Source organism: Mesorhizobium abyssinicae (assembly GCF_049887195.1).
Lineage (GTDB): Bacteria > Pseudomonadota > Alphaproteobacteria > Rhizobiales > Rhizobiaceae > Mesorhizobium > Mesorhizobium abyssinicae.
Genome location: NZ_JARAKC010000016.1, coordinates 1 through 53,468 on the forward strand (window position 1 = coordinate 1; position 53,468 = coordinate 53,468).

Sequence of the window (53,468 nt, forward strand, 5' to 3'; positions counted from 1 at the left end):
GATGCTGCCAGAGGACGCGCCGGAAGCCTGGAGCGACCGCGAACGCCTGTGGAACGATGTCGAGGCGTTCGAAATGCGCAAGGATGCGCAGCTTGCCCGCGAAGTGGAGTTCGCCCTTCCACGCGAATTCAGCCAGGCGGAAGGCATCGAACTGGTGCGCGACTTCGTTCAGGCGGAGTTCGTCAGCCGGGGCATGGTCTCTGATCTCAATGTGCATTGGGATACGGCGGAAGATGGCAGCACCAAACCGCATGCCCATGTCATGCTCACCATGCGGTCGGTGGACGAGAACGGCTTTGGTCCGAAGGTTCGAGACTGGAACGCTACCCAGATGGTCGAGCGCTGGCGCGAGCGATGGGCCGAGTTTGCCAATGAACGCTTGGCTGAACTCGACATCGACGCCCGCATCGATCATCGCAGTCTGGAAGCGCAGGGCATTGCCTTGGAGCCGCAGACCCAGATCGGTGCGCCGGCACAACGCATTGAGGACGGTCGCCTCGACCCGGCCGACATCGAAGCCGATCGCGCCGAACTGCATCGGGAGATCGCGCGCAACAATGGCGCGCGCATCATCGCGGATCCATCCCTGGCGCTGGATGCGATCACGCATCAGCAATCGACCTTCACGCGAAAAGACATTGCGAAGTTTGCGCATCGCCACAGCGAAGGAATGGAGCAGTTCGACGCGGTGATGGGAGCCATTAGCGGAGCGCCTGACCTGGTCGAACTCGGCAAGGACGGACGCGGCGAAGATCGCTTCACCACGCGGCAAATGATCGAGACGGAACAGCGCCTGTATCGTGCGGCGGAACGCATGGTTGCAGAAGGACAGCATGCGGTGGGTGATCTGGATCGTGCGACTGCATTGGCGGCCGCCAAGCAACATGGCCCTGTTCTGTCCGTCGAGCAGAGCGAGGCACTGGATCACATTACGGATGCCCGCGGCCTTGGTGTCGTTGTCGGTTTTGCCGGCACTGGCAAGAGCGCCATGCTGGGCGTCGCGCGCCAGGCCTGGGCGGCAGCGGGCTACGAGGTTCGAGGCGCCGCGCTCTCCGGCATCGCGGCCGAGAATCTCGAAAGCGGATCAGGCATCTCGTCGCGCACCATCGCCAGCATGGAACATAGCTGGGAACACGACCGTGATCTGCTCACTGCGCTTGACGTGCTGGTGATCGATGAAGCCGGCATGGTCGGCACGCGCCAGTTGGAGCGCGTGCTCTCTCATGCGGCGGACGTGGGCGCAAAAGTCGTGCTGGTCGGTGACCCGCAGCAGTTGCAGGCGATCGAGGCCGGCGCTGCATTCCGTTCCATCCATGAGCGTCATGGCGGCGTCGAAATCGGCCAGGTGCGTCGACAGCGCGAGGACTGGCAGCGTGACGCCACGCGCGATCTGGCAACCGGCAGGATCGGTGCTGCGATCGGCGCCTATGATACACAAGGAATGGTGCATCAGGCCGCGACGCGCGATCAGGCGCGCAGCGATCTCGTCGCGCGCTGGGATCGCGATAGGCAGGCAGAGCCTCAGGTGAGCCGGATCATTCTCACCCACACAAACGACGAGGTGCGCGCGCTGAACAACGCGGCACGCGAGCGTATGCGCGCTGCTGGAGATCTCGGCGACGAGGTTCATGTGGATGTGGAACGCGGTGCAAAGACCTTCGCACGCGGCGACCGCGTCATGTTCCTGCGCAACGAGCGCGGGCTTGGCGTCAAGAACGGCACGCTCGGCGTTATCGAAGAGGTCAGCGTCCAAGGGATGACGGTTCAAATCGACGACGGCAGGTCTGTGCGCTTTGACCTGAAAGACTATGCACACATCGACCACGGCTATGCCGCGACCATCCACAAGGTGCAGGGCATGACCGTCGACCGCACACATGTGCTGGCGACGCCGGGCATGGATGCGCACAGCAGCTACGTGTCCCTGTCGCGACATCGGGATGGGATGGATCTGCATTATGGCAGCGACGACTTCGCGACCCGCGAACGACTTGTTCGCACGCTGTCACGCGACCGCGCCAAGGATATGGCGTCGGACTACGACCAGATCGACCCGGCGCAGAGCTATGCCGAGCGGCGCGGGATCAGTTTCCGACAGCGCGTGGTCGAGATCATGCGCCGGGTCGTTCCGGAAAAGCTGCGCGAAAGAATCGGCGGGCTGCTGGACGGGTTGCGCTTGCCCGCAAACGCCGAGCCCGGCCAGGACCGCGGGCACAGACCGGAAAGGGGAGACGGTGGAACGAAAAGGGGCGATGCCGGCCCCACGCCTGGGCCAGAAGCTTCCGCCAGGGAAGCGCAGCGCGAGGCGGATTTGCCGGTGGATCCGGAAGCCGCGTTGCGCAGCGCTCGCACGAAGGCGCTTGTGCGCCACGCGCGCGCGCTCGACGCTGTTACGCGCAGCGGAAATGCGGACGGGCAGGGGACTCCCGAGCAGATGCGCGAGTTGAGAGATGCCCGCAACGCGTTCGAGAAGGTTCGGCCGCATGGCTGGTGCGATGCCGAAGCGGCCTATGTCAAGAATCCCGAGTTGGTTCGTGAAGCGGGGGCCGGTCGCGTCAACCGCATCGTTCTGGCTCTCCAGCTTGAAACCGAAATCCGCGCGGGATTGGACACCGAGCCCGGCCGCCGTGCAGACCGTTTCGTGGAACGTTGGCAAAAGCTCCACCGGACAAGCCAGGACCAATATCAGGCCGGCGACATGGCCGGCTACAAGTCGACGCGCTCGGCCATGTCCGACATGGCCAAAAGCCTCAAACGCGATCCGCAGCTTGAATCCCTTCTTGCCAATCACAAAAAGGCGCTTGGCATTCAGGTCGAATCCGGCCGACGCTTGGGTGTGGAACTCGCGTTCAACCACGGCATTGGCAGAGGACGTGGCATAGGGATCTAACCCTCCGATTTGCCGCCATTCCCACGCCCCAGGTCGATGAGATGACAAATCTGATTGCGCGCGTGCCTCAGGTTGTCCTGTCTGGTTTCAACAGGTGCCAAATGCTCTCAGAGAAAAAAAGCCGCTATGCCTGAACCGGATCGTATTATTCGCCTTAGGACCGTGCTCGAGCGAACCGGCTTGTCTCGCTCAACAATGTACCGCAAAATCGCCGAAGGCACGTTCCCGGCTCAAATCAAAATCAGCGTAAACGGTGCGGGATGGAGGGAAGCCGATATTAATCGGTGGGTCGCTGATCCTGTCTCCTGGCATACCAGAGTGAGTCGAAAAAACAGCGACTAAGGGCGGTCAAATGGCACGTTCCTGCCGCCGATCGTGAACGACCGGTCGTTTTCGGATTCAGCCCTTGCGCTCCTGAAGGCTGTTACCGCCGTCGACCACCAGCAGGGCGCCGTTGACGTAGCTGGCGCCTTCCGATGCCAGGAACACCACCGCTGCGGCAACCTCGTCCGGTCGCCCGGCCCGCGCCGGTGGCGTGTGCAGGGCAGCTTGCCGCTCCGTTGCGCTTGACGAGCCCGTTTCGATCCAGCCGGGGGCCACGGCATTGGCCGTGATGCCGCTTTTCGCCACTTCGAGCGCCAGCGTGCGCGTCAGGCCGACCATGCCGGCCTTGGCGGCGGAATAGGCGGCGGTGCCTTCGAAAGACACCACCGGCCCGGTAACCGATGCCACATTGACGATGCGCCCATAGCCTGCCTCTACCATCGCCGGCAGAAACGCGCGGGTGACCAGGAACGCGGTCTTCAGGCTGACGTCGATCCCTTGGTCCCAGTCGGCCTCGGTCATAGCAAGAAACGCCTTGTCCACCGAGGGCGATGCCAGCGAGCCCATGCCGGCATTGTTGACCAGGATGTCGACAGCGCCGACATAAGCCCGCAGCCGCGCGACTTCCGCTGCGACGGTGAGGTCGGCGACCGCGGATTTGGCATTGATGCCTTCGGAGCAAAGCTCGGCGGCGCGATCGAGTACACGCTCGCTGGCACCGTTCAGGAAAACGGCATGACCGGCAAGGCCGAGTTGCCGCGCAATGGCAAAGCCGATGCCGTCGGCAGCACCCGCCCCGGTGATCAGCGCACGCTTGGTGGCAGGAGAAGGCATGGTCAAATCAGACTCCGCTGGTTCCGCCGTCGCGGTGTTACCACATACATTGGCGACCGTGCTGCGAAGATTTGCTCTGCAACATTCCGCGCCTTTTGCGTTGTCGAAGCCGAGCCGAACGAGGCGGAATTGCGGTGACAGTGCACTTAGCTCGCCATCGCAATACATCGAGAGTGTCAGGCGCGCGTCCGGCCGGATGCAACTCGACGGACGGCGTATTCCGAATGGCGCGCCCAAGAGATTTGAACCCCCGACCCCTCGATTCGTGGTCTGGTTTTGACTTTCGGCTACGGTTGCACCCGAATGGGAGCGGCCATCGCGTTAGGCAGCACGGTTCGCCAGCACTGCGTGGAGCGCCTCGGGCTTAAGATGCGTATACCGTTTCAGCATTTTCCAGTCCTTGTGCCCAGTCACCAGCGCAACCTGTTCAATCGTGAATCCAGCCTCGAAAAGGCGACTGGTTCCTTCGTGCCGCAAATCATGAAAGTGAAGGTCGTCGATGCTCAGGTCAGCGCATCCTCGACGGAAAGCGGTGCCGACCGACCTATGATTGAATGGGAAAATTCGATCATCGTCGTTGCTGCGCTTGGCCAGTTGGTCCTCGACAATGGCCCACGCATCGTACCCGGTCGCGGCGAATAGGGGTATGCGCTGATTGTTGCCGTTCTTGTTCCGAGGGTCTTTCCGGTCACGGATGAGAAGCATCCGCGTGTGAGATTCCAAGTCGGACCAACGCACCTTGCAGATTTCCTCCTGGCGCATCGCGGTTGCGACCGCGAAACGAATGATCTGGCTAACCGGTGCAATTTGACGAGGGTTTGCATCGAAGTGACCGATGAGCCTGTCGAGTTCATCCTGCGTCGGCCGCCTGTCGCGCTGATGGCCTTTCCCAACAAGGCCAAGCCTTTTTAGGGCGATACGCGCGAGATCAACCGGTTCGACCTTGACGGGCAGACCGTGAACCGCAGCGGCATGAGCCAGAATGAGTTTTACAAAGCCGATGTCGATACCGAGAGTCATCGGCCCGGCACCTTGTGCCGCCCGGTCGCGACCAAAACGAATGAGCCGTTCGCGATCGAGAGCGGCGATGTTGCACTTCCCCAGATGTCTTTGAAGCATATCGAGGGCTGCAGCCTTGGAGCGGCGAGGGGACTTGCCTACATCGCACATGTCGTCGATATGAAGGTCGATGAGTTGGCCGAAGGTTTTTAGGCGCGCTATCCGGGACTTGGTCGGCGTCTCACCGCGATCGACTTGGCGCTCGGTTTCGGTCGCCCATCGCCGTGCGTCGTCTCGGCGCAGGAAGGTCTCGCTGACGTAGCGACCTTTGCGACGGACTTGGACACGCCAGGAACCGGACGAGAGCTTTGTGTAGGTGGCCATTTTTTCGTGTGCGCTCCGTGTGCACTGAGAGATCGAAACGTGGCGAAAAGGGTCGTATTCTAGCGTAAATTCGTGTGCACTCGGCAGGTTCTAACGATTTGATGTTAAAGAAAAAATGCTGAAAAATCAAGATCATAGAGTGGCCGTGGCACCCATGATGGACTGGACGGACTTCCTTTAATTTGTGCCGTTTGCGGGTCGATGTTGTAGAAAAAGTTGTAGCGATATCGGCAATAGAAAAGGCCCGGAAAGCCAGTTCCCGAGCCTCTCGTTTCGATACCGAAACCTTTTTCAGCCAGCGATGAGCCGCTGTGCCAGCCAGCCAGCCAGCACGGTGCCTATGAACATGATATGATGTCGAGCGTCGTCATCAGTTCACCGGCGAATGCGTCTGCCCCATTATCCGCGCCGCTGCCTGCCGCCCTGCCATGTCCTGTGCCATCGTTAGCATCGCCTCTAAAGGGATGATGAACTTGGCCACACAGATCTTTTCCTGGACACCTCCATAGCCCTGCTGGTGCGCATAGTAGGAGACTCGGAACAGGTTCGGCGCGACTTCCTCTACTCGGCCGACGCCTTGCACAAACGTGTCGAGGATGACGACGGGCTCTTGCATGTCAGACATTGTGAGCCTCCAAGGCTGCGATAACCTCGCATCTCGTCATCGTGGTAAAGCCGCGCTCGGCCGCCAAGTCATAGCGGCGTAGCAGTTCGGCCAGTGTGATCGAGCCGGCGCGCACGTAGCTACCGCGCCCTGTCGGGACGAGCCGGGTCATGCTGCACCTACCTTCCGCAGATCAGCCGCGATTTCGGCGGCGATCTGCGCCAAGTCGCTAACGGCTGCGCTCGGGGCATCGCAGCCGCCAGTGTAACGACCGATCAAGATGCCGAATTTGTTTTCGCCCTCATCCTCGCTGGACACGCGCCGCTGCGCGACTTCATCGCGAATGTCGTCTATCTCGCAACCGATGTTGTTGCGGAGGCATTCGAGAATCACGCCGGCTTCGTTATATGGCTCAGTGCCGTCGGCGCTAAATCGGGGCTGCTCCTGCAGACCACTCAGCACATCGTGCACGGTTTGGAGCGTGTCGACCAGTGCTCCCAGTTGACTGAACGGGAGGGTCTTCGTCTTCAGCCCAAGCGGATGGACTGGACGGCTCACGCTGACGTCGTTCATGACCTCGGCTATGGGCATGCCTTCAGCGGCTGCCCGAACATACGTGTTCGGCATCGGATATTCTCCAATTTGGTTCTGTGTGAGGTTCTGGCGCTTCCGCAGGAACGGGAATTCTGATATCAGAGTTTTTATGCCAAAGCAAGAAACCGTGGTATCAAAGAAACGGCGCGGACCAGCCCCAACTGGGAAGGGTGTGCCGATCATGGTCCGCCTTCAACCGGACATGCTCGCGGGCGTCGACCAATTTGTTGCCGAGCATGATGTTTCGCGACCTGAAGCCGTCCGACTGATCATTCGTGATTGGTTGACCAGACATCAAGTGCTGAAGGCTGAATGACGTCCATTTTATCCCTCGCGTGCGGCGCCGGTGTGAGGCTGAGGAAGAGCGGTGGGATAGACAGCGGCGGTTAACCCCGCGCGCTTGCGGAGCGCACCGGCCACTTTCCAAATGGACCGCTTGCCTTCAGCCTCAGGTTGCGTGATGGTGAGCCCAGGGCTCTGGGGGAATCATTCAATGCGCAATCGGATGTTGTTGGCCGCCATGGCGGCCATCGCGGGCTGTCAATCTGGGCCCACAGCAATCATCTATAAGCCCGGCGTCGATCTAAGTTCGACCGTGGCAGCCGTAGATCAGTGCAAGATCGCGTCCTTCCGGGAAATTCCGCAGTCCATAGCGACGGAATATCACCCAGGCTATAACAACCCAGGTACCGTGCAGTGCAACACAATCGGGACCATTGTCTCTTGCAATACGATCGGCGCGGTGAACATCCCCGGATCCACGTCAACCTACGACGTCAACCAAGGCCTGAGGGATCGATACATCACGCGTTGTCTGGAGGCCAAGGGTTTCGGAGTCAAAATGGATGGGCGGGCTTGCAGCACGCAAGCCGAGGCCAATAAGGCCATGGCAGACCGTGCTGCCGGGCAGTTCCCGAAATGCGCTGTACCCGCCTCCTAGTCGTGCTCGCAAGCGCCGTCTGGCGCTTTCGGCAGCGCAACGTCGCTGCTAGCGGACTGTTCGCTTACGCGGCCTATCGACATCGCGAATAATGGCCATGGTAGCGCGGCGCCGGGGTGAGGTTGAGGAAATGACCCCAGAACAACAGGCACATATCGAGCGCCTTAAAAAGAGACGTCCGCAGGCCCTCGGCATCCTTCTGGTTGGCCTTCCCTTGGCTCTCTTGCTTGTAAAGTTCTGCAAGGCCGAAGGATGGAACGCACGGATATATGCGCCCATCGTATTCGGCATTGCGATCCTGGTAGGCCGCGTCTCAACCGTCATGGTTCAGCGGTTAATCGCCAAGAAGTAAGCGCGAGGTTCCCGTTCGCTGAAATCGTCAAGGCTGCTCCGTTCGGAGGAGCCGGCTTGCGCGTTTCCTACAGTTGCGCGATGCTAATTCTTGGGGGATATAGAAATAGATCACTCGGCGGATGCGAGAGGTATAGGCAGATGACGACCGAGGCAGCCATATACAAATTCAGCAACGTACACCCCCCACTTCAAAAAGACTTCCCGGACGAGGGAGTGATAGATTTCACTCCTGAAGAGCTCCGGAATGATATTGGAAGTAAGACTTGGACCGATAACCGTAGCGTAACCAGACAATTTCGTTATGTGCTGAAACCGATAGGTGAGGTGAAAGGGACCGGAAGGTGTCACAATGATGTTGTGCACACTTTATCCCGATATAGACGGTGGAATATCATTGAATGGCCTATCCACTATGGTGCCGAAACGATACACACAACGAAATGGACAAAGGCGTATGACCTAACAAAGCAACAGAGGATAGAAGGGAGCATCGGTTTCAAGATGACTGCCACAGTGGTGGTAGGCGGACTGCCGGTTGGAGAAGAGATCAATGCTGCCTTAAAGCTTACGAATGAGGTTACTCAACACTGGCATGAAGAAAATTCAACGACAATACAGCAAACTTTTTTGCCAGAATATTCGTATGCCACATGGCGTCTATTGGATTGCATAGAGCTTAATACTGCGGGAAAACGAGAACTTTTCGACGACAACAGCGACAGAGTTGTTTGGCGCGCGGTGAAGGAGCGAACTGTTCTCGAATCGGCGGTTACCTTATACACGGATCGTTGCTCTAGTGCCGATCCGAAGCGTTTGGACGCGTTCAGCCGCAGCCTTGGGATGGCGAAAGCTTTGATGCCAACTGAATATCAGCCTCTCGATGAATGGTGAGTCTATGGTACTCCACACTCCAACGGAAATACCGCTACTGCAGTCTTGCGGCAGGATGGCATACCTTGCTGGCCTTGTGGGAGTGATTTTGACATTTACGGCACTGCCATCAGCTGCCGCTGACTTGTCCAGTGATTGTGAATACAATAAACTTACTCAGTGTCTTAGTGACGCAACTGACAAATTTAACGATTGTGACAAGCAATGCGAAGATGACTACCAAGGCGACAACCAGGGATACGAAGAATGTCGCAGAGATTGCAGTACTGAGCTTCGTGAAGAAGAACAATCTTGCTACAAGGACCACTGCGAGGACTATTAGGGTGTTTATCTTTTCGTATCTCATAGCGGGCCGGAGCTTCCTAACGCTCGCCAGCGCTCGTTTCCGCCGGCGCTATCTCACGCCGCCGAAGCGTGCTCTTCGCTTCCCTCTCTGGCGCTGCATTGAAAGGAAGGATTCGCTCCGATGGCCAGGGAAGCTGATTATCAGGATGACGATATAGTGGTCATCTCGCGCAACCCGCTGGTAGGCAAGTTACTGCTGATCACGGAAGACGACGAAGAGATCGAGCTTCACCTCGAGAGAGACAGTGCCGAAGCACTGATGAGCGCGCTGGGTGCCTTCTTGATGGAAGGCGCGATCGGCCGCTGATAGTGACAGATGCCAACAGCGATTTTGGAACCGCCCACAGCCCGGCTCGCTTGTCGAGGTGACATCTGCTTGCCCGCTGGCTTCCGAACCGCCTATATGCTTACCGGAAAGCATGGGAGAGCGGCGATTTGGAATCCATTGAAGATTTGATGAAAGAGGCCCGGCACCTGCATGACGAGAACATGCGGATGCTAGCAGCCATATATTATGACAAAGCGTCGCCGGCACCCGGGACAACAAAGGAAGAGGCGATCGCAATCCTAAAGGAAGACATCCTGCGCATGCGCGCGATGATGAAGCGATACGGCGCATGGAGCGATAGCGATGCCAGCCGGACCTAAAGGCCAGAAGCGCCCCGCGCTGACGTGATCGGCAACGCCGTCCGCGTCATGCGCATTGCCACTCGGCAAGAGCGCCGCTGCCAAAGAGCTTGGGCGCGCTCAGATCGCTAAGAAGGCGGCTGCGAAGCGGTGGTCGAAACTGGAAGGGTGATTACTGTCTGCCACCGCTTCCCAGCCTGTCTGAACTTGAAAGTGAGAGTACCCGGGCCGTTGATCGGAATGATCATAGGGATCGGAACGAATGACCCTCCCATCTTTGTCGACTGGAGTTGTCCGCTAGCTCCGGCGATCGCTTTGCCCTCGTAAAACACACCAGCTTCGACTTCGTAGGTTCCGGGGCCATCGTTCTCCAAATACAACACAAGGCGTATCGCCAACTGCTGAGGGATTTCGGGCATAACAATGTCTCCGGAGAATGCCCCGATGAACATCATCTTGCCATTCGTCTCTTGACGGGCATCGTCACAAACGAAGCCAAAACTGGCGCGTATGTTAGCCATCAGTACAATACAAACTGAGAGGAAGGGCTTGACCCAGCCTTGTTTGGTTCGTCATCGATTTTACGACTTGCCTCAAGCCACGCCGGCCGCGCCTGAGCGCGATGCTTTCGATCCAATGGGTATTCAACCGCTCCAGAAATCACAGCGCCGGTTAAGGCGAACAGAAGGTCTGCTAGGGTGTTGAAGGTCCAGTTACCAGGCTGAGCGAGTAATCTGCTGATTCGTTCCGGCGGGATGCCGGTGCGGCGAGACAAGTCTGCTTGTGACATCCCGGACTTCTCGAACTCGCCGAGGATCGCGGAATGTATCTGGCTCTGCGTCATTGCCCGTATATATGTTTGGCTGTCCTCCGGTGTTGGGGTGTGCGTATCTGGTCTAAACGGGAATGAATCCGGCGCCATAGTCATCTAACCTCTTGCTTCTAAAGGGCAAAATTGGATCGAAAAGCTCGTCCCATTTCTCTCGGCAGCGTCTCACCTCGGCGTGAAAATCGCTTATGTTCTCCCGGTAATCCCATGTCAGGGCCACAAACAAATTGGGTCCTCCAAAGCAGCCTAAGCAGCGTATCCCGTCTTGCTCTGCCGTCTCTCTGAAAGACCATACGTCCAACCCAACGGGTTCGGTGCGCGCTAGTTGCGTATATGGCGGCTTGCCCTTTGGCTTTTCGCTGACAGCCATGCGATTTCCTCGCGAGAAACTGTCTAACAGCTGACGGAACGCAATGTGTCGTTCCTTCCCACCATGATGATTTGGCCACGGTGGAATGACATCGTAGAGAACCTCATCCGAGACAAACATCTCTCGCACCGACGAATAACCGACCGCTGGGAGATAGTTTAAGTCCTTCCCATCCAGGTCGCAGATTCGAGCTTTAACTTGCTCCAGTGTTGACTTATAAGTCAATATAAATCCTTAAGAGGTGTCGAGGTGCGACACATTGACTCATAAGGCGGTTGGAAAAAAGGGGCCTCGCACCGCGACCGTGCGCAACAGTGGGCGACGTCACGCATGTCGAATGGGATCTGGTGACGGTGAACCTTGGCGTCCCGGTGACGGTGAACGCCGACACGCTTCGGCTGGTATGACGTCCTACGTGCCGCCGAAGCGGAAGACGCCGCTGGTCGATAAGGCGACGTAACAAAAAGCCCGCCCGCCAAAGCCAGCGGGAGGGTGCCCTCAACGCATCTCTAGCGCCGGCTGAAGTGCGACAGCCGCAAAGTTTGCCGCTACGCCGCCAGAGAACGTTGCAGTCACTGATTCAGCGGAGGTCGAACTTTTCGATGCATGGATGCCAAGGAAGTCTTTTCCGCAACGGGCCCGGAAATCCTTGGTGACATTGCTCAGAGAACCGGAGTCGGTGCCGGAAGCAATCAGCGATATCAGGGCGACGCCATCGGCTGGAATGGCGATTGAAATGCTGCTGCCGATTTCCGCAACTTTCGCCGCAGGTTCCTCAGAAGCTCCGACCACTCTGTAAATTTGCATCGTGATAGCCGGATTGCCGCCATCAAAAGCGAACCCGATGTCGGCCGACGTGGCTTTTTCCAGTTTGTCACCGCTGCCGGCTGTTATCACCCAGATCTCAGAATCGGCGCTTGCGGGCACTTCGTTGCTGCGCACCAGACGCCTTGCCGGAACGCCCCCGACCGTGACGGCATTCAGCGTCCGCAACTCGCCGAAGAATTTCCACGAGATTTCGAGCCAGATATCCCGATTGGCAGCAACCTCTCCGATGCTCTTCGACGGCGCCATCACCGCAGGGCCAGGAACGAGGCCGCCGGTATTGAGCGTCGAGACAGGCGAGACCGCGATCGGTGAAGCGTGCCGAAAGACAAGGATCGCCGCGGCGGTCGCCAACGCCACCAGGACAAGGGCGACCGCTATCAAAACAACTGACCGACTTCGTTTTTGCATGGTCGCCCTGACCCTAAGGGGAACACGGTTGCATTAGCAACTTGCCCCGAATCCCACGTCCGCCCGCCGGCCGCGGCTGGATGGCGTTGGCCAGCGGTGAACCGGGAGCGCACCTTAGCATCTCCTTGAAACCGGTCCGGAGACCTGCGATTAGCCTTCTTGGTTTGGTCAATAGGCGCCGTCCGTTCAAATGACACTTGTTCTGGCCCTTGCCGCATCGGGAATTGTCGTCCAAGTGGGCGACAGGCTGGTTTCAGAGAAGGGTTCTTTCAAGGCTGTTGACGAAATAGCCACAAAGCAACTCCTCTATCGGGCCAAGGATGCGATCGTAAGCATCGCCTATGCCGGTCAGGCAATGATGGCCGGCGTGCCCACCGATGAGATGATGGCTGCCCACCTTTCCGGTGACGCAAATCTTGGAAAGCGAAATTCCAGCGACAGGTTTTCTTTCAAGAGCGGCGGTCAAAACAACAACTTCTGGCCGCTTAAGCATGCCTTGGGGCACCTTCTGCGTAAGTTGACATCGCACCTATCCGTTGGAAGTTCGCTCGAACTCTCCATCGCCGGCTTCACTGTCGCCGCGGGTGAAGCAAAGCCCTTCATTCAAACCTATAAGCTCTATCCCGATGGGAAGCGCAAACTGGAACGCCCGCCCCGAAACCAGAACGGCGTTTGGCTGAGCGCAATTGGCATGCTTGCGCCGAACCTTCTGGAATCAGTCCTTTATGCGCTGGAGAAAGAGCAGCCGACTGCCGATCAGCTGTCTGCGTTTCTCACAGATCAGATAAGGAGGTTCGGAGGACCGGGCATAGGCAGTAACACATCTGCAATTTCGATCCCGCTCGGGGCGCCTGTAGTGTCCGAATTCTTCCCGTTGACGCCTCATAAGGGGGCGATTGTCGGAGGTGCGAAGAGCATAGAATTCGAAGCGATCCATCATCCCTGGATTGTGGGGCAGCAAATTCTCAAAGCACCAACATTAGGCAGTGGCGGTGACTGGCACTTCCATGAAGATGGCCTCGACGTCGTTCTCAAAGGGGCTAGCGCCAAGGGTGATGGCCTCCTCGGTGCAATGGGGTCCGTACCTCGTTTCCCCTTGGCGAAAACAATAGGGCCTAACTTCTCGGGAATGCCCCCGTCGGCACCGTGATCGACCCATCCGTATCATAGCGGCAGACGCCCTTGGTGATGCGCAGTTCCTTGATGTTGCCGTTAAGATTGGCAGTGGCAAAGTTGCGGCCAATATCGAGTGTCCCGGTCGAGTTGAAGAAAGAGCTGTCGGCGGGCGTCGCGCTGCCGTCCAGAGTGCCATTGCGCCAGATGCGAATCTTGCCCGAGCTGTTCTTCGAGACAGCAATGTAATGCCAGGTATCCAAAGGAAGATTTTGTGTGGCTGACCCGACCGTGGTCGCTGTGGATCCGTTGCTCGTGAATCGAAACTGGACTGAGCCGTTGCCACTGGACCACGTGGAGTTGACGTCCCAAGACCAATTTCCCGACGATGGCGCCTGGCCCATGACGCGCTGGTTGCCTACATTGGCGTGAGGCCTGATCCAGAATTCGAGGGTGAACTCGTCGGAATTTGCATCCGACAGATCCCAGTCCGCGCTGTCGGCGATCGACACGTAATCGCCTGTGCCATCGAACAGGCAGGACGATGTTCCAAACGGCTTCTGCGAGGTGTCGATCTGGGCATTGCCGTTGAACGTGATGCTTGAATGCGCGGCCGGGCTTTCATCCGTGGTCGTTGTGGCGCCATTCGTGCCTTCGAAGCCGAGCAGGAGCTTGACGTTGGCGAAATAGGGATCACCGCCACCGCCACCGCCACCGCCTGGAGCGGTGTTGCCGTACATCTGGCCCGAAAACAAAAGCATCGACTGCTCTCCTTTACCGCTCGAAAATTGCGAATGAGTACGGCTCGGCGATCCGGCGAGCGATATCCCGGCAACTTTCTGTCTGATCGATCACGGCACCCTGGATTAGATCGTCGATGTTCTCGAAAACCAGGTCCGACGCCTCGAACCCCCCGGCCACGAAAAGCGCCTCGAGGAAGTCGGTCAGCAGCCGCAACTCGCCGTTGCCGGCAATGATTCTCATGCGCTGCGGAACACCGGCATTGTTGACGGTCAGAACGATGTCCTGCTCGCCATCGAAAAGGTACGGGTTGGTTGTCGAACCGCCCGAGACCGACCGGGTGACGCCTGTTTGCAAGTTGGTGAAGTACGACACACCGCCGGCATAGAAATACAGCTCGTCAACGAACCGCTGAAGATCCGGCTCGCCGATGCCACGGTGAAGCGCGTCAATGGCGCGACCGGCGCCGTCAGATCTCCGTCATCGTAAACGGCATAGCGAAGGTCGTCTGTGAACGTCGCCACGACGGTCGAACTTTTGAACGTGCCGAGCGACGTAAGCGTTAGCTTCAGCAAGTCACCGTCAGCACAAAACCAGAAGTCGAGTTCGCTGCCTCTGATCTCGCCAGGAACGACGCACTGGATGCTGGAATAACCGCCAAAGCTGGTGATCGACTGATAGGAGCGCTCGATCGTTGATGCCGTCACGTAGAACGCGAAGATTTGCTCCGCATCCGAGAAGCCGACGAGCACAGTCCCGGATAGGCAGGCTCCCAAGATTATGCCGGAGGCCGCCGCCGCACCGGATTGGGCCAGAATTGCTCCTGAGAGCGGATCGAGCAAGACTCCATGGGCGTCGCCAACACCAGTAAATGCGGCCAGATATACGAGGCGATCAAGGCTCTGGATGTAGCGGAAACCGGTGAAGTAGTTCGCGATGATCGAATTGTCCGCGCTGTAATATTCAGTTGTCGCCCCTATCGAAAATTGACGCAGCGCGCGTGGACTCTGGGTGAAGCCGTAGAGGATGCCGTTGTCCCAATCTGCGGCCATGCGGCTGACAAAGCCGGCCGCGAACACGGTGAAGGTTTCGTAATCATGGGTCGTGGCGCCGTCCTGAATCCACTCGGCTTCGAACACTGGAGGAGCGCCAAGCCCGATGATATCGAAATCGACGATGACGATGTCGAGATAGCCGCGATGGGCCGAGACGTCGTTTACGCCTTCCTCGCGCACCATGGTCGGGTCGCGCGGCTGCGTGCTTCGCCCATCGTAGGCAGTGAACTTGAGGCCCTTCTGGCGATAGCCGACGCTGACGTCATAGATAAGCTTGCCGTTCGCGTAGAGCTTGCGCATCGTCCAGGTTGAGTTCGGGACAAGAGGACGCGCGAAACGAAGCCGGCACGACATCTTTGCCGTGGTGGTGGTGATCGTGTCCCAGAACTCGATGTGGCTCGAGGTAACTGTCAGGATCGGCGGCACCCAAATGTATGCAGCCGGCAACCTGCATTTGCCCCAAACCGCCGGTAGCGTTTGCCCATAGGCTGAGGTCGGGAGCGTGACCTGGACCGTAGGAACATCGGGGACGGTCGGCGCCGTGGTCGGCTGCGGGTTTGACCAACTACCGTGAGGAGCATGACGCGGCAGGCCAGCCATCTACGCTGTCCCCGCGCAATAGCTCAAAAGGCGTGCGGCTGGGTTTTCCGGGTGTGTTACCAGCGATATCTCCGGGCAACGGAGAACGCGCCGGCAGAGGCGCCTTCCAGTGCCGATCGGCCTTGCCTCGCCCGCGAACTTGCCCAACGAAAGCCCAGTGATCTCTCCGGCCTCGACCATGTCCAAGGCCAGTCGGCCGCGCGGTTTCGTCATGTCGATGCGGCCGATCGAGTGAAGGCCGGTGTCGTCTTCTTTGAACTCCAGCCACCGCCCGATCGGCCCGCCTTTGTGGCCGAGAAGCATCAGCGGTTTGAACCCTCCCGCCAGGAGCGCGGCGAAGGCGCCATGCTGCAGAATGTCATCGTGGAACTGGACGCCATAGGCACAGGCATATCCGGCGATCATCGGCGTCATTTGCCCAGCCTCCGAAGTGCGGCGATAGGGTCGGGCTCGTATTGAGAGAGGCCGGCGGCCAGCATGCGCTTGAGGAGCTTGGCAGCCTGCAGGCCGGACGAGCGAACTAGCCCGGTATCACCAGGGAGCGGCCCGCCGTAGACAGGCGGAATTTCCCACGGTTTCAATCTCAGCGTGTCAGTCTGGCAGACGTAGCAGGCGAAGACGGCGGCATCGAACCAGCCATCAGCCTCGACCTTGTGTTGTAGCTGTTCCTTCCGCAACCGGTCATGCGACGCGAGTTCCATGGCACGTTCCAGCGCCTTGCGGTCCGGTTCGTCGAGATGGCTCCCATCAAGCTTCTCGCGAGGCTCAAGCGGCGGGAGGCTCGCACTGCGTTGAAGGCCGCTATGCCCAGCCGTCATCTTTGTCCGCCTCCAGATCGTAGAAGCTGGGCAGCAGGCCGTTTCGGCGAGCGCGACCAGCGGTCTTCGGATCGACGCGGCTCTGAGATGTCAGGCGCAAGCTTCGAGCACAGGCAAGCATCGCTCTGCTCTCGACCGCGCGCATCCGCATCAACTTCTCGTATCTTGCCAACCCGCCATCGACTCTCAGCCATTTCGGATTGAAGCGGTCGATCATCGTTGAGAGATCGCGAGCACTGACGGCATGCCGGCAATAGTTCGCCAACATCTCGGATGACTCCTTGGCGATGAACTCCGGAGGAAGGCACCGGACCACGTCCAGCCAAACATCGGTTTCGGCCTGGTTCATGCCTTCTGGCGGCATCAAAACCTTGCCGTCGACCCTAGGTGAGATCGCATTTTCAGCAGTGGACTTTCGGCCTCTGGCACCCATAAGAATTGTTCAAACCTCAACTAAAATTCTGGACGAAATTGCGCGTTGTGGTCCCCGAGCGGTTTAACGAAATGTACTTTTTGGAAGCGATCGCGCCCCCCCGGTAGTCACCACATTCTCCTCCAGGGTCCTGCCGGTTCGAGTGCGTCGGAAAGGGCCTGCGGATACATGTCCGCGACCTCGATCCCGGCATTGTGGTCGATGGCTATGCTCTCTATGGCTTCGGCCCATATCTCTGGATTGAAGTGCTTGTAGAAGTCAGACGAGGCCCAGAGCATCGGATCTTCTGGTTCAGCGAAGTCGACGTACATCAGCACCGTCATTCCGTCCTCGGCGCGCACCACCGCAATGTATTCGACAGTCAGGCCAGCCTCCATTGCTGCGGTGACATCAGGGAGGAGATAGGCCCACATCGCACGCACGGTTACCGCCTCGTCCGACTGGATAAGGTTGAACTCGATCGGCTTCGACGCTTCGGCCTGAACACACTGTTCTATTGCCCAGTCGCAAAGTTCCTTGTGGCGCACCTCGATCGTCATTCGATCGGCACCGCGCGCCTGCAGAGCGGCAAGTTCTCCGGCGATATGTGCGTCCAAGTCCGCCATAAGAGCCGCCACATCCAACTCAGATGTTCTCGCCATAGCGGCGGCGATAATTCGCCTTCATGAGAGCAACCGCCTTGCTATTGCCCTCGGTCAAGCCGACGCACTCAAGGCGCCTGATCCAGTGCGCGTCCTCGGCCTTCTTCTTCGGATCGTAGAGCTTGACGACGCGAACCGGCGGCTTCGCTTGAGGCCTTGCGCTGGTGAGTTTCACCGGCGTGATGGGCTTGCGAGCGGCCGGCCGCTGCATCTTGCCCTGGCTGCTCATGTCTCTTGTCAGATACACTTCGGTTCTCCCTTCAATCGACGGTGTTGAGAAGCCGGCGCAACATCCCGACGCCGTGCGCGGAAAGCAGGGCTTCGCATCGGCTCGGCATCTTGCTGGGAAGCTTCACGCGGGCTGCGATGGATGCTGCGTAGAACTGGCTGCCGAGTGTGATGAAGTCTTCCAGCTCGTCGATCTTCGCAGCGATGGCGCTACGATAGGCCTCCTCCGCCTCTGGCTTCGCGCTCTTTCCGGCGCGCGCCGCGCTGTTGGCCGAGCAAGCGCCTTCGCTCAAGACGCTCTTCCGGCGTGCCGATGGGTGGCCGACCGCGGGCCATCAGGCGAACCCGAAAACCATTGCCAGCACGAAGCCGATGGCCAGGACGGTCAGGATGGCGGAGGCGATCATCAGCCGCACCTTGGTTGGCTGTGTGACAGCCGGTCGCGAACTGTGACGGAACCAAATGCAGCCCGAAGATGTTTCGCCCGCGTGAAGTTCAACCGCGCTGAGGTTGTCACGTGATCACGAACCCGACCGAACTGATCGATTTTGGAAGATCGCTGTTCTACGGCCGACATACCGCAAAGATCGCCAAACCGCCTGTTTCGAGAGCCTTTCAAGGAGGCGTCTTCGCCGCTCGCACGGGGATGGAAAGGGACGACAACCCCTATCCGTGCGGGACGGTTGCCCACATCGATTGGATCGACGGTTATGAGTCCTCGGTCGAAGTTGATCAGGCGATGGATCTGTACTGAGCAGGCAGGACGCTCGGACTCTGACTCTGGAGGAAGAGCGCCGACGTTGGTTCTTGGCTCCTCTTTCCTCCAAAGCCCAGCGACGTTTGCGACAGGCTCGGCTTTCGATAATTTGGCCGTATGTGTTTCCAGTTTCTGTTTCGGTTTAGGTGTCGGTCTAGGTTTCTGTTTCAGTCTCCTGTCTAGGTCTCTGTCTCTGTCTCTGTGTATCGGTAGGGTTTCCATAGGCTATCGATAGCCTCCACCCTGGCCGATGCGAGTTGCAGCAAGACGGCTGTGTTCGGAGATGTCATGAACGTTCGACACGCCTTCGAGTACTTGCTGGCCGAACTTGGTTTCGGCGAACGCGGCAAACGCCTTATCCTGAAAATCGAGGCTCTCGATCTTCTCAATCGCCGATCGCGTTCCCATCGCGTGTTTGACGTTTGTCGGCGGCGAATGCAGGAACCACTTGCCAATCAGCACCTCGTCTGTGTCGAAGTCGAATTCGGCCATGTCGGCGCCGACCACACTAGCCGCCGCCGCGTCGTATTGCTCGCGGGTCCAACCTAGGTCCGCTACGCCATATGCTGCTGGCAGGCGGTAGCAGCCGGCAGAGTTCGAATGCTCATTGGTGAGCCAGTAGAGGAACAGCAGCCGCGCATCGTTGTCGAGCGACTGGAACCGAGCCGAGCGCCAGAGCGCGGGTGAAACCATGGTGAAGGCACGGCTCATGACACGCCCTCGCATTTCAGCCGCCGGTGTTCGGCCTTATGGTGAGCCCTGCACAACCAGCGAACTGACATCGGTTCGTTGTAGTTCGGATGGTGCCCGTCGACCTCAGCGGCGCCGCAAACCTCGCATGGCTGCTTTTCGACCAGACCAAGCCGAAGCGCAGACCGCAGGCAGGCATGAGCCCACTTTTCTTGCGGGTGACTTGAAGCCCACCTCGCTTGCCGTGCCCAGCGGTTTTCGGTAATACTGCGATCGTTGCTGCTATCTATTTCGACTTCGCGAAGCTCGCCCTGGCCGGCGAGCTTTTGCTTTTCTGGGGCTCGCTCCATCACGCCCTCGCCATCGAAAGGTTGAGTTGGCGGCATACCTCGCAGGCGTCTTTCGCCGAAAGGCCGATCTTGCGAAGGGCAGGAACGGAAGGGCCGCGAAGATGGCGAGGCGTTTCGCGAAGGAATCGCAAGCCAAGTTCGATGGTGGAAGGTTCGCTGGCGTGGTCTTCAGTCTCGGGATGGCGGGTCATCACGCGGCCTCCCCATCGAAGTTCCAGACACGGGTGCGAGCCTTCGATGCCAGCCAGGCGTCTACGTCCTCGACGCGGTACCTGACCGTGTGACCGAGCTTGAGGTAAGTCGGACCCTCGCCACTCTGCCTCGCGTGATTGAGCCAGGAAATCGACTTCCCGGTCTTCTTGGAGGTCTGCTCTGTATTCAGGAGCATTAATGCCTTCCCTTGCTACCCGCGCCGCTTAATTGCGAGGCGTTGCTAGGAAGGTGCGCGATGATCTGTCCGGTTTCGCCGCTTAGCCGGAGAGTTTCTTAAGGCCGCAATTTATCGCCTCGATCGATGCACTGCGACCAAGCCCGTATGCTCGGCCAATCTCCTCCTTCAAGGCAGTAGCGGACCGTCTCGAAGATTTTCGTCTCTCCTGAAATTCCTTTGCCATGCTGACATCGCGCGAAATGTTTTTGCCGATTTTGCGTCCACCCTTGTCTGCGCCTGGGGATTCGTGCCGAACCTTCTGCCCCGTAAGCGCAGACGGCTCCCACTTTGCTTTCATATGCGCCTGACAGTGAAGAAAGCCCATTTGGTAGGCAAACCGTGCCGCCGTGTCGGCATCCTGTTTGGCGACGGCGTTCTTGACGATCTTGTGGTGGATCAAAATTTGTTCGGCAAACCATTCCTGACTGTGGTCAAGAAACGGCCGCTCGCCGGCACCGCTTAGGATATTCTGGCTTTGCTTCACCAACTCTAGTGTGACGGCTCCATAATCGCCGCCGCCTTCCTTACGCGCGGCGTTCCAGGTTTCAGTCCATCTTTTCATAGCAGGCATCATATCTTCGCCGCTGTAGGTGACGTGCGATTCCGTCGTTATACCCGTGCCGATCGTCTTCACGTGTTTCGCCATCAGGGCCTCCACTTCCAACCGGCGAACTTGTCATCCTTGTGCCGAAGCTGCGCATAGCGTTGCAGGGAGGCCCATGAACGATGCCCGGAGACGAGCGCGACGTGAGGGATGTTCCAACCGGCCTCAAAAAGCCAGGAAACGCCTTCGTGCCTGAGGTCGTGGAAATGCAGATCCTCGATGGCGAGCAGCTTGCAAGCCCGCGTGAAAGCCGAGCCGATGGCGTCAACGGTGTAGGGGAATATCGTGTCACCGGTTTTCGGCTGCCGCTCGATAACAGTGGCAGCTTCGGCGGGCAGCTCGCACCAGATGTCGTTGCCCTTCTTCGCGCCTGGGTTCTTCATATCCCGCACAAGAACGCGCGCGGCCTGCTTGCCGGCAGGTTCGAAATCAGCCCACCGGATGCGGGTGATTTCCTCCATGCGTCGCGTCGAGAAGACCGCGAAGAGGATGATGTCGACCATAGGTGCTGAATGCGGCGCGCGTTCGGTGCGCTCCTGAAAGTAGGCCAGCAGGCGATCCAGTTCATCCAGGGTAGGGCGCCTGCTGCGTTGCTTCGACTTCGCGATGGTCTGCTGCTTCCGCAGAACAAAGGTCGCGTCTGACATGGCCTCCTGATCGAGGGGATAACCCCAAGCCTTCTGAGCGATGGCGAAGACGCTCGCTAGGTGTGACAGATAGTTGTTGATGGTGGCCGGTCCGGGAGCGGCAAGTCCGGTGACCGTGTGAATGGTCCGGGCGAAGGCTACGATGTCTTCGCTTCCGACATTGCCGCAGGCCATGCCGGCGATCGAATGCCGCTGGATGGCAGCAAGGCAGGCCGACTTGGTCTTGCCGATCTCGCCGCCGTGTTCCTCGACGTAGCGGCCGATCGCGTCGCCGAGCGTTCTGATTTCTTGCGTCGCGGCTTTGAACGCCTTCGGATTGTCTAGCTCGGCCTCGCGCTGGCGCAGCCACGCCTTGGCGGTCTTGTGGTCGCGGAAGGTGCGGTTCTCGCGAACAGTCTTGCCGTCTTTCTTCCGAGCGATCTGGCAGAGATAGGACGGTTTTCCGTCGCGGCGCATTCTGGTAAGGATCGTCCCCATCGCTACAACATTGCCCCTGTTCGCTACAACAATGTTGTATCTGCTACAACAAACCGCTGCAAAACGCAACAAAAGCCTACAACGTGTTACAACATATGAGCAGTCAGGAAACGGCCAATTTGTACGGAAAAGCCCGGAAAACCGGCGTTCCGATCGTGTCGATTGCCCCAATGATGGACTGGACGGATCGGCATTGCCGGTTCTTCCACCGTCAACTGACGCGCCGGGCGCTGCTCTATACAGAGATGGTGGTGGCCGATGCGATCATCCAGGGCGCGCGCGAGCGGCTGCTCGGCTTCGACGCGGCGGAGCATCCGGTGGCGCTGCAGCTCGGCGGGTCCGATCCCGGCAAGCTTGCCGAGGCGGCGGCGGTCGGCGAGGCCTTCGGCTACGACGAGATCAACCTCAATGTCGGCTGCCCGTCGGACCGCGTCCAGTCAGGCACGTTCGGCGCCTGCCTGATGAAGACCCCGGTGCTTGTCGCCGACTGCGTCGCGGCGATGAAGGCCAGAGTGAAAATTCCCGTCACCGTCAAATGCCGCATCGGCGTCGACGAGCAGGATCCGGAGCCGGCGCTCGACGACCTGGCCGACGGGGTTTTCTCGGCCGGCGCCGACGCATTGTGGGTGCACGCCCGCAAGGCCTGGCTGGAGGGGCTTAGCCCGAAGGAAAACCGCGACATCCCGCCGCTCGACTACGGTCGGGTCTATCGTCTCAAGGTGAGAAAGCCGAATGAATTCATCGGCATCAATGGCGGCATCCAATCGCTGGACGCGGTGCGCGGGCACCTTTGCCATGCCGACGGCGCCATGCTCGGCCGCGTCGCCTACCACACGCCGGGCATCCTGGCCGGCGTCGATGCCATGTTCTACGGCGAGCCGCCCGCGGCGTTCGACTATGCCGCTCTGATCGATGTCATGGCGGCCTATGCCGCGCGCCATATCGAGAAGGGCGGGCGGCTCGGCCACGTCACGCGCCACATGGTCGGCCTGTTCCACGGCCTGGCGGGCGCGCGCCGCTACCGGCAGATCCTGTCGACGGACGCGACAAGGCCGGGCGCCGGACCGGATGTGTTGAAGACGGCCTTTGCCGCTGTCGACCTCAGCGGCACGGCGGCCGAAGCGGCCTGAGGGCATTCAGTCCCGCAGGACCATGCGGTCGCCGCGCACGTCGAAGCCCGACAGCGAGCCGATGAAGTTCATGCCGAGCAGGCTCTGGCCGAGCATCCCGGGCGCGGCGATCATCACGGCCATGTCCTTGCGCACAATGCCGCCGATCGCCACTTCGTCGGTCTTCACGGCGGCGGCGCGCGCCATGCCGTTGGCGGTCGAGACCGGTATGGTGAAGTTGAGCGTGGCCGGATTGAAGCCGGCGGCCTGCGCGTCCTCCGCGGTCAGCACGATGCTGGTTGCGCCGGTATCGACAACGGCTCGTACCGGCGCGCCGTTGATCAGGATGCGCGCCTCGAAATGGCCATTGTCGGCCTTGTCCAGGGTGACCGTGGCGTGGCCGTCTTCCACGCCCAGCGCCAGCGGGCTGCCGGGGACAAGGCCCGCCGTCACCCGGCTGGCCACGTCCTGCAGCTCATAGCGGTATTGATAGCCGGCGATCAGCGCCAGCACGATGACGGCCCAGGTGCCGAGATTGCGGGCCATGTCGCCGAGCGGCCTGCCGGAGCGCAGCAGGCCGGCACCGATCAGCGTGCCGAACGCGCCGAGCCAGATCAACCGGCTGAAATCGTAGTTGTCGACGCCAAAGGTGCTGCCCGCCGAATCGTTGAGCATCAAAAGCAGCGCGCCGGCGCCGATCACCACCATCAGGATCCAGAACAGGCGGTTCATCGGTGTTGCCCCTTCACGACAACGCGTCGCGCTCGCGCGCCATGCGGGTGCGGCGGGTCTCCCGGCGCGGCCGCCGCTCCACCGTCTCCAGCCGTGCCGGCAACTCGGCCATGACAGCGCGGCGAACCTCCGGAGTCATCCCGATCCAGGCGGAGATCTCGTCGCGCGTGCGGCCGCAGCCGAAGCAGAAGCCGGTTTTCATGTCGATCGAACAGACCAGGATGCACGGGGATTCGATGGCCGTCATGACGTTCTCTTGCGCTGCTTCCACATGGTGCAACGTCCATGCCAATGCAAGCCCCACGGAATGCGCCGCGCTTTGCTGCTTTCACGGCAAGCCCCGAAGGTTGTGCTGGCGCAGCAAGGCGGTTATGCCGCTCAAACCTTCCAGCAACCATTGTAGGCCGCATGACCAGCGCATCGCCTTTCAACGATTTTCGCAACCTTCTGGCAAACCTGCCGCCGGCTGATCAGCCGGCCGAGGCGCGCGTGCGCGCGCTGTTTGCCAAGGCCGACAAGCCCAGGGCCTCGCTTGGCCGGGTCGAGGACATCGCTGCCTGGCTCGCTGCCTGGAGCGGGCAGGCGCCGCCGGCGGTCAGGCGGCCGCAGGTGGCGATCTTCGCCGGCAACCACGGCGTTACCCGCCATGCCGTCTCGCCGCGGCCGGTGGCGGCGACCGCCAATGCGGTGGAACTGTGCGCGGCCGGGGGAGCGGCGATCAACCAGGTCTGCATCGCCAACGACCTCGGCCTCAAGGTCTTCGACCTGGCGTTGGATCTTCCGACCGGAGACATCACTGAGGAAGCCGCGCTCGACGAACGCGGCTGCGCCGCCACCATGGCCTTCGGCATGGAAGCGGTCGCCGGCGGCGCCGATCTCCTTTGCCTCGGCGATCTCGGCGTCGGCAATTCCACCGTCGCCGCCGCTCTGTGCGCCGCGCTGTTCGGCGGCGCTGGTATCGATTGGGTCGGGCCCGGATCGGGCGCCGACGCGGCGATGATGGCGCGCAAGGCTGAAGCGGTCGATCGGGCGCTTGCCTTTCACGGCGCCGGCCTCGGCGATCCGCTCGAAGCCTTGTGCCGTGTCGGCGGCCGCGAGTTCGCGGCGATCGCCGGCGCCATCCTCGCTGCCCGCATGCAGAAGATTCCGGTGCTGCTCGACGGATTTGCGGCGACGGCGACGGCCGCTGTTCTGCACGCCGCCAACCCGGCGGCGATCGCCCACTGCCTGATGGCCAGCCTGTCGCCGGAACCGGGACACGCCAGGGCAATCGAACGGCTTGGCTTGCGGCCGTTGCTCGATCTTGGCGTCAGCCATGGCGAAGCTGTGGGAGCAGGCCTTGCCGCCGGCCTGGTCAAGGCTGCCGCCCTCACCAGTTCCGGCATGGCGGCCGCGGCCCGGACCTAGCGCCGGCGCGCCGCGACCGTCTTGGTCGGCAGGGCCGGCAGTTCCTCCATCACCCGGCTGAGCGGGAAGATGGCGATCGCCTCGGTGCCCTCGCGCAGCTTGGAGTGAAGCTCGAATTCGCCGCCATGCATGGCGAGCAGGCCCTGCACGATCGGCAGGCCGAGGCCGGTGCCTTGCTCGGCGCTCTTGATGGCGATCGAACCCTGGCCGAAGGCTGAAAGCACGACCGGGATTTCTTCCTCCGGAATGCCCGGCCCATTGTCCTTGACCGAAATGTATTGCCCGCCGCCGGCGGTCCAGCCGACGCGCACGCGAACCTCGCCACCGGACGGCGTGAACTTGATGGCGTTGGACAGGAGGTTGAGCGCGATCTGCCGCACCGCGCGTTCGTCGGCGAACAGGCGCGGCAAGGTGGTTTCGAAATCCTGGATGACGCGGATGTCCTTGTTGCGAGCCTTCAACTCCATCATGTGGCAGCAGTCCTCGGCGATGGTGAGCAGCATCACCGGCTCCTCGTTGAGCTGGTAGCGGCCAGCCTCGATGCGCGACAGGTCGAGGATCTCGTTGATCAGGTCGAGCAGATGCTGGCCGGACTCGTGCACGTCATGAGCATAGTCGCGATAGGTGGGGTTGTTCATCGGGCCGAGCACTTCATTGGCCATCACTTCGGAAAATCCGAGAATGGCGTTGAGCGGGGTCCTGAGCTCATGGCTCATTGAGGCGAGGAAGCGCGACTTCGCCAGATTGGCATCCTCGGCCCGACGCCGCGCCTCGTCCGACATCGATTTCGCCGTTTCGACCTCGGCGATCAACGCATCCTTCTCCGAACGGAATGACATCAGCATCAGCGATGCCTGGTTGAGATTGCGCGCGACGTAGGCGAAGAAGGGCAGGGCGGTGACCAGCAGCACGGCCATGATAACCTCGATCGGCAGCCACGTTCGTGCTCCGGCATAGGCATAGACGGCGACGGGAATCGCGAAGGTCGCCAGCAGCGCGCCGCCCAGCGAGGATGCCATCACTGCGGTGGCCGCCATGGCGACCAGAAGCACCATCGCCTTGACCACCTGGAACTGATCGATCTGGCAGGTGTCGCAACCGAACCAGGCGAACCAGGCCCAGCCAAGGCCGCACAGGAAATGCCCGATGAGGAAATCGCGCCGCGCCTGCGACGGATCGATCTGGGACGCTTCCGTCCGCTCGATGCGCCGCGCCATGAAGGCGACGATCGCGTAGCAAAGCAGGGTGAACAGCGCCCAGATGCCGATCTTCTTGTCGAGGCCGGCCAACAGGCCGGTCGCGGCGATCGCCAGCACCAGGATCGGTATGGCGGTCGCGCTGACCACCATGGTGCGGGCATGCAGCCTCAGGAGCTCGCGGTCGAAGTCGAGGCTGCCGGCCTGCTGCGAAAGACGGTCACGGGTTCTGCGCACCGCGCGCGCCACATCGCTGTTGCGATGCGGTTTCCTGCGGTCCACAATGAATTTGTCCGCTGTGTTCGAGCGTAGCAAAGGCATACAAACTTCAATTTCTGCGCGCAGCGATTTCAATTCGTTAAGCTACGTTCGAATGATTAAGAGACTGTTTGCCATATGAGCCGTTCCTGGTCGCCGAGGCCGCGCCGGCGATACGCTCCGCAGCCGCCTCGCAGCCTGTGGCGGCGGCTTTTCGACTATTGCCTGACCATAGTTCTGCTCGGTCTGCTGATCCTGCTCGCGGCCCGCCTCGACCGCTTCGAGACGCGCGAGGCCGCGGGCGCGGCGATCGTCAATGACGGCGATTCGATCACGCTTGGCGCCACGCGCATCCGCATGCGCGGCATCGACGCGCCGGAGTACCAGCAGACCTGCCGCAGGGACGGCGCCGACTATGCCTGCGGCAAGCTCGCGCGGCAGTCGCTGGTGCAGCTGATAGGCGGCCGTCCCGTGTCCTGCAGCGGCTGGCAGCAGGACCGCTATGGCCGGCTGCTTGGGGACTGCAAGGCGGGCGGCGTCAACCTCAACCGCGCCCAGGTCGAGGCCGGCTGGGCCGTCGCCTATGGCGATTTCGAGGCCGAGGAGGCCGGCGCCCGCGCCGGCAAGGCCGGCATCTGGGCCGGTACTTTCGACGAGCCGCAGGACTGGCGCGATACGCACGGCCGCGGACTGGTCGAAAGGAAGCACGGCAGCTTGGCGTCTATCGGCGACGCCTTGCGCGAGTTTTTCCGCTTCCGGTAAGGAGATGGAGCGAGATTGGATCGGGAGGATGACAATGAAGCTGTTCGACGGCGGCCGCGCCCCCAATCCGCGCAGGGTGCGGGTTTTCCTGGCCGAGAAAGGGATCGAGGTTCCGCTGGTGCCTGTCGACATGGGCGCGCTGGAGCACAAGCAGCAGGCCGTCAGTTCGCGCAACCCGCTGCAGCGCCTGCCGGTGCTCGAGCTCGACGACGGCACAATCATCACCGAATCCGTCGCCATCTGCCGCTATTTCGAGGAGCTTTATCCGGAGCCGCCTTTGTTCGGGCAAGGCGCGCTCGGCAAGGCGAAGGTCGAGATGTGGCAAAGGCGCATCGAGTTGAACCTGCTCAGCAGTGTCGCCCAGGCCTTTCGCCACATCCACCCGGCGATGAAGGAATGGGAGGTGCCGCAGGTCCCTGAGTGGGGCGAGGCGAACAAGCCGAAGGCGGTCGAATTCCTGAAGCTGCTCGATGCCGAACTGGCGCAACGGGAATTCGCCGCCGGCGACAGCTACTCGATCGCCGACATCACCGGGCTGATCGCCATCGACTTCATGAAGCCGGCGCGCATCAGGGTGCCGGAGGAGTGCACCAATGTGCTGCGCTGGCACGCGGCGATCTCCAGCCGGCCGAGCGCGGCCGCCTGAGGCCCGGATGAGCGAAGCGCTGGAGAGACTGACGGCAAGGGTCCGCGCCTGCCGCATCTGCGTCGAGAAGCCGCTTGGCCGGCCATTGCCGCACGAGCCGCGCCCGGTGCTGCTTCCGTCATCGACAGCGCGCATCCTGCTTGCCAGCCAGGCGCCGGGCACCAAGGTCCATCTCTCGGGCATGCCGTTCACCGACGCCTCCGGCGACCGGCTGCGCAGCTGGCTTGGCGTAACCAGCGAGGAGTTCTACGACACGGACAAATTCGCAATCGTGCCGATGGGGTTCTGCTTTCCCGGCCAGGATGCCAAGGGCGCCGACCTGCCGCCGCGCCGCGAATGCGCGCCGGCGTGGCGCGCCGAATTGATGGCGCTGATGCCGCAAATCGATCTGGTGCTGACCATCGGCGGCTACGCGCAGTCCTGGCACATGGGCACGGCGCGGCAGTCCTCGTTGACGGAAACTGTCAGGAACTGGCGCGCGATATGGGATGCGCCGGCCGGCCCGAAAGTGTTGCCGCTGCCGCATCCATCGTGGCGAAACACCGGCTGGCTGAAGAAGAATCCGTGGTTTGAAATGGATTTGCTGCCCTTCCTGAGGTCGGAAATCCGCTATCGCCTTGGTTAGGCATACAGCAAGAAAACACCCGCTTTCCGCCTGTCTGGCAGAATTTCTTTCTTGTGAAAGGCCAGAATAAAAGGGATTATGGACAAACTATTCCTCAAAGCGCACGCCACGCAAGCCGGGCGACATGCACTAACGGAGCATCCGATGGACCGCCTTGACCGAAAGATTCTGCGCCTCCTGCAGGAGGATGCGACATTGGCTGTCGCCGATGTCGCCAAGAAAGTCGGCCTGTCGACGACGCCTTGCTGGCGGCGCATCCAGAAGCTCGAGGAAGAGGGCGTCATCAAGCGGCGCGTCGCTATCCTCGACCACGAGAAGGTCAATGTGCGCGTCACCGTCTTCGTGTCGATCCGCACCAATTCGCACAGCCATGAATGGCTGCGGCGCTTCTCCGAGGTGATCCAGGAATTTCCGGAAGTGGTCGAATTCTACCGCATGAGCGGCGACGTCGACTATCTGCTGCGCGTGGTGGTGCCCGACATCGCCGCCTACGACGCCTTCTACAAGCGGCTGATCGCCAAGATCGAGATCCGCGACGTCTCGTCGTCCTTCGCCATGGAGCAGATCAAGTACACGACCGAGATTCCGCTCGACTACATGGTGCTGGACAAGGAAGCCGGCGCCAACGCGGCTTGAGGTGCTGATGCGTGGCCGTTCTCCGGAAGGTTACGCAAGCCTGCCTAGTTCTTCTTTTTGTTGAGGAAACTCCAGGGCGAGCTGACCGGCAAGGTGACCGTGTCCGGCACCGAGTTGACGCTTGCCACCTCGGCCTTGCGCACCGTGTAGCCCGACTGGATGACCGAGACGCCATCGAGGATGAAGAGTTGGCTCTTCTCCATCCCCGGCTTCAGCACGCCGGTGATGGAGACCGGCTGGTAGGCCTCTGACATCTTGTAGGGATGCGCCGGCGTCACCAGCACGATCTGGTTGGGCGGCGGCGTCGGCATATGGCTGCAGGCGCCCGTCCACGGCACCAGCAGGAACTGGTAGACGAGGCCGCCGTCGCGATCGGTCGGCAGGGCGTAGCCGGCTAATTGAACGGTCTTGTCCTGGAGGCCCAGGGACAGAGTCTCGCCGTGGTCCGGCAGTTTCGCCGCGATCATCGGCATGTTGGCGTCTTCGGCGATCGCCTGCGTCGCCGGCCGCAGGTCCTTCCAGAAGATATGCGCGGTCTCGGCCGAGGCATCGGCGGCAATGGATATGAGCAAAGCAGTGGAGAGCGCGATGGTTGATTGGAGATGCTTGCTCATTGGCTGCTTCCTTTGCACCTGAGTAAAGACGCCGCCGTCCACGGCGTCAACGCTCGAGCCGCATCACATGCCGGCGCGAGCCCGCGGTGCCGATCTCGTGGAAGCCTCGCACCAGGAACATGTCGCGAAAACCCATGAAGCGGTAGCTTGGCGCTGCCTGGTCGACCGGATAGGCCTCGATCACGCGCGCGCCCCTGTCAAAGGCATGGTCAATCGCCGCGTCGAGCAGCGCCGCCGCGAACCCGCCGCCGCGCAGGGCCCTGGGCACATAGAAGCAGACGATCGACCAGACGCCCGTTTCGCTGTCGTCCTGAAGCTTTGAGAGCCTGCGATAGGTCTCGCGCGGCGCGACCGAGCACCAGCCGACCGGCTTGCCGTCGACTTCAGCGACGATGCCGACGGGCGTCCCGGCCTCAATCAGCCCCATCATCATGCGCTTCTTCTCGGCGTTCCGGACGTGCTCGCGGCTGTAATGGCGCCAGGCCATGCACCAGCAATATTTCGGCGCGCCCGGCTGTTCGAAAAGTTCCTCGAAATCCGCGCGTGTCGAACGCGTCACCTCCGCGAAGCGGATTTCGGCACCGTCAGCCTTTCCTGGCGGCGATCCGCTCGATCGTCTTGGCATTGGTCAGTTCCTTCACTGCGTCCTTGCCAATCCAGCGCGCGGTCTTGTCGGTCGACTGCGCCAGTCGTTCGGCGACAGCAAGGGCAGCGCCGTGCATTTCCATCGATCGTTTGCCGATCGAACGAAGCGCCCAGTTCACCGCCTTCTTCACGAAGTTTCGGCCGTCGGTGGCATGGGCCTCAATGACCGGCAGGAAGTCGAGGAAGGTCGCCACCGGCTCCTTCTTCCGGTGGACGACCGACCAGGCCATCATGGCAAAGGCCGTGCGTCGAACGAACTCCCGTTCGTCTGTGGCGAACTCGTTGATCAGTTCCCTCCAGGACTCTGTGTCGACGAAGAGATCGGAGACACCGTCGACGATATCCCACGAATCGAAAGACGCCGCCCATTGCCTCGCATCCGCGGCTGAAAACCGCTTCGGGTCGGCGGTGACGGAAGCGATGAACTGCGCTTCCATGATACCGGTTTGCCAGAGTTCGAAGGCGCGTTCATGGTTGCGCTTGATCTTCCTGGCGATCTGCCGCTGCACGCCGTGCGGAATGCCGAGCGCGCGCTCGATCTTGATGCCGTAGCGCAGCATGCCGTGGCGATTTTCCTCCGAGCCGATCGAGCGCAGATACGCGACGATTTCGTCGGCGCTCGATTGGGGCGAAAGCTCGGCCATCGCGTTCCTATTTCTCCAGGCGAGCGAGCAGCGAGGAGGTGTCCCAGCGCCGGCCCCCCATCGCCTGCACATCCTTGTAGAACTGGTCGACGAGCGCGGTCACCGGCAGCCTGGCGCCGTTGCGGTCGGCCTCCGCCAGGCAGATGCCGAGGTCCTTGCGCATCCAGTCGACGGCGAAGCCGAAATCGTATTTGCCGGCATTCATCGTCTTGTGGCGGTTCTCCATCTGCCAGGAACCGGCAGCGCCCTTGGAGATCACCTCGATCACCTTCTCGATGTCGAGCCCGGCCTTCTTGCCGAAATGGATGCCCTCGGCCAGCCCTTGGACGAGACCGGCGATGGTGATCTGGTTGATCATCTTGGTGAGTTGGCCGGCGCCCGCCGGCCCCATCAGCCCGACCATGCGGGCGAAAGCCTCGATGACGGGTTTCGCCTTGTCGAAAGCGGCCTGCTCGCCGCCCACCATGACGGTGAGCACGCCGTTCTCGGCGCCGGCCTGGCCGCCGGAGACCGGCGCGTCGAGGAAGGAGAAGCCGCCGCTTCGGGCGGCTTCATCCAGCTCGCGCGCGACCTCGGCCGATGCGGTGGTGTTGTCGATGAAGACGGAGCCCTTCTTCATCGAGGCGAAGGCGCCCGTGGCACCGGTGGTGACCGAGCGCAGGTCGTCATCATTGCCGACGCATGAGAAAACAAAATCCTTGCCGTCGGCCGCTTCGGCCGGCGTCAGCGCCAGCTTGCCGCCGTGCTGGCCGACCCATTGATCGGCCTTGGCCGTGGTGCGGTTGTAGACGGTGACGTCGTGGCCGCCCTTGTTCCTGAGGTGCCCGGCCATCGGATAGCCCATGACGCCAAGACCGAGAAATGCCACCGATGCCATGAGCTTGCCTTCCAAAACGAGAACCGGATTTTGCTGGCGCAAGCTCTAGGCCATGCGGTGAATTCGTCAAGGCGCGGAGCGCGCGATCGACTGGTGCAGAAAGGCGGTTTCGATCAGCGCTTGAGGTGAATGGTGATCCGACGTTCGATCCATTCGATCGCGTGGCGCAGCACCTCGACAATCACCAGATACACGACGGCGACCCAGATATAGGCCTGGATATCGAAGGTGCGCGCGTAGGTAAGTTTTGCCATGCCCATCAGGTCGTACACGGTGATAATGGCGACGATCGCGGACGCTTTGATCATCAGGATAAGCTCGTTGCCATACGGCCGCAGCGCGACGACCAATGCTTGCGGCAGGATGATCTTCCACAACGTCTGCAATTTGTGCAGGCCGAGCGAAGCGGCACCCTCCCATTGGCCCCTTGGCACGCTTTCGATGGCGCCGCGTAGGATTTCAGCCTGATAGGCAGCCGTGTTCAGGGCAAAGGCAAAGACGCCGCAGTTGAACGCCTCACGGAAGAAGCCCCACAGCCCAACCATTTCGAGTTGCGGCTTGAACGAGCCGACCCCGTAATAGACCAGAAAAGTCTGGACGAGCAGCGGCGTTCCGCGAAAGAAATAGACGTAACAATAGGCAAGACCTGACAAGACCCGGTTCTTCGACATGCGTGCATAGGCGACTGGAAGTGACAGTATGGCGCCAAGGACAATCGAAATGCCAACCAGCGAAAGCGTGACGCCGAGCCCTTGCAGGTAGCTCGGGCCGTACTTGGCAAAGAGTTCGCTGTTCCAGGCGAAAGCCAGATAGGCGACAATGCCGCCGCCAGCGGCAACCCAGACGCCTATCAGCACGTAGCCGACAATTCGGGAACGCGGCCAGCCGCGTGCTCGCGGGGGCGGCCGTTCCACAACGTTTTTGGCGTCGGCCGCAACGCTCATCGCCGCGCGTCCCGCTGGGCAAGCGAGCGCTGTATGGCGCCGGTGGCAAAGGATGAAATAACCGCCAAGATAAGAAATACCGCGGCGGCCACACTGAAGAACAGGAATGTGTGTTTGGTGACGCGTGCGGCCACGCCAGCCTGACGGAGCGTTTCAGCCAAACCGACCACCGACACCAGCGACGTGTCCTTGAGCAGGCTCAGCCAGCAATTCTCCAGGCCCGGAAAGGCGATGCGAACCAATTGTGGCAAAATCACTTTGCGCATCGTTTGCCCGTATGAAAGGCCAACTGCATAGCCGCCCTCATATTGGCCCTTTGGGATGGCCCGGAACGCTGAAAGGAATACCTCGCTGGCATAAGCCGAAAAGATGATGGCAAGCACGATCATGCCGGCGACGAAGGCGTTAACGTCGATGGTCGCCTCGGGTCTTACCAGTCTGATGAGATATTGCAGGATCAGCGGGCCGCCGAAAAAAAACAGAAACAGCGTCACCAGTTCGGGCAATCCACGGAAGATCGTCGTGTAGATGTTGGCGGCGATGCGCAGCGAGGGTTCCTCGGATTGTTTTCCCAGCGCCACGAAAAAGCCAATCGTCAAACCGATTGGAAGAGTTGCGAGAGCCAGAAGAACCGTGACAGCAGCACCTGAGGCGATGTCGTCGAGCCAACCATCAGGCCCCCAACTGAGAAGCGTCCATACGCTCTGCTGCATCCGCCTGCCTGTCCCCACTTGCCTGAAGACCGTGCATCACTCCTGATGCGCGGCATCCTCGTGGGAACGGCGGGAACATCCCCGCCGTCCCTGTCGTCAATCCCGGCGGATCAGGAATCGCCGCCGTAGACGTCGAACTTGAAGTACTTATCGTTGATTTCCTTGTATTTACCGTTGGCGCGGATGGCATCGATCGCGGCATTGAACTGGTTGACCAGGTCGGTCTCGCCCTTGCGTACGGCAATGCCGGCGCCCGGACCGTGGATCTCGACGACCGGCTTGATCGCCCCGATCAGCTTGCAGCAAGCGCCGTCGGGCGAATCCAGCCACTGCTGCAGCACGACGATGTCGTCATTGGCGGCGTCGAGGCGGCCATTGGCGAGATCGAGCTGATATTCCTGCGCGGTCGGATAGGGCTTCACCGTGCTGTCGGTGTAGGTCTTGGTCGAATAGTTGAAATGCGTCGTCGAAGCCTGCACGCCGATCGTCTTGCCGGCCAGGTCTTCCTTGGTCACACCCTTGATGTCGCTGTCCTTCGGCGCGACGATCGCCGGGGGCGTGTTGTAGTATTTGTGGGTGAAATCGACCTTCTCGGCGCGTTCCGGCGTGATCGACATCGAGGCGATGATGGCGTCGAACTTGCCGGCCTGCAGTGCCGGGATAATGCCATCCCAATCCTGGGCTACGAAGGTGCACTTCACCTTCATCTCGTCGCAGAGCGCCTTGGCGATGTCGACGTCGAAGCCCACGAGCTGGCCGTCGGCGGTCAGGTTGTTGAAGGGCGGATAGGCTCCCTCCGTACCGATCCGCAATGTCTTTTCCTGAGCCTGGGCAACGCCAAGTGTCAGCAGCGCGGCCGATGCGGCGAGCGCGATACGCAGTGCAATACGCATGTTAGTCCTCTCATATTGTCCGGGCCGCTGTTCCGTGCGGCTCTGTGAGCGGTGCTTTTGACCGCCCGCTGGCGGCGATACTCCCACTCTTTCCCCGAAAAAAGCAACTGCAAAACAGTAGGCTGCAGGCTTGGCAGTTGCGGCCGAAGATGACGCTAGGTTAGAGGCCGGGAACAAGTTTAGCGGCGGCTGAAAGTTATTTCGCCGGCGCGCTCAGCGCCGCAGGCCCGAGACGCCTTCGACGAAGTCCGCTATCGATGCGACGTCGTCGAGATCGAAGACCGGCAGGCTCCCGCCTTCGGCGGCGAAGTCCGCGGCAATGGCGACGATGTTGGGATCGCTGGCCGACAGCGGCGTCCTGTCCTTGGCGTCGAGCCGCCGCGTCTCGATCTTCTTGTGCGCTTCGCGCTTGTAGCCTTCGACCAGCACGATATCCGACGGCGCCAGCCGCGCCAGGATCGCCTCCAGCGTCGGCTCCTCCTCATTGCGCAATTCGTGCATCAGCGCCCAGCGCCGACCGGACACGACCGCGACCTCGGTCGCGCCGGCCTGGCGGTGGCGGAAGGAGTCCGCGCCAGGCTTGTCGATGTCGAAATCATGATGGGCGTGCTTCACGGTCGAGACCGTCCAGCCGCGCCGCGCCAACTCGGCGACCAGCTTCTCGGTCAGTGTGGTCTTGCCGGAATTCTTCCAGCCGGTGATGCCAAAAACGCGCCTGTTCATTGCTCGATGCTCTGCAACAGTCGCTCGGCGATCGCAAGATCGTCCGGCGTGTTGATGTTGAAGAAGGGATCGATCGCATGTCCGCCGGATGCCGGCATTGGAAACTCCACCTCGACGACGCCGTGGCGGTCGATGAAGGCAGAGACCCGCCGGTTGTCCTCGTCGACCAGGAACCGGCGCAAGGCATCATGAACGTCGAGCGGCCAGAGCGCGAATGTCGGGTGCCGCCTGCCGCCTGAGCTGGCGACAGCGATCGATCCGGGCTTTGAGTCGGCGGCCGCAGCCAGTCGCTCGACCAGATTTTTGGGGAAAAAGGGCGTATCGCCGGCAACCGTGACCACGGCATCGCAGCCGATCGACGCCCACTCGATGCCGGTCAGGATGCCGGCCAGCGGTCCCGCATGCCCCTCCACCGTATCGGCAAGCACGGGCAGCCCGAAGCTGGCGAAGCGCGTCGGGTCGCCATTGGCGCTTAGCGCCAGCGGTCCGGTCTGCGGAGCAAGACGCTTGACGACATGGTCGAGCACGCTGCGGCCACCAAGCTCGAGCAGGGTCTTGTCGCCGCCGCCCATGCGCCGCGACTGGCCGCCGGCCAGGATGATGCCCGCTATGTTGCGATCCATTGTCCGCTGTCTCTTGCCGCCCGGAATTGCCGCCAGCAGGCGCTTCCCCAAGGCTTGGTCCTATATGCCGTCCGGCGCCATGTCAGGTCCAGCGCTTTCGGCGGCGGTCTGCCGCCGGCCGACGATGCGTTCGCGATAGAGCGCGTAGAGGCCCGAGCCGACGATGATGGTGGCGCCGATGACCATCGGCAGGTCCGGAATGTCGCCGAAGATGACGAGGCCGAGCAGGATCGACCAGAGCAGGGCGGTGTAGCGGAACGGCGCGATGAAGGAGATGTCGCCGGAGCGCATTGCCATGATGATGAACTGGTAGCCGATGAGCACCAGCACCGCGGCGAGCGCCAGGAGCGCGGTGGCCCTGCCGCTCATCGGCGTCCAGCCGCCCATCGGGGCGAGCAGCGCCGCACCCAGCACCGTCATGGCCAGCGCCGTGGCGGTCGATACCAGAAGCGTCGGGATCGCTTGCGGGATGCGCCTGGTGGAGAGATCGCGCACCGCGCAGCAGGCGACGCTCGCCAGCGCCAGCAGCGAATAGATGCTGAAGCCTTCGAAGCCCGGCCTCACGATGACCAGCACCCCGGCGAAGCCGACGGCAATCGCCAGCCAGCGCCGCCAGCCGACACCTTCGCCGAAGAAAAGCGCCGCGCCCATGGTCACTGCCAGCGGCAGCGCCTGCAGCACCGCCGAGACGTTGGCGATCGGCAGGTGCGCCAGCGCGACCAGGAACGAGACCGTGGCGCCGGCTTCGCCGGCGACGCGCATCGCCACCATCGGCTGCAGCATGGACCGTGGCGCTGCCAGCGCGCCGCGTTGCCAGGCAAGCAGACCGACGAACAGCGAGGCGAAGGCGCCGCGGATCAGCATGACCTGCGCCATGTTCATCGATTCGGAGGAGAATTTGGTGATCGCGTCGTTGAGGGTGAAGCCGACCATGGCCACCATCATGAACAGCGCGCCGCGCAGGTTTGGCGAAAGAGGCAAGGGCGTCACCGGTTGTGCTTTGGATCAGCCTCTATCAGCCGGCCGCAAAACAGCAACGCCAAAGCACTGGGCCACGGTTTGTCGCCGTGGCCCGCAAAGATCGGCGCGAAGGCGAAAGGGCTTATTTCGGCGTCAGCACTTCGGTGCCGCTGCCTTCCTTGCCGGCGATGGTCCAGAGGCCGTGCAACGAGCCGTCTTCCTCGACCTTGTAGACGACGAGGCCGATCTCCTTGCCCATCACATAGCCGGCGGAGAAAGCATTGTCGTTGCGCATGCAGATGCCGTCGGACGACGAACCGCCGGTTTCCCAATGGATGGTGCAGGTCGTCTCGCTGGTCAGCGTGATGGTCGCCTCGCCACCATAGGCGGAGCCGTCGAAATTGGTGCCGGCGACCGTATATTTGCCGCCGATCGACTGCGCCGCCGCCGGTGCCGCCGCAAAGCCGACCATTGCAAGAGCAAGAATGAATTTGCGCATGTTGCATTCCCCCTGTGAGTGAAAAAATCACGTCCACTGGAAGGCTAGGCTGGAACATCGAGTCGGTAAATCGGCCGCCCTTTGGCGGACGAGGATTATTTCGCGGTGTGGCGTAAAATGCTCACGGCCCCTTGAGGCTTCCGGCAATGACGCCAACAAGCGGATCGTATTTCGATTTCAGAGCTTGCGGATACTCGATCCAGACCGTGCGGATGACGCCGTCCTTTCCGAACAGGCGTCGCTCGTAGAAGATCTTGCCGTCCTTGATGCCGGACAGCACCGCCCAATCCTTGCCGGCCTTGCTGTAGGTGATCTTGTAGCCTGGCTCGGCGCTGGCCTTCTCGGAGGAGACAAAGCTTTTCGACGTGTCGTCATCGACGTTGAGGATGCCAGAGCAGATCAGGCTGGCTCCGTCGGGCGCGCTCCATTGCTGCCCGTCGCCATTCTCCGGCTCGGGCTCGCGAATGCTGAAGATCTCGTCCGGAAAGGTGCAGACGGTGCCAAAGCGCTGATTGGTGTAGGTGAACGGCGCGGCGCTGGCTGCGGCTGCCATGCTCAACGCTGCGATGGCCACGGTCGGGAAAAGGTGCTTCAAGCCAGTCTCCAGCCAATGACGGAGGCGATCCTTGCCCCAAATGGCGGAAAGATCAGCCGCCGGTGACGCTCATATGCCGGGACACCGCCGGCCGGCTGGTGCGGCGGTCGATGATGAAGTCATGGCCCTTGGGCTTGCGCCCGATCGCCTCGTCGATTGCCGCAGAGACCAGTTCGTTGCCTTCGGACGCACGCAACGGCGCGCGCAAGTCGGCGGCGTCTTCCTGGCCGAGGCACATATAGAGGGTGCCGGTGCAGGTCAGCCTGACGCGGTTGCAGCTTTCGCAGAAATTATGCGTCATCGGCGTGATGAAGCCTAGCCTGCCGCCGGTCTCGGCGACATGGACGTAACGGGCCGGGCCGCCGGTCTTGTAGGGGATGTCGCTCAGCGTGAACTGGCGCTCGAGCTGGGCCCTGAGCAGCGACAGCGGCAGGTACTGGTCGGTGCGGTCGGCGTCGATCTCGCCCATCGGCATGGTTTCGATGACGGTGAGGTCCATGCCGCGGCCATGCGCCCAGCGCATCATCTCGGGCAGTTCCTCGTCGTTGAAGTCTTTCAGCGCCACCGCGTTGAGCTTGACCTTCAGCCCGGCCGCCTGGGCGGCGTCGATGCCTTCCATGACCTTGCCGAGATGGCCCCAGCGGGTGATCTGGTGGAACTTGTCGGCGTCGAGCGTGTCCAGCGAGACGTTGATGCGCTCGACACCGCAATCGGCGAGCTCCGCGGCGAAGCGCGACAGCTGCGAGCCGTTGGTGGTCAGCGTCAGCTCTTCCAGCGCGCCGCTCTTCAGATGCCGCGACAGCTGGCGCACGAGGTGCATGATGTTCTTGCGCACCAGCGGCTCGCCGCCGGTGAGGCGCAGTTTCCGCACGCCCTTTTCGATGAAGACGGTGCAGAGCCGGTCGAGCTCTTCAAGCGACAGGAGATCCTTCTTGGGCAGGAAGGTCATGTCTTCGGCCATGCAATAGGTGCAGCGGAAATCGCAGCGGTCGGTGACCGACACGCGCAGGTAGCTGATCGTTCGACCGAAAGGATCGATCATGTCCATGCTTTTGCGTTTCCCGTGGCCGCGAACGGCGTCGTTATATACCGCTATGTGATACGATACGGCCTTTCATTCAAGATAGCCTGTCTTGATCTTTGGTAACATTCCCCGACCGACATCGCGTGTCGGCCGCCCTGCAATGGCCTTTTCGCCTGTGGCGAAGCAGCGTAGGGAAGGGGTGGAAATGACGCAGGAACGATCCGCATGACAGCGCCGAAGGAACTCCGGGTCTCGAAGGACCGCAAGCTGCTTACCGTCACCTTTCCGGACCATCATCCGTTCGAATTGCCGGCCGAGCTGCTGCGCGTGCTGTCGCCCTCGGCGGAAGTGCAGGGCCATTCGCCGGAGCAGCGGGTCACCGTGCCCGGCAAGCGCAATGTCGCCATCCTCAAGATCGAGCCGGTCGGCAACTATGCGGTGCGCATCACCTTCGACGATTTCCACGACACCGGCATCTATACGTGGAACTACCTGCATGCGCTTGGTCACGAGAAGGAGGCGCGCTGGAATGCCTATCTCGCCGAATTGACCGAGAAAGGCCTCGGTCGCGACCGTTAGGTCTTGCCATCCGCTTTGTCGTCAAGGCGTCATGGATGTGGAGTAGCGCCGGCAAAGGTTCGGAGACGAAACAGATGTCTGTCATCACATCAGTCGAACAGCTTGAAGCGCTCTACGGCATTCCGGGCGAAGCCTCGATCGTCAAGGAACTCGACCACATCATTCCCGAATACGCCGCCTTCATCGAGACCTCGCCCTTCGCCGCACTGGCGACCGCCGGGCCGGAGGGGCTCGACTGCTCGCCGCGCGGCGACCTCGCCGGCTTCGTGCGCATCCACGATCCGAAGACGCTGATGATGCCGGACCGCCGCGGCAACAATCGCGCCGATTCGCTGAAGAACATCCTGCGCGATCCGCGCGTCGGCCTGCTGTTCCTGGTGCCGGGGTCCGGCACCACGCTTCGCGTCAACGGCCGTGCTCATATCACCACCGATGCCGAGCTCTGCGCCTCCTTCGGCGTCGACGGCAAGCCGGCGCGTTCGGTCACGGTGATTGCGGTCGATTCGGTCTATTTCCAGTGCGCCCGCGCCATCGTCCGGTCGGAGCTCTGGAACCCGGCGAAACATGTCGATCCGAAATCGCTGCCGACGCCCGGCCGGATCCTCGAGGTCACCAGCCGCCAGAGCATCGACGGCGAGACCTATGACAAGGAATGGCCAGAGCGGGCAAAGAAGACGATGTGGTAGGTGCGCCCGGCGCTCAGGCTTCGTTCAGCACATCGGCGATCTTGCGCATCTGCTCGCCGATCATGTCGCACTGCTCCGCAGTCGACTGGCTCATCGCCTTCTCGATCAGCGCCATGTGAACCTTCAGCGCCTGCATCAGCAGGGCTTCGCCTTCCACGGTCAGGCTGAGCCTGAGCACGCGCTTGTCCTTCTCGTCGCCCTCGCGGCGCAGCAGCCCGCGCGCTTCCAGCTGCGGCAGCAGCATGGTGATGTTGGAACGGCCGACCAAGAGCTTGCGGGCAAGGTCATGCTGCGACATGCCGGGATGGCGGTAGAGGTTCATCAGCACGTCGAGCTGCGCCGGCTTGAGATCCAGCGGCACCAGCTTCACTGCCAGCGTGCGCTCCACCACATGGCAGGCACGCGCCACCGCGACCCAGTTGCGAAAGCGCGGGTTGTCCCAGGGCAGGTCTTGTTTAATGTTCATGTTTGAACTATTATGTTCATGCTTGAACGAATGGATGGATCGCCACTATGGCATCATTTGGACTGAAGGTCATCCGGGGCGTGTTCGGCGCGGCCGAGCATGTGGCGCCCCGCCTCAGCGGCCGCGCCGCGTTCGAATTGTTCTGCCGCACGCCCAATGTGAAAGCCCTCAGCGACGGCGAACGCCGCGCCGTCGACCGGGCCGCGGCCTTCATGACCGAGGCGCGCCATCACCGGCTGAAAACGAAGACCGGCTGCGTCATGGTGCATGAATTCCGATCCGAGCCGGGCAGGGCGGCCGCCGGCACCGTGCTCGTCATCCATGGCTGGCGCTCGCGCACCGAATACATGCGTGCGCTGATCGAAGGTTATCGCCGGGCGGGCTACAGGGTGGTCTCGCTCGACCTGCCGGGCCACGGCCAGTCGCAGGGCCGCCGCCTGAACATGGTCAATGCGGTCGAGGCGGCGAAGGTCGCCGGCGAATGGTTCGGGCCATTCAGTGCGATCGTCGGCCATTCCTTCGGCGGCGCCGTTGCCGCCAACGCCGTCGCCGGTTCCGTCAGGGGCATCCAGCCCGTTGCCGCCGACAGGCTGGTGCTGATCGCGGCGCCGAGTTCCTTGCCGGCGATCTTCGCCGACTTCAGCCGCATGCTCAATGTCGGTCCGCGTTCGCAGCTTGCCATGGCCGACCGCGTCGAAAAGCTCTCCGGCAGGCCGCTCGGCGAATTCACCGGCGACCGCCAGCTTGCGGAAGCGCTGGTGCCGACGCTGGTCATCCATGCGCCCGACGACCGCGAGGTCTCGGCCGACCATGCCACGCGCTATGCCGGCGCCGGCGATCACGTCAGCCTGCATTGGGCCGACGGGCTCGGCCATCGCCGCATCCTCGCCGACAAGGGCGTAGTCGAACACGCCGTCCGCTTCGCGACCGGGCATGGCGAATCGACGCTGATGCATTGAAGCGCGGTCAGTCAGCCTTCTTCTTCTGCCCGGGCTCGACCGGCAGCCCGGCCGCTTTCCAGGCGGTGAAACCGCCGAGGATGTGCTTGACCGGTGAAAGCCCCATGTCCTGCGCCGTCTTGGTGGCCAGGGCCGAGCGCCAGCCGCCGGCGCAGAAGAAGACAAAACTCTTGCCCGAGGCGAAGAACGGCTTGTGGTAGGGGCTTTCCGGATCGATCCAGAATTCCAGCATGCCCCGCGTCACATGCCTGGCGCCTGGTATCCTGCCGTCGCGCTCGACTTCGCGCGGATCGCGCAGGTCGATGAAGATCGTATCCTCGTCCTCGATCAGCCCCGCCGCTTCCTCCGGCGAAACCACCTCGATCTCGGCATTGGCCTCATCGAGCAACTGTCGATATCCCTTTTTCACCGGCGCATTCCTCTCGAGGCTAGTCTTGAGGATTTCCAGCACAACGGCCGGCGTTTGTCACGCCGCGCCGAGGCCGGCGATGCGCCTATGCCTCCATCGTCCGGGCCGTCTCCACAACCGTCCGGCATCGTCCCCCGGCGGAGCCGGACCAGGGGCTGATTCGTCGCCGGCGCCGCCTCGATCACGGACTGCTGCGCCAGCGCCCGATGCAACCGGTATAGGCCAAAGCCGGTTTGCCCAAGACCGTCACAAACTTGTGAAACTGTTCTGCAACAGGCGCGCCGAAATTTATGGAAGCTTAACGAAATCGGTATGAATCGGTATAATCGCGCCTTACATCCGCCATGCGGTGGGCGTGACCGTCTAGCGGCGCGGAACGGGAGCCGGTTCACAACCGGAGCGGGTGATCATGAGAATTTTCGGAAACAAAGCCACGGTGATGCCGCTTGCGGTCGCTGCGGCGCTGAGCCTCGGCATGCCGCAGGCGAGCGCACAGGGCCTGTTCGACATGCTGTTCGGTGGCGGCGTCCGGCATAACCCGCAAGGCGAATTCCCGCCGCCGCCCAAGCCGAAGCCCAACAAGGTGCCGGGTGGCGGCGGCTCCAAGATCAGCAGCCCGTCCTATTACACCTACAAGGCCGACCGGCTGGTGCGTGTCGACTTCGCCGCGCTGACGTCGTCGCCAGCGCCGGCAGCGGCAACGGAGCCGGAGAAGCCACAGGACGCAGCCTTCGTGCCGTCGGTGACCGGCAATGCCTTCCATGAGGCGATCGCCGGACTTGGAGACTATGAGCTTTATGCCGAGCCCTACATCGCCAAGGCGCTGATCGCCTATTACTCGGCCAATCCGGATTTCATCTGGGTGACGGACACCGCTCCGAACAGCCGCGCGCAGGATGCGGTGCGGGTGCTTGGCGAGGCGGCGAGCTACGGCCTGACGCCCGCCGACTATACGGTCGACATTCCAGCCGCGTCATCCTCGGCCAGCGCGAACGAGCGCCTGAAAGAGCTCGTCCGCTTCGAGATGGCGCTGTCGGCGCGCGTGCTGCGCTATGCCCATGATGCCCAGAGCGGCCGCGTCGAACCCAATCGCATGACCGGCTACTATGATTTCCCGGCCAAGCCGCTGGACATGGAAGGCGTGCTGAAGACGCTGGCGCATACGCAGGAGGTGCGCACCTATCTGGAATCGCGACACCCGCAGAACCCGGAGTATCAGGCGCTGCGCGTCGAGCTGGAAGCGCTGCAGGCGAGCGAGGAGAACGAGATCGTCGTCGATCCCAAGCTGTTGCTGAAGCCCGGCGAGAGCAGCCCCGAATTGCCGAAGCTTTTGACGCTGATCGCGCGCAACCTCGACGACGAGATGGGCGGCGATTATGGCGACGTCCTCGTCAGGCTGGGCAAGAGCGAACTCTACGATCCCGAACTGGTGCCGGTCATCAAGGCGGTGCAGAAGCGGGCCGGCATGAAGGGCGACGGCGTCATCGGGCCGCGCACCGTCGCTTCGCTGGCCGGAACCTCCAAGGCCGACAAGGTCACTAAGGTCAAGGTTGCGCTGGAAGAACTGCGCTGGCTGCCTTCCGACCTCGGCAGTCCGCGCGTCTTCATCAACCAGCCGGCCTTCACCGCCAGCTATATCGACAATGGCGAAGAGAAGCTGAAGACCCGCGTCGTCGTCGGCAAGGTCACAAACCAGACCGCCTTCTTCTACGACCAGATCGAGCAGGTCGATTTCCATCCCTATTGGGGTGTGCCGCAGTCGATCATCGTCAACGAGATGCTGCCCAGGCTGCGCAACGATCCCGGCTATCTCGACCGCGCCGGCTACGAGGTGACGGATTCGAGCGGGCGGCGCGTGCCGTCATCGGCGGTCAATTGGGGCGCCTACGGCGCCAACATTCCCTACAGCGTGCGCCAGCAGCCGAGCGAGGCCAATGCGCTGGGCGAGCTGAAGATCCTGTTCCCCAACAAGCATGCCATCTACATGCACGACACGCCGCAGAAGTCCTTCTTCGAGCGCGACATGCGGGCGCTGAGCCATGGCTGCGTGCGCTTGCAGGACCCGCGCGGCATGGCGGCGGCGGTGCTCGGTACCTCGGTCGACTATGTCGCCGAGAAGCTGAAGCACGGGCATTCGACCGAAAAGGTGACCCGCACCATCCCGGTCTATGTCGCCTATTTCACCGCGTGGCCCGACATGGCCGGCAATGTCGAATACTTCGACGACGTCTATGATCGCGACACGCGGCTGATGCAGGCGCTCGACGCGACCGAGGCAGTGCGGTCTCCGGCGAGCTAGTCGGCACCCTCAGGCACGCTCGAAAAGCGGACGCCTGAAGCCGGCGTCGCGCCCGGCGATCAGCCAATAGATCAGGCCGGCAACCGAGCCGGCGGCGGTGATGATGCCCGTGTCGGCCCAGCGCTCCGGACTCTCCGGGGCGTCCGGCCAGATCAGCGCGAAACCCGCCGCCGCCGCGATGGCGCCGAAGACCATGTGCAGCAGGAAGCTGCGCAACGAAAAGAACTCCGCGATCAGCGCGAAGACGAGGGTTTGCATCCAGGTCAGGATGATCGTCAGGAAGTAGACGAACATGCCGAGCGGCGGCACCAGCAGGACCGCGATCGGGCTGACGCCCATGAGGTCGAAATAGGCTGGCGCGTTGGGCAGCGAACTGAGTATCCCATAGATCGCCGCCACGGCGATCAGCCCGACAAGCACCGCGACCAGATAGCCGGCAAGCATCATCAGGACGCGCTTCAATACGTGTTTTACCACTGCCCCGCACCCCCGTGCCCGCAATCGTGGAGCAGCAGTCAGCCATCAAAGGCGGTTCGACGCAAGGGGCGGCGCTCGCGCTCGCGTTCGCGGCGATCGGGAGGGGCGCCCTGCACCGATGGCCGAGCACCCCGCGCAAGCGCGCGTCTATCGGGCCTCGCTGGGTTCGGCGGTCACCGGATCATAGGCGATTTCGACCTTCGCCCGGTCGGTCGTGTAATAGGTGACGGTGTAGACGCCGTCGTCCCAGTCGACTTCCTTCACATAGCGGAAGTCGGCGCGTTGCTCGACCTTGGCAAGGATTTCCGACAGTTTCTTGGCATTGGGCGGCGGCAGCGGCTTTGCATCGGCCGCGAAGGCCGGCCCGCCGAGGAGAAGAACAGTAAGGCCGGTCGCCAAAACAACAGTACGCATGATAGCCCCTCATCTCGTGCTCGCATGTGTGCCGTAAGGAACTCGCTCGCGTCCCGGTTGGTTCCGCCAGTGAGCACAACGCCTGTTCCAGGTCGGCATGGCGGACCGCGGGGCGGCGCCGTCGTCGATGTGCTTTCGCCACGTCTGAAATATATAAACCGATGATATTTCAATACGTAAGCGAAAATTCGCGAGGCAGAACTTGAGTAACAAACGGCTAACCATGCAGCCGGTCGCGCGCTGCGTTCTATTAGCGGATCGTGGTAGAGCTTTTGCGAAGACCCTGTTAGACTTGCCGACATAACAGGGTGGCAACGGCGCGCCGAGCCTGCCGAGGATTTTCCGTCGGCAAACGGCGAAGTGTTCAACAAAGCGGAAGTCGCCCGTGCTGGACCGCAAGCAGGGACCGGGGGCTTTGACCATGGCTGAACGGAACTACACCCGTCAGCTGGCGACCATCATTTCTATCGACGCCGTCGGATTCTCGCGCTTGATGGGCATCGACGACGAGCTGGCCGTCGCCGCCTTCGAGGAGAGGCGCGACATCATCGCCGACAGTTGCGCCGCGTTCGGCGGCCGTACCTTCGGCGATGCCGGCGACAGCATCATGGCCGAATTCGGCAACCCGATCGAGGCCCTGCGCGCCGCCTTCGATTTCCAGGGCCGGGTCGTCGCGCTCAATGCTTCCGTGGCCGAGGACATGCGCATGCCGTTCCGGGCCGGCATCAACACCGGCGACGTCATCGTGCGCGAGGGGAGGCTCTACGGCGACGACGTCAACATCGCCGCCAGGCTGCAGGAGTTCGCGCCGCATGACGGGCTCGCCATCTCGGAGACGACATGGCACCACGTGAAGGACAAGACAGCCGCCGAGTTCACCGATCTCGGCGAATTCATGCTGAAGAACATCGCCTTGCCGGTGCGCGTCCTGATAGCCGGCCGCGGCGGCGGCAGCGGAGCGTCGCCGGCGGCGCCGCTCGCTGCCATTTCCCCCGCCTTCAGCCCGCAAAAGGCGCCGCCCAAGGGCCCGCCAGCAATCGCCGTGCTGCCTTTCGCAGGCAATGGCGGCGAGCGCGATGTCGGCTACATGGCCGATGGCATCGCCGAGGACATCATCTACGGCCTCTCGAATACGAGGTGGCTTTCGGTGATCGCCAAGAGTTCCAGCTTCCAGTTCCGCGACGACAGCCTGGGAACCCGGGTGATCGGCAATGCGCTGGGCGCGCGCTACATCGTCAGCGGCACGCTGACGCGCAATGGCGGGCAGATCCGGCTCAACACTTCGCTGGCCGATACGTCGAATGGGCGTCTGGTCTGGTCGCAGCGCTTCGACCGCGACCTTGTCGACATCTTCAAGCTGCGCGACCAGATCGGCAGCGAGATCGTCTCCATGCTCGACAAGGAAGTCGACCGGGCCGAACAGGCGCGCACCTTCCAGGTGCCATGGGAAAGCCTTGAGACCTGGCAATTGGTGCGACGCGGCCGCTGGCACATGAACCGGCGTACGCGCGGCGATACCGAGATCGCCCTCGATTTCTTCGAAAAGGCCTATCGTGAGGACCCCAATTCCAGCGCCGTGCTGAATGAGCTGGCATGGTGGTATTTCTGGCGGGCGTGGCTGCGTTTCGGCGACAGTGACGACCTCGACAAGGTCCAGCAGTACGCGCGCAAGGCCTTGCTGATGGACAGCCTGGATGCGCGTCCGCACGCCCATCTCGGCGTCATCGATATCATGCGGGGACAGCCGCGGGCCGCGATCGAGCATCTGAAGGAAGCGCTGCACATCAACCCGAGCTTTGCCTTCGCGCGCTCGGCCATGGGCAGCGCCAAGCTTTTGCTCGGGGACGCCGCCGATGCGATACCGTTCTTCCTCGACACCGAGCGGCTGAGCCCCTTCGACCTCTATCGGTTCCACAATCTGGGAGAACTGGCGGTCGCCTACAGTTTCGTCGAGAACTGGCCGGCCGTGATCGCCACCGCCGACCGCTCGCTCAACCTGTCGCCCGGCTACTTCTACGCCAGGTATCTGAAGATCGGCGCGCTCATGCGCAGCGGCCGCGCGGATGAGGCCAGGCGCGAGTTGGCAATTTTCGAGACAAGGCATCCGGATTTCTCCGAACAGCGCGTGCGCTGGATCCCGTTCGCCGACAAATCCGCCAATGAATTCCTCATTGCCAATTTCAAACTGGCGAGGTCGGCGACGTGATTTCGCGGGCCGGCTGGTGGCTGGATGTGATGACTGTGAAGAGAATCACATACGCCGGATCGATGCAAACCTAGGCCATGAGACGGCCGGTATCGCAATGACGTGGACAGCCGGGGGGCTTGAACGCGAATGATCAAGTTAAAGTATTTCGATAAGGTCCGCGCAGCCCAGAAAAGCCAGCGACCGCTGTCGGAAATGCCGCCTTTCGACATCGAACGGCTCCGCACCAACGGCCTGGCGTCGCGCATCGTCGGCTTCTTCTTCAACGATCCCCGCTGGGCCCTCGCGCTGCTGCGCCGCTTCAAGCCGAACCTCGGTTTCGGCAATTTCCTGCTCGTCACCAGGAATGCCGACGTTCGCGACATATTGGAGCGCGGCGACGAGTTCGAGACGCCTTACGGGCCGGAGATGGCCGAACTGGCGCGGGGCTCGAACTTCATCCTCGGCATGCAGGACGGCGCCGCCTACCGGCAGATGAAATCGTCGGTGCTGAGCGCCTTTCCGCCGGCCGAGGTCGAGGCCAAGGTTCGGCCGATCGCGGCGCGCCATTCCAGGGACATCATGACGGCCGCCAGCCCCGGCTTCGACGCCATCGCCGGGCTGCTGAAGATCCTGCCGGTGCATATCTGCCGCGACTATTTCGGGCTTGAGATCGACGACGAATCCGAGTTCGCCGACTGGGCGATCGCCCTGAGCGCGCTGTTCTTTTCCGATCCTACGGCCAAACCAGTCACGCGCGAGCTTGCCGTTGTCGGCGGCGATCGGCTGATCAAGGTCATCGACCGCTCCATCGACGCGATCAGGGAAAAGGGCCAGAAGGACCAGCCGCTGGCGCGGCTTGTCGCCTTGCTCGACCAGGGCCGGCTGTCGCGCCCCGACATCCATTCGATCATGCTGGGCATGATCGCCGGCTTCGTGCCGACCAATGTGCTGGCCGGCGGCAATTGCCTGGACGTCATCCTGTCGCGGCCCGATGCCAGGCAGGCCATCGACGCGGCGCTCGCCGAAAACGACACGGCGAAGCTGGACCGGGCGATCATGGAGGCCATGCGCTTCAAGCCGATCTGGGTCGGCCCGTGGCGCTATACCTCGCGCGACGCGACCATCGCCAGGGGGACGCGCCGCGAGCGGCTGGTGAAGGCCGGAACGGTGGTGATGCCGGCGACACTGTCGGCGATGTTCGACCCTGACGCGGTGCAGAACCCGAACGATTTCGATACCACGCGCCCGCATCGCGACTATCTGGTGTTCGGGCACGGCATCCATCTGTGCATCGGCGCCGAGATCGCCAGGATCCAGATCGGCGAAAGCCTGCGCGCGCTGTTCGGCAAGCAGAAGCTGCGCCGCGCCAGCGGCAGGGTCGGACGCCTGAGCAACATCGGCGCCTATCCGGAAAGCCTCACGGTCGATTTCGAGCAGCCGGCGTTCTGCCACACCGTCGATCAGTCGATGGTGACAGTGGTCTGTCCGGTCGTCCGGCCCGTGCCGCTGGACGCCATCCGCGACAAGGTCGCCATGCTTGGCAATCCGGCCATCGAGGAGATGAGCGCCGCTCTCGACACCGCCGGCACCATTCACTTCACCAGCCTCGCCGTGGCCGGCACCGGCGAAATCGACGAAGCTTCCGGTGTCGAGAAAGGCGCTCTGGTTCTCGAAATCTCCGGCGACGGCAGCGCCAGCGAGGTCATCGATGCCGTCTCCCAGGCCATCGGCCACCGGCTGCGGCCGATCTTCAAGGACGTCTGCGGCCTGCCAGATGGCGGCGCGCTGAGCGACTTCCTGCGCAAGCACAATATCGAGATATCGCCATCCTTCGGCAGCAATGCAGGACTGGTGTTTTCCGGCACGCCGGGTCATTCGGTCCGCCGCATCCTGGCCGAAGCCGAGCTTGCCGGCATCGTGCGCGACATCGCCGAGCGGCCGCGCGCCGGCAATGGCGACGCCGCCGCCGTGCTTGCCGAGGCGCGCCGGCATGTGCGCTCGCTGGGCAGGTTCGACTGGGCTTTCCAGCCGGCCGAAAGCCTGCTCGAAAGCCCGCCCGGAAAATGGTGGCGGGCCATCACCACCACGCTGCTGGCGCCGCCCATGCTGGTGGCCGTCGCGGTCGTGGTGCTCGTCTCCTGGAAGCTGACCTACAAGCTGGTGTTCGGCGACCCGAGCGGTCTCAGCTTCGCCACCATCGCCATCGCCGGCACGGCGCTTCTGTTGGCCGTGCTCGGGCTCATCGCGATGATCGCGGTGGCGCTTGGCGTCTGCTTCATCGCCTTGCGGCGCATCGAAGACATCGACCGTCCGCACAACACGCCGGTCGACCTGCAGGCGCTGGACAAGATCATCGTGCATGAGGATCGCGCCGCGCAAAACCATATGACGGCGATCTCGACGATGAAGGCCGGGCTCCTGCGGCGGCTGGCGCTCAGGCTGTCTTTCTACCTGATCTCGATCACGGCCCGGAAAGTGTACCGGCCAGGCTTCCTCGGCACCATCAACACCATCCATTTCGCCCGCTGGGTGCTTTTGCCAGGCACCAACAGGCTGATGTTCTTCTCCAACTATGGCGGCAGCTGGGAGAGCTACCTGGAGGATTTCATCGCCAAGGCCGCTTCCGGGCTCACCGGTGTGTGGAGCAACACCGAGGGCTATCCGCGCACGCGCTGGCTCTTCCTCGATGGCGCGCGCGACGGCGACCGGTTCAAGCGCTGGGCACGGCGGCAGCAGGTGCCGACTTTGTTCTGGTATTCGGCCTACCGCGAGCTCAATACCGCGGCCATCCGGATCAATTCCCGGATCAGGCGCGGCATTGCTTCGGCTAGCGACAACGAGGCGCGCGACTGGCTGAGCCTGTTCGGTTCGCTGCCGCGGCTGGTGACCGAAAGAACCGCCGTTCAGAAAACCACCTCGCTGCTGGCCAATATCAGTTCGGCCTTCCCGCCGCCGCTCGAGCAGCAGCTCGAAACCGGCGAGATCCAGTCCATCTTCTTCGGTCCGTTCGGAGCGCTGGCGCATGCGCATATGCTGGCGATCGCCATACCGGAGACCCTGTCCAGGGCAAGCCGCAAGGCCTGGCTCGAATTCGTCGTTGCCCGCGCGAGCTTTGGCGATGGCGTGCCGCGCGAACGCGCCTTGACGCTGGCATTCGGCCCTGACGGCCTTCGCCGCCTCGGACTGGGCGGCGGCGTCGACGGCGACCCGCTCGGCACGTTCCCCGTCGCCTTTCGCCACGGCATGGGCAATCCCGAACGCAGCCGTATCCTGGACGATCTCGGCGACAGCGTTCCCGACAATTGGCAGTGGGGTTCACTGCAGAAACCGGTGCACGCCGTCGTCGTCTGCTATGCGGAAAGCCCCGAGATACTGAAAACCGAGCTGGCCGCGCTGAAGAAAAAGACGTCGGGCGCGGGGATGGTGCTGGTTTCGGAACTGCCGCTCGCGGTGAAGCGGGAAGGCAAGCGCGCGGTCGAGCATTTCGGCTTCGTCGACGGCGTCTCGCAACCGATCGTCAGGGGCACGGCGCGGGCCAACGCGGGTGCTGCACCCATGCATCTGGTCGCGCCCGGCGAATTCCTGTTCGGGTATCGCGACGAGCACGGCTTCTATCCGGCTTCACCCTCCGTTCCGGCCGCCCAGGACCGCTCCGGCATCCTGTCGGCCGTGCGCCGCAACCGGCAGATCGCCGGACAGCCGCCACCGCCGCACGATTTCGGCCGCAACGGCTCCTTCCTCGTGATGCGCCAGTTCGAACAGCACGTCGAACGCTTCGAGGATTACTGCAAGGCGGCCGCCGCGCAGGCAGCGGGCGAGACTGGCAATCCGGCGATCACGCCGCGCTGGGTGGCCGCCAAGATGCTCGGCCGCTGGCCGGACGGCAGCTCGCTGGTGCGCAACCCCGACGGCCGGCCCGGACGCGGCGTCGACAATGATTTCACCCTCGGCGTCGAGGATCCGCAGGGACATCGCTGCCCGCTCGGCGCACACATACGCCGCTCCAATCCGCGCGACTCGCTTGGCGAGGACCGCGAGACGCAGATCCAGATCGGCAAGCGCCACCGTATCATCCGCGTCGGCCGCCCCTACCAGAAGCAGGACCGGAAGGGTGCAAAGGTCGAGAAGGGCCTGCTGTTCATGTGCCTCAACGCCGACATCGAGCGCCAGTACGAATTCATGCAGCAGACCTGGGTCTCATCGACCTCGTTCCAGGGGCTGGTCGGCGAAAAGGATCCGACGATCGGCTCGCGCAGCGGTGACGGCAGGTTCACCATCCCATCCTGGGAAGGCGTAACGGTGCTGAAAGGGATACCGCAATTCGTCACCACGCGGGGAGGGGGCTATTTCTTCATGCCCGGCAAATCCGCGCTGCGCTATCTGATCTCGCGGCTCTGATTCGGGTGCCGAATGGCGAAATGAGGCCCTCAGTCGTCGTCCTGCGATTCGGCAATGGTACTGAGCGCCCTGGCGTCGGTTATGCGCAGGCCGCCGCGCTTGATGTCGATGATCCGGCGGCTGCGCCAGTCGTTCAGCGTCTTGTTGACCGACTCGCGCGTCGCGCCGAGGAACTCCCCCAGCTCCGATTGCGAGATCGGTATCCAGCCGTCCCCGTCGGCCATCACGCCGCCCAGGAACACCAGCCGCTTGGCCAGCCTGGCCTCGATGCCGAAGAAGGCCTGATCGCCGAGCTCGCCGCTGACCCAGCGCAGCCGGGCGCACAGCAAATCGATCATGGCGCGCGCAAGCGGGGGATTTTTCTCAATCCGATCAAAGAGTTGCGCGCGGCTTAGCGAAACCAGCTCGCACGCGGTGAGGCAGATGGCGGTTGCCGTGCGCGGGCGTCCGTCGAGCGCGCCGATCTCGCCGACCAGGCTGCGCGACAATTCGATATTGGCGACCAGCTTCTGGCCGCCGGGCGAATAGATCGAGATCTCCACAGTGCCGCTCATGACGCCGTAGATGCGGTCGGCGGCATCCTCCTGGACGAAGAGGTGCTGGCCGGCGGCATAGCGCTCGACCTTGCAGCCGCTGAACAGAAGTTCGAACTGGCGCGGATCGATCCGCGCCAGGCGCGGCAGGTCGTTCCTGTCGTTCGCGCTGGCGAAAGCCATGTTGATGTCCCGATTGCCGCCCTCGCCGAAGTTTACGGCAACAAAGGACGGCGTCAAAGCCCCCGGCGTTTATCCATGCAGTTGCGCGGTCAGATGGCGCGGCGTTGCCTCAACCTGGTGTCCGATGCGCAGTGCGCGGAAGGCCGTCCGCGCGCGCGGCGGGAGGAGCCGTGACGCGCGCGGACGGCAACAGTGAAACCTCCGGCGATCGAAAATCCCTGCCTGGACCGGTTGCCTTCCAGATCGCGCAGACTTCACTCGGCTGGCCGACAGATGTTGGCCGAGCCGCATTACGTTGCGCGAGAACCCGCTGAAGGTCTGTGAAGGCTGTCACATCGCGGCAGGCCACGCGATTGCCGGCGCGCGCAGGCATGGTGGCGGCTCGTCGCGTGAAGGGCTTCTCAAGAGTGTAGGTGCAATTCAGTGAAGGCCAACCATCCAACCGTTTCGTCAGGTTGGATGGTGGGCGATGCAGGGATTGAACCTGCGACCCCACCCGTGTGAAGGGTGTGCTCTCCCGCTGAGCTAATCGCCCGCTCGTTGCCCGAAGGCCAAGCGAGCCGCGATATAAGGGAGGCAGGCTGCCGAAGTCAAGCGATGTGCCGCTGGTCCCCGAAGGATCGCGATTGCGGGATCGGCGGACCGGATACGGCCTTGTTTTTGCTCAGGCCGCGGCGTCGATCAGCCGCTCGGCCAAGCCGAGCGTCAGCGCGTCGAAATGCGAGATCACCGCCGACGGCTCGAATTCCCTGACATGGCGCTCGGTGTAGCCGAAATCGACGGCCACCACCGGAATGCCGGCGGCCTTGGCGGTATCGATGTCGGTCTGCGAATCGCCGACCATCACCGCGCGGTGCGGGTCGCCGCCGGCCAGCCTGATGGTTTCGGTGAGATGGCGCGGGTCGGGCTTGCGGAAGGCGAAGGTGTCCTGGCCGGCGATCGCGGCG

66 protein-coding genes and 1 tRNA gene (1 of these 67 running past the window's edge) are annotated in these 53,468 nt (G+C 62.1%); 22 read left to right on the plus strand and 45 right to left on the minus strand.

Translation table 11 applies throughout. The features are described 5' to 3' along the window. Nucleotide 1: 1 nt before the first annotated feature. Complete coding sequence (gene traA / locus PU724_RS25470) at nucleotides 2-2,890, plus strand: Ti-type conjugative transfer relaxase TraA (RefSeq protein WP_426213661.1); 2,889 nt, start codon at nucleotides 2-4, stop codon at nucleotides 2,888-2,890. Between the two features lie 126 nt (nucleotides 2,891-3,016). Further along, nucleotides 3,017-3,232: a helix-turn-helix transcriptional regulator gene (locus tag PU724_RS25475; RefSeq protein WP_127407077.1), complete on the plus strand. Its 216-nt coding sequence runs from the start codon at nucleotides 3,017-3,019 to the stop codon at nucleotides 3,230-3,232. Between the two features lie 57 nt (nucleotides 3,233-3,289). Here PU724_RS25475 and PU724_RS25480 read toward each other — a convergent pair whose 3' ends face one another. From PU724_RS25480 to PU724_RS25500, 5 genes are all read right to left on the minus strand, one after another. Further along, on the minus strand, nucleotides 3,290-4,048 hold the full coding sequence (locus PU724_RS25480) for an SDR family NAD(P)-dependent oxidoreductase (protein WP_127407078.1): 759 nt from the start codon (nucleotides 4,046-4,048) through the stop codon (nucleotides 3,290-3,292). Nucleotides 4,049-4,369: 321 nt separating this feature from the next. Next, nucleotides 4,370-5,431 (minus strand): tyrosine-type recombinase/integrase, encoded by a 1,062-nt coding sequence (locus tag PU724_RS25485; RefSeq protein ID WP_292248215.1) that lies wholly within the window; start codon nucleotides 5,429-5,431, stop codon nucleotides 4,370-4,372. A 370-nt stretch (nucleotides 5,432-5,801) separates the two neighbouring features. Next, nucleotides 5,802-6,056 carry a hypothetical protein gene (locus tag PU724_RS25490; protein WP_354421810.1) on the minus strand — a complete coding sequence of 85 codons (255 nt, stop codon included), beginning with the start codon at nucleotides 6,054-6,056 and terminating at the stop codon, nucleotides 5,802-5,804. Next, entirely contained in the window at nucleotides 6,049-6,207 is a 159-nt protein-coding gene (locus PU724_RS25495) for a hypothetical protein (RefSeq protein ID WP_354421808.1), read from the minus strand. The genes PU724_RS25490 and PU724_RS25495 overlap by 8 nt, the downstream gene beginning before the upstream one ends. Next, entirely contained in the window at nucleotides 6,204-6,812 is a 609-nt protein-coding gene (locus tag PU724_RS25500) for a hypothetical protein (RefSeq protein WP_354421900.1), read from the minus strand. Before PU724_RS25500 ends, PU724_RS25495 begins: the two co-directional genes overlap by 4 nt. 19 nt (nucleotides 6,813-6,831) lie before the next feature. On the opposite strand from PU724_RS25500, the gene PU724_RS25505 reads away from it, so the two are divergent. From PU724_RS25505 to PU724_RS25530, 6 genes are all read left to right on the plus strand, one after another. Continuing rightward, nucleotides 6,832-6,945 (plus strand): ribbon-helix-helix domain-containing protein, encoded by a 114-nt coding sequence (locus tag PU724_RS25505; protein WP_244425843.1) that lies wholly within the window; start codon nucleotides 6,832-6,834, stop codon nucleotides 6,943-6,945. Nucleotides 6,946-7,122: 177 nt separating this feature from the next. Further along, nucleotides 7,123-7,569: a hypothetical protein gene (locus PU724_RS25510; RefSeq protein WP_354421806.1), complete on the plus strand. Its 447-nt coding sequence runs from the start codon at nucleotides 7,123-7,125 to the stop codon at nucleotides 7,567-7,569. 91 nt (nucleotides 7,570-7,660) lie between these two features. Further along, on the plus strand, nucleotides 7,661-7,921 hold the full coding sequence (locus PU724_RS25515; protein ID WP_426213662.1) for a hypothetical protein: 261 nt from the start codon (nucleotides 7,661-7,663) through the stop codon (nucleotides 7,919-7,921). A 140-nt stretch (nucleotides 7,922-8,061) separates the two neighbouring features. Further along, nucleotides 8,062-8,814, plus strand: a complete 753-nt coding sequence (locus tag PU724_RS25520) for a hypothetical protein (protein WP_354421804.1) — start codon at nucleotides 8,062-8,064, stop codon at nucleotides 8,812-8,814. A 466-nt stretch (nucleotides 8,815-9,280) separates the two neighbouring features. After that, nucleotides 9,281-9,466, plus strand: coding sequence for a hypothetical protein (locus PU724_RS25525; protein ID WP_354421802.1), 186 nt, complete (start codon nucleotides 9,281-9,283; stop codon nucleotides 9,464-9,466). 128 nt (nucleotides 9,467-9,594) lie between these two features. Then, on the plus strand, nucleotides 9,595-9,807 hold the full coding sequence (locus PU724_RS25530) for a hypothetical protein (RefSeq protein WP_354421800.1): 213 nt from the start codon (nucleotides 9,595-9,597) through the stop codon (nucleotides 9,805-9,807). A gap of 107 nt (nucleotides 9,808-9,914) precedes the next feature. On the opposite strand, the gene PU724_RS25535 is transcribed toward PU724_RS25530, so the two are convergent. The 3 genes from PU724_RS25535 to PU724_RS25545 all read right to left on the minus strand — a co-directional run bounded on the left by PU724_RS25535 (nucleotide 9,915) and on the right by PU724_RS25545 (nucleotide 12,194). Continuing rightward, nucleotides 9,915-10,307 (minus strand): hypothetical protein, encoded by a 393-nt coding sequence (locus PU724_RS25535; RefSeq protein ID WP_354421799.1) that lies wholly within the window; start codon nucleotides 10,305-10,307, stop codon nucleotides 9,915-9,917. Beyond that, a complete protein-coding gene (locus tag PU724_RS25540) occupies nucleotides 10,307-10,630 on the minus strand; it encodes a helix-turn-helix domain-containing protein (protein WP_426213663.1) in 324 nt (107 codons plus the stop codon). The genes PU724_RS25535 and PU724_RS25540 overlap by 1 nt, the downstream gene beginning before the upstream one ends. A gap of 853 nt (nucleotides 10,631-11,483) precedes the next feature. After that, nucleotides 11,484-12,194, minus strand: coding sequence for a hypothetical protein (locus PU724_RS25545; RefSeq protein ID WP_426213664.1), 711 nt, complete (start codon nucleotides 12,192-12,194; stop codon nucleotides 11,484-11,486). A gap of 217 nt (nucleotides 12,195-12,411) precedes the next feature. Between PU724_RS25545 and PU724_RS25550 the strand changes: the two genes are divergently transcribed. Further along, the gene (locus PU724_RS25550) at nucleotides 12,412-13,371 is read left to right on the plus strand and encodes a hypothetical protein (RefSeq protein WP_354421796.1); all 960 of its coding nucleotides are present in this window, start codon (nucleotides 12,412-12,414) and stop codon (nucleotides 13,369-13,371) included. Here the strand turns inward: PU724_RS25550 and PU724_RS25555 are convergent. The 9 genes from PU724_RS25555 to PU724_RS25595 form a co-directional block, all read right to left on the minus strand. Then, nucleotides 13,337-14,095, minus strand: coding sequence for a LamG domain-containing protein (locus tag PU724_RS25555; RefSeq protein WP_354421794.1), 759 nt, complete (start codon nucleotides 14,093-14,095; stop codon nucleotides 13,337-13,339). The genes PU724_RS25550 and PU724_RS25555 overlap by 35 nt on opposite strands. Nucleotides 14,096-14,108: 13 nt before the next feature. After that, nucleotides 14,109-14,318 (minus strand): hypothetical protein, encoded by a 210-nt coding sequence (locus PU724_RS25560; RefSeq protein ID WP_354421792.1) that lies wholly within the window; start codon nucleotides 14,316-14,318, stop codon nucleotides 14,109-14,111. Between the two features lie 29 nt (nucleotides 14,319-14,347). After that, complete coding sequence (locus tag PU724_RS25565) at nucleotides 14,348-15,730, minus strand: hypothetical protein (RefSeq protein ID WP_354421790.1); 1,383 nt, start codon at nucleotides 15,728-15,730, stop codon at nucleotides 14,348-14,350. Beyond that, nucleotides 15,731-16,144, minus strand: coding sequence for an HK97 family phage prohead protease (locus tag PU724_RS25570; protein WP_354421788.1), 414 nt, complete (start codon nucleotides 16,142-16,144; stop codon nucleotides 15,731-15,733). Continuing rightward, nucleotides 16,141-16,431: a hypothetical protein gene (locus PU724_RS25575; protein WP_354421787.1), complete on the minus strand. Its 291-nt coding sequence runs from the start codon at nucleotides 16,429-16,431 to the stop codon at nucleotides 16,141-16,143. Before PU724_RS25575 ends, PU724_RS25570 begins: the two co-directional genes overlap by 4 nt. Before the next feature lie 100 nt (nucleotides 16,432-16,531). Beyond that, nucleotides 16,532-16,897, minus strand: coding sequence for a hypothetical protein (locus tag PU724_RS25580; protein ID WP_354421785.1), 366 nt, complete (start codon nucleotides 16,895-16,897; stop codon nucleotides 16,532-16,534). A gap of 191 nt (nucleotides 16,898-17,088) precedes the next feature. Beyond that, nucleotides 17,089-17,586 (minus strand): glycosyltransferase family protein, encoded by a 498-nt coding sequence (locus tag PU724_RS25585; RefSeq protein ID WP_354421783.1) that lies wholly within the window; start codon nucleotides 17,584-17,586, stop codon nucleotides 17,089-17,091. A 19-nt stretch (nucleotides 17,587-17,605) separates the two neighbouring features. Continuing rightward, entirely contained in the window at nucleotides 17,606-17,869 is a 264-nt protein-coding gene (locus PU724_RS25590) for a hypothetical protein (protein WP_354421782.1), read from the minus strand. Nucleotides 17,870-17,882: 13 nt separating this feature from the next. Continuing rightward, nucleotides 17,883-18,143, minus strand: a complete 261-nt coding sequence (locus PU724_RS25595; protein WP_354421780.1) for a hypothetical protein — start codon at nucleotides 18,141-18,143, stop codon at nucleotides 17,883-17,885. Nucleotides 18,144-18,367: 224 nt separating this feature from the next. Here PU724_RS25595 and PU724_RS25600 point away from each other — a divergent pair, with 224 nt between their 5' ends. Continuing rightward, nucleotides 18,368-18,604, plus strand: coding sequence for a hypothetical protein (locus tag PU724_RS25600; RefSeq protein ID WP_354421779.1), 237 nt, complete (start codon nucleotides 18,368-18,370; stop codon nucleotides 18,602-18,604). A gap of 228 nt (nucleotides 18,605-18,832) precedes the next feature. On the opposite strand, the gene PU724_RS25605 is transcribed toward PU724_RS25600, so the two are convergent. The 5 genes from PU724_RS25605 to PU724_RS25625 all read right to left on the minus strand — a co-directional run bounded on the left by PU724_RS25605 (nucleotide 18,833) and on the right by PU724_RS25625 (nucleotide 21,784). Then, nucleotides 18,833-19,318: a hypothetical protein gene (locus PU724_RS25605; protein WP_354421777.1), complete on the minus strand. Its 486-nt coding sequence runs from the start codon at nucleotides 19,316-19,318 to the stop codon at nucleotides 18,833-18,835. A gap of 328 nt (nucleotides 19,319-19,646) precedes the next feature. Continuing rightward, nucleotides 19,647-19,838, minus strand: a complete 192-nt coding sequence (locus tag PU724_RS25610; RefSeq protein WP_354421775.1) for a hypothetical protein — start codon at nucleotides 19,836-19,838, stop codon at nucleotides 19,647-19,649. Continuing rightward, entirely contained in the window at nucleotides 19,838-20,035 is a 198-nt protein-coding gene (locus PU724_RS25615; protein ID WP_354421773.1) for a helix-turn-helix transcriptional regulator, read from the minus strand. Before PU724_RS25615 ends, PU724_RS25610 begins: the two co-directional genes overlap by 1 nt. An 82-nt stretch (nucleotides 20,036-20,117) precedes the next feature. Beyond that, nucleotides 20,118-20,723, minus strand: coding sequence for a hypothetical protein (locus tag PU724_RS25620; protein ID WP_354421771.1), 606 nt, complete (start codon nucleotides 20,721-20,723; stop codon nucleotides 20,118-20,120). Continuing rightward, the gene (locus tag PU724_RS25625; RefSeq protein ID WP_354421769.1) at nucleotides 20,723-21,784 is read right to left on the minus strand and encodes a site-specific integrase; all 1,062 of its coding nucleotides are present in this window, start codon (nucleotides 21,782-21,784) and stop codon (nucleotides 20,723-20,725) included. The genes PU724_RS25620 and PU724_RS25625 overlap by 1 nt, the downstream gene beginning before the upstream one ends. 116 nt (nucleotides 21,785-21,900) lie before the next feature. Between PU724_RS25625 and dusA the strand changes: the two genes are divergently transcribed. Further along, on the plus strand, nucleotides 21,901-22,935 hold the full coding sequence (dusA, locus tag PU724_RS25630; protein WP_354421767.1) for a tRNA dihydrouridine(20/20a) synthase DusA: 1,035 nt from the start codon (nucleotides 21,901-21,903) through the stop codon (nucleotides 22,933-22,935). A 6-nt stretch (nucleotides 22,936-22,941) separates the two neighbouring features. On the opposite strand, the gene PU724_RS25635 is transcribed toward dusA, so the two are convergent. After that, a complete protein-coding gene (locus tag PU724_RS25635; RefSeq protein WP_127310972.1) occupies nucleotides 22,942-23,646 on the minus strand; it encodes a TIGR02281 family clan AA aspartic protease in 705 nt (234 codons plus the stop codon). Nucleotides 23,647-23,659: 13 nt separating this feature from the next. Then, nucleotides 23,660-23,893 (minus strand): DUF1289 domain-containing protein, encoded by a 234-nt coding sequence (locus PU724_RS25640; RefSeq protein WP_127286247.1) that lies wholly within the window; start codon nucleotides 23,891-23,893, stop codon nucleotides 23,660-23,662. 161 nt (nucleotides 23,894-24,054) lie between these two features. Here PU724_RS25640 and PU724_RS25645 point away from each other — a divergent pair, with 161 nt between their 5' ends. Continuing rightward, a complete protein-coding gene (locus PU724_RS25645; RefSeq protein WP_354421765.1) occupies nucleotides 24,055-25,053 on the plus strand; it encodes a nicotinate-nucleotide--dimethylbenzimidazole phosphoribosyltransferase in 999 nt (332 codons plus the stop codon). Here the strand turns inward: PU724_RS25645 and PU724_RS25650 are convergent. Then, nucleotides 25,050-26,570, minus strand: a complete 1,521-nt coding sequence (locus tag PU724_RS25650; protein ID WP_354421763.1) for a sensor histidine kinase — start codon at nucleotides 26,568-26,570, stop codon at nucleotides 25,050-25,052. The genes PU724_RS25645 and PU724_RS25650 overlap by 4 nt on opposite strands. A 75-nt stretch (nucleotides 26,571-26,645) precedes the next feature. Here PU724_RS25650 and PU724_RS25655 point away from each other — a divergent pair, with 75 nt between their 5' ends. From PU724_RS25655 to PU724_RS25670, 4 genes are all read left to right on the plus strand, one after another. Then, on the plus strand, nucleotides 26,646-27,269 hold the full coding sequence (locus tag PU724_RS25655) for a thermonuclease family protein (RefSeq protein ID WP_292173239.1): 624 nt from the start codon (nucleotides 26,646-26,648) through the stop codon (nucleotides 27,267-27,269). A 34-nt stretch (nucleotides 27,270-27,303) separates the two neighbouring features. After that, entirely contained in the window at nucleotides 27,304-27,915 is a 612-nt protein-coding gene (locus PU724_RS25660; protein ID WP_320320035.1) for a glutathione S-transferase, read from the plus strand. 7 nt (nucleotides 27,916-27,922) lie between these two features. Next, nucleotides 27,923-28,540: a uracil-DNA glycosylase family protein gene (locus tag PU724_RS25665; protein WP_127286242.1), complete on the plus strand. Its 618-nt coding sequence runs from the start codon at nucleotides 27,923-27,925 to the stop codon at nucleotides 28,538-28,540. Nucleotides 28,541-28,684: 144 nt separating this feature from the next. Next, nucleotides 28,685-29,176 carry an Lrp/AsnC family transcriptional regulator gene (locus PU724_RS25670; protein WP_126054500.1) on the plus strand — a complete coding sequence of 164 codons (492 nt, stop codon included), beginning with the start codon at nucleotides 28,685-28,687 and terminating at the stop codon, nucleotides 29,174-29,176. A gap of 44 nt (nucleotides 29,177-29,220) precedes the next feature. Here the strand turns inward: PU724_RS25670 and PU724_RS25675 are convergent, their stop codons facing one another. The 13 genes from PU724_RS25675 to moaA form a co-directional block, all read right to left on the minus strand. Further along, nucleotides 29,221-29,790 carry a DUF3299 domain-containing protein gene (locus PU724_RS25675; RefSeq protein ID WP_292173243.1) on the minus strand — a complete coding sequence of 190 codons (570 nt, stop codon included), beginning with the start codon at nucleotides 29,788-29,790 and terminating at the stop codon, nucleotides 29,221-29,223. Between the two features lie 46 nt (nucleotides 29,791-29,836). Beyond that, on the minus strand, nucleotides 29,837-30,415 hold the full coding sequence (locus PU724_RS25680) for a GNAT family N-acetyltransferase (RefSeq protein WP_292173246.1): 579 nt from the start codon (nucleotides 30,413-30,415) through the stop codon (nucleotides 29,837-29,839). After that, the gene (locus PU724_RS25685; RefSeq protein ID WP_354421759.1) at nucleotides 30,375-31,079 is read right to left on the minus strand and encodes a DNA alkylation repair protein; all 705 of its coding nucleotides are present in this window, start codon (nucleotides 31,077-31,079) and stop codon (nucleotides 30,375-30,377) included. Before PU724_RS25685 ends, PU724_RS25680 begins: the two co-directional genes overlap by 41 nt. 7 nt (nucleotides 31,080-31,086) lie before the next feature. Then, nucleotides 31,087-31,956 (minus strand): NAD(P)-dependent oxidoreductase, encoded by an 870-nt coding sequence (locus PU724_RS25690; protein WP_354421757.1) that lies wholly within the window; start codon nucleotides 31,954-31,956, stop codon nucleotides 31,087-31,089. Between the two features lie 113 nt (nucleotides 31,957-32,069). Beyond that, complete coding sequence (locus PU724_RS25695) at nucleotides 32,070-32,900, minus strand: ABC transporter permease (protein ID WP_127311153.1); 831 nt, start codon at nucleotides 32,898-32,900, stop codon at nucleotides 32,070-32,072. Next, nucleotides 32,897-33,613, minus strand: coding sequence for an ABC transporter permease (locus PU724_RS25700; RefSeq protein WP_127287048.1), 717 nt, complete (start codon nucleotides 33,611-33,613; stop codon nucleotides 32,897-32,899). The genes PU724_RS25695 and PU724_RS25700 overlap by 4 nt, the downstream gene beginning before the upstream one ends. A 110-nt stretch (nucleotides 33,614-33,723) precedes the next feature. Next, entirely contained in the window at nucleotides 33,724-34,506 is a 783-nt protein-coding gene (locus tag PU724_RS25705) for an ABC transporter substrate-binding protein (protein ID WP_127287049.1), read from the minus strand. Nucleotides 34,507-34,719: 213 nt separating this feature from the next. Next, nucleotides 34,720-35,229 (minus strand): molybdopterin-guanine dinucleotide biosynthesis protein B, encoded by a 510-nt coding sequence (gene mobB, locus PU724_RS25710; RefSeq protein WP_127287050.1) that lies wholly within the window; start codon nucleotides 35,227-35,229, stop codon nucleotides 34,720-34,722. After that, nucleotides 35,226-35,852: a molybdenum cofactor guanylyltransferase MobA gene (mobA, locus tag PU724_RS25715; RefSeq protein ID WP_127391889.1), complete on the minus strand. Its 627-nt coding sequence runs from the start codon at nucleotides 35,850-35,852 to the stop codon at nucleotides 35,226-35,228. Before mobA ends, mobB begins: the two co-directional genes overlap by 4 nt. Nucleotides 35,853-35,912: 60 nt before the next feature. Beyond that, nucleotides 35,913-36,833 (minus strand): DMT family transporter, encoded by a 921-nt coding sequence (locus PU724_RS25720; RefSeq protein WP_127391890.1) that lies wholly within the window; start codon nucleotides 36,831-36,833, stop codon nucleotides 35,913-35,915. Nucleotides 36,834-36,954: 121 nt separating this feature from the next. Then, nucleotides 36,955-37,311, minus strand: coding sequence for a hypothetical protein (locus PU724_RS25725; protein ID WP_128275252.1), 357 nt, complete (start codon nucleotides 37,309-37,311; stop codon nucleotides 36,955-36,957). A 121-nt stretch (nucleotides 37,312-37,432) separates the two neighbouring features. After that, nucleotides 37,433-37,906, minus strand: a complete 474-nt coding sequence (locus tag PU724_RS25730; protein ID WP_354421753.1) for a hypothetical protein — start codon at nucleotides 37,904-37,906, stop codon at nucleotides 37,433-37,435. Between the two features lie 52 nt (nucleotides 37,907-37,958). Next, nucleotides 37,959-38,954 (minus strand): GTP 3',8-cyclase MoaA, encoded by a 996-nt coding sequence (moaA, locus tag PU724_RS25735; protein ID WP_128275253.1) that lies wholly within the window; start codon nucleotides 38,952-38,954, stop codon nucleotides 37,959-37,961. Between the two features lie 201 nt (nucleotides 38,955-39,155). Between moaA and PU724_RS25740 the strand changes: the two genes are divergently transcribed. After that, entirely contained in the window at nucleotides 39,156-39,509 is a 354-nt protein-coding gene (locus PU724_RS25740; protein ID WP_127283136.1) for a gamma-butyrobetaine hydroxylase family protein, read from the plus strand. 74 nt (nucleotides 39,510-39,583) lie between these two features. Continuing rightward, the gene (locus PU724_RS25745; protein ID WP_127283135.1) at nucleotides 39,584-40,195 is read left to right on the plus strand and encodes a pyridoxamine 5'-phosphate oxidase family protein; all 612 of its coding nucleotides are present in this window, start codon (nucleotides 39,584-39,586) and stop codon (nucleotides 40,193-40,195) included. A 13-nt stretch (nucleotides 40,196-40,208) separates the two neighbouring features. Here the strand turns inward: PU724_RS25745 and PU724_RS25750 are convergent, their stop codons facing one another. Then, a complete protein-coding gene (locus tag PU724_RS25750; protein ID WP_292348786.1) occupies nucleotides 40,209-40,661 on the minus strand; it encodes a MarR family winged helix-turn-helix transcriptional regulator in 453 nt (150 codons plus the stop codon). Nucleotides 40,662-40,708: 47 nt separating this feature from the next. Here PU724_RS25750 and PU724_RS25755 point away from each other — a divergent pair, with 47 nt between their 5' ends. Beyond that, a complete protein-coding gene (locus tag PU724_RS25755) occupies nucleotides 40,709-41,620 on the plus strand; it encodes an alpha/beta hydrolase (RefSeq protein WP_354421750.1) in 912 nt (303 codons plus the stop codon). A 7-nt stretch (nucleotides 41,621-41,627) separates the two neighbouring features. Here the strand turns inward: PU724_RS25755 and PU724_RS25760 are convergent, their stop codons facing one another. After that, nucleotides 41,628-42,029 (minus strand): rhodanese-like domain-containing protein, encoded by a 402-nt coding sequence (locus PU724_RS25760; RefSeq protein ID WP_354421748.1) that lies wholly within the window; start codon nucleotides 42,027-42,029, stop codon nucleotides 41,628-41,630. A 409-nt stretch (nucleotides 42,030-42,438) separates the two neighbouring features. Here PU724_RS25760 and PU724_RS25765 point away from each other — a divergent pair, with 409 nt between their 5' ends. Further along, entirely contained in the window at nucleotides 42,439-44,328 is a 1,890-nt protein-coding gene (locus tag PU724_RS25765; protein WP_354421746.1) for a L,D-transpeptidase family protein, read from the plus strand. Between the two features lie 9 nt (nucleotides 44,329-44,337). Here PU724_RS25765 and PU724_RS25770 read toward each other — a convergent pair whose 3' ends face one another. After that, nucleotides 44,338-44,775: a hypothetical protein gene (locus PU724_RS25770; protein WP_128275373.1), complete on the minus strand. Its 438-nt coding sequence runs from the start codon at nucleotides 44,773-44,775 to the stop codon at nucleotides 44,338-44,340. Nucleotides 44,776-44,952: 177 nt separating this feature from the next. Continuing rightward, nucleotides 44,953-45,219, minus strand: coding sequence for a PepSY domain-containing protein (locus tag PU724_RS25775; RefSeq protein WP_127283130.1), 267 nt, complete (start codon nucleotides 45,217-45,219; stop codon nucleotides 44,953-44,955). A 421-nt stretch (nucleotides 45,220-45,640) separates the two neighbouring features. Here PU724_RS25775 and PU724_RS25780 point away from each other — a divergent pair, with 421 nt between their 5' ends. Beyond that, on the plus strand, nucleotides 45,641-47,425 hold the full coding sequence (locus PU724_RS25780; RefSeq protein ID WP_354421744.1) for an adenylate/guanylate cyclase domain-containing protein: 1,785 nt from the start codon (nucleotides 45,641-45,643) through the stop codon (nucleotides 47,423-47,425). Nucleotides 47,426-47,554: 129 nt separating this feature from the next. After that, nucleotides 47,555-51,805 (plus strand): cytochrome P450, encoded by a 4,251-nt coding sequence (locus PU724_RS25785; protein ID WP_354421741.1) that lies wholly within the window; start codon nucleotides 47,555-47,557, stop codon nucleotides 51,803-51,805. 29 nt (nucleotides 51,806-51,834) lie between these two features. Here the strand turns inward: PU724_RS25785 and PU724_RS25790 are convergent, their stop codons facing one another. The 3 genes from PU724_RS25790 to PU724_RS25800 all read right to left on the minus strand — a co-directional run. After that, entirely contained in the window at nucleotides 51,835-52,521 is a 687-nt protein-coding gene (locus PU724_RS25790) for a Crp/Fnr family transcriptional regulator (RefSeq protein WP_127391624.1), read from the minus strand. A 460-nt stretch (nucleotides 52,522-52,981) separates the two neighbouring features. Then, nucleotides 52,982-53,056, minus strand: a tRNA-Val gene (locus PU724_RS25795). Nucleotides 53,057-53,185: 129 nt separating this feature from the next. After that, nucleotides 53,186-53,468: the 3' end of a phosphoglycolate phosphatase gene (locus PU724_RS25800; RefSeq protein ID WP_127286701.1), read on the minus strand. It continues 398 nt past the right edge of the window; 283 of the gene's 681 nt are visible here — the last part of the coding sequence; the start codon falls outside the window, past its right edge; it ends in the stop codon at nucleotides 53,186-53,188.

Coding starts and splice junctions, on each gene's coding strand:
- PU724_RS25740 (WP_127283136.1), top strand. CDS start 39,156: ATGACAGCGCCGAAGGAACTCCGGGTCTCGAAGGACCGCAAGCTGCTT.
- PU724_RS25580 (WP_354421785.1), bottom strand. CDS start 16,897: ATGAACCAGGCCGAAACCGATGTTTGGCTGGACGTGGTCCGGTGCCTT.
- PU724_RS25770 (WP_128275373.1), bottom strand. CDS start 44,775: ATGATGCTTGCCGGCTATCTGGTCGCGGTGCTTGTCGGGCTGATCGCC.
- PU724_RS25670 (WP_126054500.1), top strand. CDS start 28,685: ATGGACCGCCTTGACCGAAAGATTCTGCGCCTCCTGCAGGAGGATGCG.
- PU724_RS25625 (WP_354421769.1), bottom strand. CDS start 21,784: ATGCGCCGCGACGGAAAACCGTCCTATCTCTGCCAGATCGCTCGGAAG.
- PU724_RS25550 (WP_354421796.1), top strand. CDS start 12,412: ATGACACTTGTTCTGGCCCTTGCCGCATCGGGAATTGTCGTCCAAGTG.
- PU724_RS25605 (WP_354421777.1), bottom strand. CDS start 19,318: ATGAGCCGTGCCTTCACCATGGTTTCACCCGCGCTCTGGCGCTCGGCT.
- PU724_RS25480 (WP_127407078.1), bottom strand. CDS start 4,048: ATGCCTTCTCCTGCCACCAAGCGTGCGCTGATCACCGGGGCGGGTGCT.
- PU724_RS25510 (WP_354421806.1), top strand. CDS start 7,123: ATGCGCAATCGGATGTTGTTGGCCGCCATGGCGGCCATCGCGGGCTGT.
- PU724_RS25675 (WP_292173243.1), bottom strand. CDS start 29,790: ATGAGCAAGCATCTCCAATCAACCATCGCGCTCTCCACTGCTTTGCTC.
- PU724_RS25585 (WP_354421783.1), bottom strand. CDS start 17,586: ATGGCGGACTTGGACGCACATATCGCCGGAGAACTTGCCGCTCTGCAG.
- mobB (WP_127287050.1), bottom strand. CDS start 35,229: ATGAACAGGCGCGTTTTTGGCATCACCGGCTGGAAGAATTCCGGCAAG.
- PU724_RS25640 (WP_127286247.1), bottom strand. CDS start 23,893: ATGACGGCCATCGAATCCCCGTGCATCCTGGTCTGTTCGATCGACATG.
- PU724_RS25745 (WP_127283135.1), top strand. CDS start 39,584: ATGTCTGTCATCACATCAGTCGAACAGCTTGAAGCGCTCTACGGCATT.
- PU724_RS25635 (WP_127310972.1), bottom strand. CDS start 23,646: ATGAACCGCCTGTTCTGGATCCTGATGGTGGTGATCGGCGCCGGCGCG.
- PU724_RS25680 (WP_292173246.1), bottom strand. CDS start 30,415: ATGCCAAGACGATCGAGCGGATCGCCGCCAGGAAAGGCTGACGGTGCC.
- mobA (WP_127391889.1), bottom strand. CDS start 35,852: ATGGATCGCAACATAGCGGGCATCATCCTGGCCGGCGGCCAGTCGCGG.
- PU724_RS25570 (WP_354421788.1), bottom strand. CDS start 16,144: ATGACGCCGATGATCGCCGGATATGCCTGTGCCTATGGCGTCCAGTTC.
- moaA (WP_128275253.1), bottom strand. CDS start 38,954: ATGGACATGATCGATCCTTTCGGTCGAACGATCAGCTACCTGCGCGTG.
- PU724_RS25620 (WP_354421771.1), bottom strand. CDS start 20,723: ATGGCGAAACACGTGAAGACGATCGGCACGGGTATAACGACGGAATCG.
- PU724_RS25790 (WP_127391624.1), bottom strand. CDS start 52,521: ATGGCTTTCGCCAGCGCGAACGACAGGAACGACCTGCCGCGCCTGGCG.
- dusA (WP_354421767.1), top strand. CDS start 21,901: ATGAGCAGTCAGGAAACGGCCAATTTGTACGGAAAAGCCCGGAAAACC.
- PU724_RS25650 (WP_354421763.1), bottom strand. CDS start 26,570: ATGCCTTTGCTACGCTCGAACACAGCGGACAAATTCATTGTGGACCGC.
- PU724_RS25475 (WP_127407077.1), top strand. CDS start 3,017: ATGCCTGAACCGGATCGTATTATTCGCCTTAGGACCGTGCTCGAGCGA.
- PU724_RS25775 (WP_127283130.1), bottom strand. CDS start 45,219: ATGCGTACTGTTGTTTTGGCGACCGGCCTTACTGTTCTTCTCCTCGGC.
- PU724_RS25655 (WP_292173239.1), top strand. CDS start 26,646: ATGAGCCGTTCCTGGTCGCCGAGGCCGCGCCGGCGATACGCTCCGCAG.
- PU724_RS25565 (WP_354421790.1), bottom strand. CDS start 15,730: ATGGCTGGCCTGCCGCGTCATGCTCCTCACGGTAGTTGGTCAAACCCG.
- PU724_RS25485 (WP_292248215.1), bottom strand. CDS start 5,431: ATGGCCACCTACACAAAGCTCTCGTCCGGTTCCTGGCGTGTCCAAGTC.
- PU724_RS25665 (WP_127286242.1), top strand. CDS start 27,923: ATGAGCGAAGCGCTGGAGAGACTGACGGCAAGGGTCCGCGCCTGCCGC.
- PU724_RS25515 (WP_426213662.1), top strand. CDS start 7,661: ATGGCCATGGTAGCGCGGCGCCGGGGTGAGGTTGAGGAAATGACCCCA.
- PU724_RS25780 (WP_354421744.1), top strand. CDS start 45,641: ATGGCTGAACGGAACTACACCCGTCAGCTGGCGACCATCATTTCTATC.
- PU724_RS25690 (WP_354421757.1), bottom strand. CDS start 31,956: ATGGCATCGGTGGCATTTCTCGGTCTTGGCGTCATGGGCTATCCGATG.
- PU724_RS25725 (WP_128275252.1), bottom strand. CDS start 37,311: ATGCGCAAATTCATTCTTGCTCTTGCAATGGTCGGCTTTGCGGCGGCA.
- PU724_RS25525 (WP_354421802.1), top strand. CDS start 9,281: ATGGCCAGGGAAGCTGATTATCAGGATGACGATATAGTGGTCATCTCG.
- PU724_RS25695 (WP_127311153.1), bottom strand. CDS start 32,900: ATGAGCGTTGCGGCCGACGCCAAAAACGTTGTGGAACGGCCGCCCCCG.
- PU724_RS25785 (WP_354421741.1), top strand. CDS start 47,555: ATGATCAAGTTAAAGTATTTCGATAAGGTCCGCGCAGCCCAGAAAAGC.
- PU724_RS25575 (WP_354421787.1), bottom strand. CDS start 16,431: ATGGAACTCGCGTCGCATGACCGGTTGCGGAAGGAACAGCTACAACAC.
- PU724_RS25610 (WP_354421775.1), bottom strand. CDS start 19,838: ATGACCCGCCATCCCGAGACTGAAGACCACGCCAGCGAACCTTCCACC.
- PU724_RS25615 (WP_354421773.1), bottom strand. CDS start 20,035: ATGCTCCTGAATACAGAGCAGACCTCCAAGAAGACCGGGAAGTCGATT.
- PU724_RS25660 (WP_320320035.1), top strand. CDS start 27,304: ATGAAGCTGTTCGACGGCGGCCGCGCCCCCAATCCGCGCAGGGTGCGG.
- PU724_RS25560 (WP_354421792.1), bottom strand. CDS start 14,318: ATGAGAATCATTGCCGGCAACGGCGAGTTGCGGCTGCTGACCGACTTC.
- PU724_RS25685 (WP_354421759.1), bottom strand. CDS start 31,079: ATGGCCGAGCTTTCGCCCCAATCGAGCGCCGACGAAATCGTCGCGTAT.
- PU724_RS25520 (WP_354421804.1), top strand. CDS start 8,062: ATGACGACCGAGGCAGCCATATACAAATTCAGCAACGTACACCCCCCA.
- PU724_RS25645 (WP_354421765.1), top strand. CDS start 24,055: ATGACCAGCGCATCGCCTTTCAACGATTTTCGCAACCTTCTGGCAAAC.
- PU724_RS25755 (WP_354421750.1), top strand. CDS start 40,709: ATGGCATCATTTGGACTGAAGGTCATCCGGGGCGTGTTCGGCGCGGCC.
- PU724_RS25700 (WP_127287048.1), bottom strand. CDS start 33,613: ATGCAGCAGAGCGTATGGACGCTTCTCAGTTGGGGGCCTGATGGTTGG.
- PU724_RS25705 (WP_127287049.1), bottom strand. CDS start 34,506: ATGCGTATTGCACTGCGTATCGCGCTCGCCGCATCGGCCGCGCTGCTG.
- PU724_RS25765 (WP_354421746.1), top strand. CDS start 42,439: ATGAGAATTTTCGGAAACAAAGCCACGGTGATGCCGCTTGCGGTCGCT.
- PU724_RS25750 (WP_292348786.1), bottom strand. CDS start 40,661: ATGAACATTAAACAAGACCTGCCCTGGGACAACCCGCGCTTTCGCAAC.
- PU724_RS25535 (WP_354421799.1), bottom strand. CDS start 10,307: ATGGCTAACATACGCGCCAGTTTTGGCTTCGTTTGTGACGATGCCCGT.
- PU724_RS25540 (WP_426213663.1), bottom strand. CDS start 10,630: ATGACGCAGAGCCAGATACATTCCGCGATCCTCGGCGAGTTCGAGAAG.
- PU724_RS25495 (WP_354421808.1), bottom strand. CDS start 6,207: ATGACCCGGCTCGTCCCGACAGGGCGCGGTAGCTACGTGCGCGCCGGC.
- PU724_RS25500 (WP_354421900.1), bottom strand. CDS start 6,812: ATGATCGGCACACCCTTCCCAGTTGGGGCTGGTCCGCGCCGTTTCTTT.
- traA (WP_426213661.1), top strand. CDS start 2: ATGCTGCCAGAGGACGCGCCGGAAGCCTGGAGCGACCGCGAACGCCTG.
- PU724_RS25555 (WP_354421794.1), bottom strand. CDS start 14,095: ATGCTTTTGTTTTCGGGCCAGATGTACGGCAACACCGCTCCAGGCGGT.
- PU724_RS25490 (WP_354421810.1), bottom strand. CDS start 6,056: ATGTCTGACATGCAAGAGCCCGTCGTCATCCTCGACACGTTTGTGCAA.
- PU724_RS25505 (WP_244425843.1), top strand. CDS start 6,832: ATGCTCGCGGGCGTCGACCAATTTGTTGCCGAGCATGATGTTTCGCGA.